60 protein-coding genes and 1 other annotated feature (2 of these 61 cut by a window edge) are annotated in these 57,671 nt (G+C 37.7%); of the genes, 19 read left to right on the top strand and 41 right to left on the bottom strand.

Annotation, left to right across the window (positions count from 1 at the left end; all coding sequences use genetic code 11):
* Positions 1 to 2,005: the 3' portion of an SF1B family DNA helicase RecD2 gene (gene recD2 / locus OXPF_RS03665; RefSeq protein WP_054873852.1), read on the top strand. 134 nt of this gene lie to the left of the window's left edge; only the last 2,005 of its 2,139 coding nucleotides appear in the window; its start codon lies off the left edge, out of view; it ends in the stop codon at positions 2,003 to 2,005.
* Here recD2 and OXPF_RS03660 read toward each other — a convergent pair.
* From OXPF_RS03660 to OXPF_RS03620, 9 genes are all read right to left on the bottom strand, one after another.
* Entirely contained in the window at positions 2,002 to 2,787 is a 786-nt protein-coding gene (locus OXPF_RS03660) for a S8 family serine peptidase (RefSeq protein ID WP_054873851.1), read from the bottom strand. The genes recD2 and OXPF_RS03660 overlap by 4 nt on opposite strands.
* Positions 2,788 to 2,866: 79 nt before the next feature.
* The gene (ftsH, locus tag OXPF_RS03655) at positions 2,867 to 4,714 is read right to left on the bottom strand and encodes an ATP-dependent zinc metalloprotease FtsH (RefSeq protein ID WP_054873850.1); all 1,848 of its coding nucleotides are present in this window, start codon (positions 4,712 to 4,714) and stop codon (positions 2,867 to 2,869) included.
* Between the two features lie 27 nt (positions 4,715 to 4,741).
* Positions 4,742 to 5,176, bottom strand: coding sequence for a MarR family winged helix-turn-helix transcriptional regulator (locus OXPF_RS03650; protein WP_054873849.1), 435 nt, complete (start codon positions 5,174 to 5,176; stop codon positions 4,742 to 4,744).
* Between the two features lie 911 nt (positions 5,177 to 6,087).
* Positions 6,088 to 6,216, bottom strand: coding sequence for a hypothetical protein (locus OXPF_RS23300; RefSeq protein ID WP_278308339.1), 129 nt, complete (start codon positions 6,214 to 6,216; stop codon positions 6,088 to 6,090).
* Positions 6,217 to 6,333: 117 nt separating this feature from the next.
* Positions 6,334 to 6,831 (bottom strand): hypothetical protein, encoded by a 498-nt coding sequence (locus OXPF_RS03645; RefSeq protein ID WP_054873848.1) that lies wholly within the window; start codon positions 6,829 to 6,831, stop codon positions 6,334 to 6,336.
* Positions 6,832 to 7,536: 705 nt separating this feature from the next.
* The gene (locus OXPF_RS03635; protein WP_054873846.1) at positions 7,537 to 7,779 is read right to left on the bottom strand and encodes a hypothetical protein; all 243 of its coding nucleotides are present in this window, start codon (positions 7,777 to 7,779) and stop codon (positions 7,537 to 7,539) included.
* Between the two features lie 38 nt (positions 7,780 to 7,817).
* Complete coding sequence (locus tag OXPF_RS03630) at positions 7,818 to 8,516, bottom strand: hypothetical protein (protein ID WP_054873845.1); 699 nt, start codon at positions 8,514 to 8,516, stop codon at positions 7,818 to 7,820.
* A gap of 117 nt (positions 8,517 to 8,633) precedes the next feature.
* A complete protein-coding gene (locus OXPF_RS03625) occupies positions 8,634 to 10,001 on the bottom strand; it encodes a sensor histidine kinase (protein ID WP_054873844.1) in 1,368 nt (455 codons plus the stop codon).
* Entirely contained in the window at positions 10,001 to 10,699 is a 699-nt protein-coding gene (locus tag OXPF_RS03620; protein WP_054873843.1) for a response regulator transcription factor, read from the bottom strand. The genes OXPF_RS03625 and OXPF_RS03620 overlap by 1 nt, the downstream gene beginning before the upstream one ends.
* Before the next feature lie 290 nt (positions 10,700 to 10,989).
* Between OXPF_RS03620 and OXPF_RS03615 the strand changes: the two genes are divergently transcribed.
* Both OXPF_RS03615 and OXPF_RS03610 read left to right on the top strand, forming a co-directional pair.
* A complete protein-coding gene (locus OXPF_RS03615) occupies positions 10,990 to 11,505 on the top strand; it encodes a DUF2318 domain-containing protein (RefSeq protein ID WP_054873842.1) in 516 nt (171 codons plus the stop codon).
* Between the two features lie 27 nt (positions 11,506 to 11,532).
* Positions 11,533 to 13,308 (top strand): urease accessory protein UreH domain-containing protein, encoded by a 1,776-nt coding sequence (locus OXPF_RS03610; protein WP_054873841.1) that lies wholly within the window; start codon positions 11,533 to 11,535, stop codon positions 13,306 to 13,308.
* A gap of 282 nt (positions 13,309 to 13,590) precedes the next feature.
* Here the strand turns inward: OXPF_RS03610 and OXPF_RS03605 are convergent, their stop codons facing one another.
* The 14 genes from OXPF_RS03605 to OXPF_RS03540 all read right to left on the bottom strand — a co-directional run bounded on the left by OXPF_RS03605 (position 13,591) and on the right by OXPF_RS03540 (position 26,216).
* Positions 13,591 to 14,025, bottom strand: a complete 435-nt coding sequence (locus OXPF_RS03605; RefSeq protein WP_054873840.1) for a DUF3021 family protein — start codon at positions 14,023 to 14,025, stop codon at positions 13,591 to 13,593.
* 9 nt (positions 14,026 to 14,034) lie between these two features.
* The gene (locus OXPF_RS03600) at positions 14,035 to 14,472 is read right to left on the bottom strand and encodes a LytTR family DNA-binding domain-containing protein (protein ID WP_054873839.1); all 438 of its coding nucleotides are present in this window, start codon (positions 14,470 to 14,472) and stop codon (positions 14,035 to 14,037) included.
* A 258-nt stretch (positions 14,473 to 14,730) separates the two neighbouring features.
* Positions 14,731 to 16,602 (bottom strand): ABC transporter ATP-binding protein, encoded by a 1,872-nt coding sequence (locus tag OXPF_RS03595; protein ID WP_054873838.1) that lies wholly within the window; start codon positions 16,600 to 16,602, stop codon positions 14,731 to 14,733.
* Positions 16,595 to 18,340, bottom strand: coding sequence for an ABC transporter ATP-binding protein (locus OXPF_RS03590; RefSeq protein WP_054873837.1), 1,746 nt, complete (start codon positions 18,338 to 18,340; stop codon positions 16,595 to 16,597). The genes OXPF_RS03595 and OXPF_RS03590 overlap by 8 nt, the downstream gene beginning before the upstream one ends.
* 50 nt (positions 18,341 to 18,390) lie before the next feature.
* On the bottom strand, positions 18,391 to 18,840 hold the full coding sequence (locus OXPF_RS03585; RefSeq protein WP_054873836.1) for a MarR family winged helix-turn-helix transcriptional regulator: 450 nt from the start codon (positions 18,838 to 18,840) through the stop codon (positions 18,391 to 18,393).
* Positions 18,841 to 19,020: 180 nt separating this feature from the next.
* Positions 19,021 to 19,431, bottom strand: a complete 411-nt coding sequence (locus OXPF_RS03580) for a hypothetical protein (protein ID WP_054873835.1) — start codon at positions 19,429 to 19,431, stop codon at positions 19,021 to 19,023.
* Between the two features lie 79 nt (positions 19,432 to 19,510).
* Positions 19,511 to 20,092, bottom strand: coding sequence for a TetR/AcrR family transcriptional regulator (locus OXPF_RS03575; protein ID WP_054873834.1), 582 nt, complete (start codon positions 20,090 to 20,092; stop codon positions 19,511 to 19,513).
* A 112-nt stretch (positions 20,093 to 20,204) separates the two neighbouring features.
* A complete protein-coding gene (locus OXPF_RS03570) occupies positions 20,205 to 20,720 on the bottom strand; it encodes an HD domain-containing protein (RefSeq protein WP_054873833.1) in 516 nt (171 codons plus the stop codon).
* A complete protein-coding gene (locus OXPF_RS03565) occupies positions 20,668 to 21,393 on the bottom strand; it encodes a putative ABC transporter permease (RefSeq protein WP_054873832.1) in 726 nt (241 codons plus the stop codon). Before OXPF_RS03565 ends, OXPF_RS03570 begins: the two co-directional genes overlap by 53 nt.
* Positions 21,394 to 21,572: 179 nt before the next feature.
* Positions 21,573 to 21,908 (bottom strand): rhodanese-like domain-containing protein, encoded by a 336-nt coding sequence (locus tag OXPF_RS03560; protein WP_054873831.1) that lies wholly within the window; start codon positions 21,906 to 21,908, stop codon positions 21,573 to 21,575.
* A gap of 97 nt (positions 21,909 to 22,005) precedes the next feature.
* Positions 22,006 to 22,839, bottom strand: a complete 834-nt coding sequence (locus OXPF_RS03555) for a TrmB family transcriptional regulator (protein WP_054873830.1) — start codon at positions 22,837 to 22,839, stop codon at positions 22,006 to 22,008.
* 24 nt (positions 22,840 to 22,863) lie between these two features.
* Complete coding sequence (locus tag OXPF_RS03550) at positions 22,864 to 23,169, bottom strand: AzlD domain-containing protein (protein WP_054873829.1); 306 nt, start codon at positions 23,167 to 23,169, stop codon at positions 22,864 to 22,866.
* Positions 23,159 to 23,884 carry an AzlC family ABC transporter permease gene (locus OXPF_RS03545; protein ID WP_054873828.1) on the bottom strand — a complete coding sequence of 242 codons (726 nt, stop codon included), beginning with the start codon at positions 23,882 to 23,884 and terminating at the stop codon, positions 23,159 to 23,161. Before OXPF_RS03545 ends, OXPF_RS03550 begins: the two co-directional genes overlap by 11 nt.
* 91 nt (positions 23,885 to 23,975) lie before the next feature.
* Positions 23,976 to 26,216, bottom strand: coding sequence for an MASE3 domain-containing protein (locus OXPF_RS03540; protein WP_054873827.1), 2,241 nt, complete (start codon positions 26,214 to 26,216; stop codon positions 23,976 to 23,978).
* Positions 26,217 to 26,498: 282 nt separating this feature from the next.
* On the opposite strand from OXPF_RS03540, the gene OXPF_RS03535 reads away from it, so the two are divergent.
* From OXPF_RS03535 to OXPF_RS03525, 3 genes are all read left to right on the top strand, one after another.
* Positions 26,499 to 26,837, top strand: coding sequence for a hypothetical protein (locus OXPF_RS03535; protein ID WP_054873826.1), 339 nt, complete (start codon positions 26,499 to 26,501; stop codon positions 26,835 to 26,837).
* A 188-nt stretch (positions 26,838 to 27,025) separates the two neighbouring features.
* Entirely contained in the window at positions 27,026 to 27,361 is a 336-nt protein-coding gene (locus tag OXPF_RS03530) for a hypothetical protein (RefSeq protein ID WP_054873825.1), read from the top strand.
* A 186-nt stretch (positions 27,362 to 27,547) separates the two neighbouring features.
* Positions 27,548 to 27,895, top strand: a complete 348-nt coding sequence (locus tag OXPF_RS03525; RefSeq protein ID WP_054873824.1) for a hypothetical protein — start codon at positions 27,548 to 27,550, stop codon at positions 27,893 to 27,895.
* A gap of 105 nt (positions 27,896 to 28,000) precedes the next feature.
* On the opposite strand, the gene proS is transcribed toward OXPF_RS03525, so the two are convergent.
* Positions 28,001 to 29,437 carry a proline--tRNA ligase gene (proS, locus tag OXPF_RS03520; protein ID WP_054873823.1) on the bottom strand — a complete coding sequence of 479 codons (1,437 nt, stop codon included), beginning with the start codon at positions 29,435 to 29,437 and terminating at the stop codon, positions 28,001 to 28,003.
* Positions 29,438 to 29,516: 79 nt separating this feature from the next.
* Positions 29,517 to 29,747 (bottom strand) — a binding site (T-box leader).
* A 451-nt stretch (positions 29,748 to 30,198) separates the two neighbouring features.
* Here proS and OXPF_RS03515 point away from each other — a divergent pair.
* The 4 genes from OXPF_RS03515 to OXPF_RS03500 all read left to right on the top strand — a co-directional run bounded on the left by OXPF_RS03515 (position 30,199) and on the right by OXPF_RS03500 (position 34,729).
* Positions 30,199 to 32,358, top strand: coding sequence for an S-layer homology domain-containing protein (locus OXPF_RS03515; protein WP_054873822.1), 2,160 nt, complete (start codon positions 30,199 to 30,201; stop codon positions 32,356 to 32,358).
* Between the two features lie 143 nt (positions 32,359 to 32,501).
* Positions 32,502 to 33,227, top strand: a complete 726-nt coding sequence (locus OXPF_RS03510) for an EcsC family protein (RefSeq protein ID WP_054873821.1) — start codon at positions 32,502 to 32,504, stop codon at positions 33,225 to 33,227.
* Positions 33,228 to 33,312: 85 nt separating this feature from the next.
* A complete protein-coding gene (locus OXPF_RS03505) occupies positions 33,313 to 34,020 on the top strand; it encodes an alpha/beta hydrolase (RefSeq protein WP_054873820.1) in 708 nt (235 codons plus the stop codon).
* A gap of 55 nt (positions 34,021 to 34,075) precedes the next feature.
* Entirely contained in the window at positions 34,076 to 34,729 is a 654-nt protein-coding gene (locus OXPF_RS03500) for a DUF4397 domain-containing protein (RefSeq protein WP_054873819.1), read from the top strand.
* A 34-nt stretch (positions 34,730 to 34,763) separates the two neighbouring features.
* Here the strand turns inward: OXPF_RS03500 and OXPF_RS03495 are convergent, their stop codons facing one another.
* From OXPF_RS03495 to OXPF_RS03485, 3 genes are read right to left on the bottom strand one after another with little or no spacing between them, the layout of a single operon-like run.
* Positions 34,764 to 34,973, bottom strand: a complete 210-nt coding sequence (locus OXPF_RS03495) for a hypothetical protein (protein ID WP_054873818.1) — start codon at positions 34,971 to 34,973, stop codon at positions 34,764 to 34,766.
* On the bottom strand, positions 34,974 to 36,086 hold the full coding sequence (locus OXPF_RS03490; RefSeq protein ID WP_160317141.1) for a Ger(x)C family spore germination protein: 1,113 nt from the start codon (positions 36,084 to 36,086) through the stop codon (positions 34,974 to 34,976). It abuts the gene before it with no gap.
* Positions 36,087 to 36,131: 45 nt separating this feature from the next.
* The gene (locus OXPF_RS03485; protein ID WP_242854310.1) at positions 36,132 to 37,676 is read right to left on the bottom strand and encodes a spore germination protein; all 1,545 of its coding nucleotides are present in this window, start codon (positions 37,674 to 37,676) and stop codon (positions 36,132 to 36,134) included.
* 225 nt (positions 37,677 to 37,901) lie between these two features.
* Here OXPF_RS03485 and OXPF_RS03480 point away from each other — a divergent pair, with 225 nt between their 5' ends.
* Positions 37,902 to 38,990, top strand: a complete 1,089-nt coding sequence (locus tag OXPF_RS03480) for a GerAB/ArcD/ProY family transporter (RefSeq protein ID WP_054873815.1) — start codon at positions 37,902 to 37,904, stop codon at positions 38,988 to 38,990.
* Here the strand turns inward: OXPF_RS03480 and OXPF_RS03475 are convergent.
* Together OXPF_RS03475 and plsY are read right to left on the bottom strand one after the other, a co-directional pair.
* On the bottom strand, positions 38,982 to 40,085 hold the full coding sequence (locus OXPF_RS03475; protein WP_054873814.1) for a GerAB/ArcD/ProY family transporter: 1,104 nt from the start codon (positions 40,083 to 40,085) through the stop codon (positions 38,982 to 38,984). The genes OXPF_RS03480 and OXPF_RS03475 overlap by 9 nt on opposite strands.
* A 144-nt stretch (positions 40,086 to 40,229) precedes the next feature.
* Positions 40,230 to 40,898, bottom strand: a complete 669-nt coding sequence (gene plsY / locus OXPF_RS03470; protein WP_054873813.1) for a glycerol-3-phosphate 1-O-acyltransferase PlsY — start codon at positions 40,896 to 40,898, stop codon at positions 40,230 to 40,232.
* A 278-nt stretch (positions 40,899 to 41,176) separates the two neighbouring features.
* Here plsY and OXPF_RS03465 point away from each other — a divergent pair, with 278 nt between their 5' ends.
* Both OXPF_RS03465 and OXPF_RS03460 read left to right on the top strand, forming a co-directional pair.
* A complete protein-coding gene (locus OXPF_RS03465) occupies positions 41,177 to 42,481 on the top strand; it encodes a glycosyl hydrolase family 18 protein (protein WP_242854309.1) in 1,305 nt (434 codons plus the stop codon).
* A 114-nt stretch (positions 42,482 to 42,595) separates the two neighbouring features.
* A complete protein-coding gene (locus tag OXPF_RS03460; RefSeq protein WP_054873812.1) occupies positions 42,596 to 42,961 on the top strand; it encodes a winged helix-turn-helix domain-containing protein in 366 nt (121 codons plus the stop codon).
* Between the two features lie 52 nt (positions 42,962 to 43,013).
* On the opposite strand, the gene OXPF_RS03455 is transcribed toward OXPF_RS03460, so the two are convergent.
* The 3 genes from OXPF_RS03455 to proC are packed head-to-tail and all read right to left on the bottom strand — an operon-like array spanning position 43,014 to position 45,935.
* Positions 43,014 to 43,931 (bottom strand): ketopantoate reductase family protein, encoded by a 918-nt coding sequence (locus OXPF_RS03455; RefSeq protein ID WP_054873811.1) that lies wholly within the window; start codon positions 43,929 to 43,931, stop codon positions 43,014 to 43,016.
* A gap of 28 nt (positions 43,932 to 43,959) precedes the next feature.
* Positions 43,960 to 45,063, bottom strand: a complete 1,104-nt coding sequence (locus tag OXPF_RS03450; protein WP_054873810.1) for an aminopeptidase — start codon at positions 45,061 to 45,063, stop codon at positions 43,960 to 43,962.
* A 32-nt stretch (positions 45,064 to 45,095) separates the two neighbouring features.
* Positions 45,096 to 45,935 (bottom strand): pyrroline-5-carboxylate reductase, encoded by an 840-nt coding sequence (gene proC, locus OXPF_RS03445; protein WP_054873809.1) that lies wholly within the window; start codon positions 45,933 to 45,935, stop codon positions 45,096 to 45,098.
* A 193-nt stretch (positions 45,936 to 46,128) separates the two neighbouring features.
* Between proC and OXPF_RS03440 the strand changes: the two genes are divergently transcribed.
* Complete coding sequence (locus OXPF_RS03440) at positions 46,129 to 46,404, top strand: hypothetical protein (protein ID WP_054873808.1); 276 nt, start codon at positions 46,129 to 46,131, stop codon at positions 46,402 to 46,404.
* Between the two features lie 49 nt (positions 46,405 to 46,453).
* Positions 46,454 to 46,717, top strand: coding sequence for a hypothetical protein (locus OXPF_RS03435; RefSeq protein WP_054873807.1), 264 nt, complete (start codon positions 46,454 to 46,456; stop codon positions 46,715 to 46,717).
* Between the two features lie 37 nt (positions 46,718 to 46,754).
* On the opposite strand, the gene OXPF_RS03430 is transcribed toward OXPF_RS03435, so the two are convergent.
* Positions 46,755 to 47,468 carry a YwaF family protein gene (locus OXPF_RS03430; RefSeq protein ID WP_054873806.1) on the bottom strand — a complete coding sequence of 238 codons (714 nt, stop codon included), beginning with the start codon at positions 47,466 to 47,468 and terminating at the stop codon, positions 46,755 to 46,757.
* 100 nt (positions 47,469 to 47,568) lie between these two features.
* On the opposite strand from OXPF_RS03430, the gene OXPF_RS03425 reads away from it, so the two are divergent.
* Both OXPF_RS03425 and OXPF_RS03420 read left to right on the top strand, forming a co-directional pair.
* Complete coding sequence (locus OXPF_RS03425; protein ID WP_054873805.1) at positions 47,569 to 49,653, top strand: beta-propeller domain-containing protein; 2,085 nt, start codon at positions 47,569 to 47,571, stop codon at positions 49,651 to 49,653.
* 149 nt (positions 49,654 to 49,802) lie between these two features.
* Positions 49,803 to 50,468, top strand: coding sequence for a flavin reductase (locus tag OXPF_RS03420; RefSeq protein WP_242854308.1), 666 nt, complete (start codon positions 49,803 to 49,805; stop codon positions 50,466 to 50,468).
* A gap of 29 nt (positions 50,469 to 50,497) precedes the next feature.
* Here the strand turns inward: OXPF_RS03420 and OXPF_RS03415 are convergent, their stop codons facing one another.
* The 4 genes from OXPF_RS03415 to speD form a co-directional block, all read right to left on the bottom strand.
* Positions 50,498 to 51,097, bottom strand: coding sequence for a LysO family transporter (locus OXPF_RS03415; protein WP_054873803.1), 600 nt, complete (start codon positions 51,095 to 51,097; stop codon positions 50,498 to 50,500).
* Entirely contained in the window at positions 51,094 to 51,375 is a 282-nt protein-coding gene (locus OXPF_RS03410) for a LysO family transporter (RefSeq protein WP_054873802.1), read from the bottom strand. Before OXPF_RS03410 ends, OXPF_RS03415 begins: the two co-directional genes overlap by 4 nt.
* An 85-nt stretch (positions 51,376 to 51,460) precedes the next feature.
* Complete coding sequence (locus OXPF_RS03405; RefSeq protein WP_054873801.1) at positions 51,461 to 51,859, bottom strand: hypothetical protein; 399 nt, start codon at positions 51,857 to 51,859, stop codon at positions 51,461 to 51,463.
* An 88-nt stretch (positions 51,860 to 51,947) separates the two neighbouring features.
* Positions 51,948 to 52,775, bottom strand: a complete 828-nt coding sequence (gene speD, locus OXPF_RS03400) for an adenosylmethionine decarboxylase (protein ID WP_054873800.1) — start codon at positions 52,773 to 52,775, stop codon at positions 51,948 to 51,950.
* Positions 52,776 to 52,973: 198 nt separating this feature from the next.
* Here speD and aroA point away from each other — a divergent pair, with 198 nt between their 5' ends.
* The gene (gene aroA / locus OXPF_RS03395) at positions 52,974 to 54,245 is read left to right on the top strand and encodes a 3-phosphoshikimate 1-carboxyvinyltransferase (RefSeq protein WP_054873799.1); all 1,272 of its coding nucleotides are present in this window, start codon (positions 52,974 to 52,976) and stop codon (positions 54,243 to 54,245) included.
* Between the two features lie 68 nt (positions 54,246 to 54,313).
* On the opposite strand, the gene OXPF_RS03390 is transcribed toward aroA, so the two are convergent.
* The 4 genes from OXPF_RS03390 to epsC all read right to left on the bottom strand — a co-directional run bounded on the left by OXPF_RS03390 (position 54,314) and on the right by epsC (position 56,435).
* Positions 54,314 to 54,523 (bottom strand): hypothetical protein, encoded by a 210-nt coding sequence (locus OXPF_RS03390; RefSeq protein WP_054873798.1) that lies wholly within the window; start codon positions 54,521 to 54,523, stop codon positions 54,314 to 54,316.
* Positions 54,524 to 54,649: 126 nt separating this feature from the next.
* On the bottom strand, positions 54,650 to 55,120 hold the full coding sequence (locus tag OXPF_RS03385) for a hypothetical protein (RefSeq protein ID WP_152967684.1): 471 nt from the start codon (positions 55,118 to 55,120) through the stop codon (positions 54,650 to 54,652).
* Positions 55,121 to 55,173: 53 nt separating this feature from the next.
* A complete protein-coding gene (locus tag OXPF_RS03380) occupies positions 55,174 to 55,500 on the bottom strand; it encodes an MGMT family protein (protein ID WP_054873797.1) in 327 nt (108 codons plus the stop codon).
* Between the two features lie 5 nt (positions 55,501 to 55,505).
* Positions 55,506 to 56,435, bottom strand: a complete 930-nt coding sequence (epsC, locus tag OXPF_RS03375) for a serine O-acetyltransferase EpsC (protein ID WP_054873796.1) — start codon at positions 56,433 to 56,435, stop codon at positions 55,506 to 55,508.
* A gap of 226 nt (positions 56,436 to 56,661) precedes the next feature.
* On the opposite strand from epsC, the gene OXPF_RS03370 reads away from it, so the two are divergent.
* On the top strand, positions 56,662 to 57,671 hold the 5' portion of the coding sequence (locus OXPF_RS03370) for an MFS transporter (RefSeq protein ID WP_054873795.1). 388 nt of this gene lie beyond the right edge of the window; 1,010 of the gene's 1,398 nt are visible here — the first part of the coding sequence; it begins with the start codon at positions 56,662 to 56,664; its stop codon lies off the right edge, out of view.

The raw sequence follows: 57,671 nt of genomic DNA, 5'->3' as shown, positions 1-57,671 counted from the left end.
TGGTTCATCCATTAAGTTAAAAGGAGACTGGCGTCAGGACAGCAAATACGGAAAACAATTCAATGCATTTGAATACACAGAGACTGTTCCTGCTACCATAGCAGGAATTGAAAAATATTTAGGCAGCGGACTTATAAAAGGTATAGGCCCTGTTAATGCCAGAAGAATTGTGAATCAGTTTAAGGAAGACACCATAAGGGTTATAGATGAGGAACCGGACAGGCTAATAGAAGTAGAAGGTATTGGCTCAAAAAGAGTCTCCATGATAAAAAAGGCATGGCAGGAGCAGAAGGAAATAAAAAACGTCATGCTGTTTCTGCAGGGCAACGGCGTTTCCACAGGCTATGCTGTTAAAATATATAAAACCTACGGAAATGACAGCATAAATATTGTAAAATCCAACCCTTACAGGCTGGCAGATGACATATGGGGAATAGGTTTTAGAACTGCGGATAAAATAGCCGAAAAGCTGGGCTTTGACAAAAATTCCTATGAGAGATGCCGCTCAGGGCTAATATATGTATTAAATGAGCTGTCAAACAGCGGACACTGCTATGCCATTAGAGAACAGCTTATAAAGGAAACCATTAAAATACTTGAGCTTGATTATGAATTATTGAATTCAACCATAGACAAAATGATAGAAGATGAAACTGTAGTTGTAGATAATGATTCTATATACCTTCCACCCTTTTATTTCAGCGAAACAGGAACCGCAAAAAGGATAAAGGAAATACTGTCATCAATCAGCAATTTAAAAATTGCAGACCCGGACGATATTATAGAGAAGGTTCAGAAGGAATGCGATATAAGATACGATAAAATACAGATAGAAGCCATAAAGACGGCAGCAAAATCAAAGTTCATGGTGCTTACAGGGGGGCCGGGCACCGGTAAGACGACTACAACTCTTGCCATAATAAGAGTTTTTCAGAAGCTAAGAGCCAATATAATGCTGGCAGCGCCCACAGGCAGGGCTGCAAAAAGAATGTCCGAAGCCACCGGTATGGAGTCAAAGACCATCCACCGCCTTCTGGAATACAAACCACCTGAAGGCTATAAGAAAAATACTGATAACCCCCTTGATTGCGATGTACTAATAATAGATGAAACCTCCATGGTGGATATTATTTTAATGTACAATCTTTTAAAAGCCATATCGAACCGCACAATTGTAATACTGGTAGGTGATATAGACCAGCTGCCCTCCGTAGGGGCCGGAAACGTGCTTCGTGATATTATTTCATCAGGGATTGTAAATGTAGTTCATTTAAATCGGATATTTCGCCAGGCTCAGGGCAGTGACATCATAACCAATGCCCACAAAATAAACAAGGGGGAATTTCCTGACCTTAAGGGGGGAAAAAACAGCGATTTCTTCTTTATAGAAGAGGAATCCCCTGAAAAAATCGTAGGTTTAATAAAGGACCTGTGCGCATCGAGGCTTTCCAAGTATTATAATGTTGACCCGGTCAATGATATACAGGTACTTTGCCCTATGCAAAGAGGTGAAACCGGTGCCTTTAGCTTAAACACTGCATTACAGGAGGCATTGAACAAATCCGTGGATTTCATAAAATACGGGGGATATGAATACAGGCTCAATGACAAAGTCATGCAGATTAAAAACAATTATGACAAGGGAGTATTCAACGGGGACATAGGTATAATTACCTCCATAGATACCGAGGATAAAACCCTCCTTATACGCTTTGATAATACGGATGTTCTATATGATGCCACTGAGCTGGATGAATTGGTTCTTGCCTATGCAACCACTGTTCATAAAAGCCAGGGGAGCGAATACAAAATAGTGGTATCCCCTTTTACCATGCAGCATTATATGATGCTTCAAAGAAACCTTCTATATACATGCGTAACCAGGGCTAAAAAAATTTTCGTTCTCGTGGGTACGAAGAAAGCAGTTGGCATGGCAGTATCCAACAACAAAATAGAGGAGAGAAATACAAAGCTTTCATACAGATTAAAAGAAGCTCAATCCTAAAATACGGATTGAGCTCTTGTGTTTTTTGAAAGATCGATTATTCCGCCATATCTTGACCTTATAAATCTGAACCGTCGGCATTCCATTAATCTTTCATACAATTCATCCCGGCTCATTTCTTTGCTCTCGCAAAGGAGCTTGCCGGCCGCTGCCGTTACAATAGGTGCTGCCTGGGACGAACCGCTCTTTGCTATATATCCTCCGTGTATGCTGCAGCTCATTATTGAAATTCCAGGAGCGATTATATCCACTTCCCGACTTTGATTTTCCTTATATCTTCCATAGGGGTTCCACACTCCCACGCTTACCACCTTGTCATAGGAGGCAGGGTAAGCAATGTCCTCGGAATTGCCTGCAGCGGCAACAATCATTATATCATTGTCAATTGCCTTTTTAATATAATCTCTGGTGAGTTTTGAATCCACGGTTGTCACAAAGGACATATTGATGATTTTTATATTATTTTCAATGCAATAATCAATGGCATCACATATTCTGAAGGATAAACCCATCATATTGTTATTGAGGATTTTGCATATATATATTTCAGATTCAGGTACGAGATAAGAGATTATGCCTGTTATATGTGTGCCGTGGGAATGCCCGTCCGTATAATCCTCTCTGTTTCCGTCATTATCATTGGTGAAATTCACTCCCGTCACCACGTTTTTAACTGCCCCATGGGGGGTGAAGCCGGTATCAAAAACGGCTATTCTGACACCTTCCCCTTTGTTTTTTACATAATCTGCTCCTATTAAATCCGATACTTCTTTAAGTCTCAAAACGGCCTCCTTAAAAGTCACAAATGGTTACCTAATATAATATTCAAATTATATGCTTTATGTTATCCCAATTGAACAATTAATTTTCTTTTGCCGCAGCTGCTTCTGCCCTCTGTTCACCCTTTACGGAATTCAATATATCCATCAATTGCTGACCCATTATAGTTTCTTTCTCATAAAGAAACTCGGATATTTTTCTTAAGGCTTCCAAATTGTCCCTTAAAAGATTGACGGCTTTTTCATGGCAGCTTTTTAGGATGCTTTGAACTTCCTTATCAATATCCGCCGCTGTTTCATTAGCACAATGCTGCACCGGCCTTCCGTCTAAATATCTGTTTTGTGCGGATTCCATGCTTATCATTCCAAACCTTTCGGACATTCCGTATACCGATACCATATACCTTGCCATCTGGGTAGCCCGCTCAATATCATTGGCTGCACCAGTGGTGGCAGTGTTGAATTCCACTTCTTCGGCTGCCCTTCCGGCCAGCAAAACCACTATTTGTTCCAATATTTCATCCTTTGACATGAGGTATTTCTCCTCTTCGGGAAGCTGCATTGTATATCCTAATGCACCCATAGTCCTGGGCACAATGGTAATCTTATGAACAGGCTGGGTCTGCTTTTGAAGAGCTGCTGCCAGTGCATGTCCTACTTCATGGAAGGCTACCAGCCTCTTTTCCTTGGGTGTTAAAATTCTGTCCTTTTTCTCCTTGCCTGCGATTATAGTTTCTACGGCTTCATAGAGATCTTCCTGGCTCACCTTTTCTCTCCCCATCCTTACAGCACGGAGAGCTGCCTCATTTACAATGTTTGCAAGATCTGCCCCTACTGCACCTGCCGTAGCTAGTGCTATATCATCAAGATTAACACCTTCATCCAAAATTACATTCTTTACATGGACCTTTAAAATGGATTCCCTTCCTTTAAGGTCCGGCTTGTCAACTATTACCCTGCGGTCAAAACGTCCCGGTCTTAATAATGCTTTATCCAGCACTTCCGGCCTGTTTGTGGCTGCAAGTATTACAACTCCTTTTGAAGAATCAAAGCCGTCCATCTCAGCAAGGAGCTGGTTTAAGGTCTGTTCCCTTTCATCATTTCCGCCTATGCCTCCGTCCCTGCTTTTGCCTATGGCATCTATTTCATCTATGAAGATTATACAGGGTGCATGCTGCTCTGCCTGCTTAAATAAGTCCCTTACCCTGGAAGCCCCTACTCCAACAAACATCTCAACAAAATCAGAGCCCGAGAGAGAGAAGAAAGGCACATTAGCTTCTCCGGCCACTGCCTTTGCAAGGAGGGTCTTGCCTGTCCCCGGAGGCCCTACAAGAAGAGCGCCTTTAGGAAGCTTTGCGCCAATTCTTATATATTTTGATGGCTTATGCAAAAAATCCACTATTTCATTTAAAGACTCTTTTGCTTCCTCCTGGCCTGCCACGTCATTGAAATTTACGCCAGTGCTTTTCTCGACATAAACCTTAGCAGTGCTCTTTCCAAAGGACATGGCGCCGCCCCCCATCTTTTTGGTGTAGGATTTTGTAAGCTGGGAACTTAAGAAATAAAATAGGCCTATTGGCAATATCCATGAAATAATAAAATTGACTATTGGTGAATTCATGTTATTTACCGGTGTATAAAATTTAGCGCCTGCTTCATAAAGCTTGTCAACCAAATCAGGCTCGTTTATATTTCCGGTGTAATAAACCTTTTTTTCTGCGCCGCTTCCGGATTTAGGCGTTATAGTGAGCCTGTCGGGCTTTATTATCACTTCTTCTATTTCCTTGTTTTCACGCATGGTCATAAATTTCCCATATTCTATTTCCTCCACAGTGGATTGGGACATTATGGATAAGGCTAAATTAATCATAATTGTAATGCTTAATGCGAGTCCAAGATAATATATCAAATTTTTTTTAATTGGATTCATATATTTTCCCCTTTCCTATATTTACGATTATCTCTTATCGTCAAGAATATCATTCAGTATGTTAAGTCCTTTGACAATGGTTTGTAATTCTTCTCTGGTAACTTTTCCAAACATTTTATCCAGGCAATCGCACAATCTTGAATCATAATCGGTATTTAAACTATCCACACCCTTTATGAGGACAACCTTGACAACCCGTCTGTCCTCTTCCAACCTTACTCTTTTGACAAGCTCAATTCGCTCTAAGCGATCTATAATTCCTGATGTGGTTCCATTTGTAAGCCCCATTTTTCCGCTTATGTCACTTATCCTCATCTCTCCATACCGGCTTAATAGGGATATAACATTCATCTGAGGGACGGTAAGGTTGCAGTCATTGAAATGCTGCCTTAAGTTTTTTTCAAATTTTGCACTAACCTGCCTCATAAGATCTATTACAATTTTTCCATTTGCCGCCTCCATATTCTGACCTCCGAACAGCAGTTGCATAAATTTTGTATACTTATATTTTGAATCAAATATTTCGTATGCAAATTAATATTACCATATCTTTTTTATCTGAGTAAATGGTATAGGGAGTAAGTTAATACATTCATAATATCTTCAAACTTTGTTAATACCAATTTTAATATTTCTTAATATGCAGTTCACATATATTTTATATGATATATACATGAGCTCCTCCTCACTAAATAAAATTATATGGAAATAGCCTTTTAAAGGCTATTTGCGTTTTTTGATGTAACATACTGTCAAATATGGCATAGTATGAATCAGGAAAAAATATAAATCAGCACTTAATGCCATTAAAATGGAAGGTGATAATATGCCTAATGGTTTTGGAGGATATGGATATTATAACAGCCCTATCGGAGGAGCAGGCTATGGTTTTGGAGGTTATCCGGGATTTGGATATGGCGGATATCCTGGGTATGGATTCGGATCCTGGTGGATATGGATCATACTGATATTTTTGATTTTTGCCTTTCTCTCCAACAACAATAATAGAAATACAAACCAAACAACTTCGTTCTGTTAAATACATCGGACGGTACATCATCATTTGATTTTGTACCGTCCTTTAATTTTTAAACGCATATAAGATTGTAAAAAAATTATTGAACTATTCTTTCGTGTTTATTAAAAAATGTTCACATTTAATTCACTTTTTATTAACTATTTCTTAATTGTTTTTTTTACCAATAATAGTATTATATTAATTAAAAGATCCTCCTTCTTTTTTTATATATATATTTACGGAAATAGCCTTTATAAGGCTATTTGTGTTTTTAATTAATTTTACATTTATTTTCTAAATTTCAGTATAAAACATTCAAAACTAAAAAGAGCTCTTAGGCTCTTTATTTTTATGTTTATTTATCTTTATCAGGTGATTCATCACTGTCTACGCATATATTTTCTTTATCTACAGAGATGTTATATCTGCTGCAGCACTTGTCGGTATTAAAATATCCGCACTGAAAGCATTTTATATTTCCCACAAAATTCATCTCCAAATCTCTTTTTTATTATTATACAATATATGCGAATATTTATTCAATATAAAAAGGGCAGTTTTTTCTCTTTTTTTAAAAGATTAAACTACCTTTTAATTTATTTTAATGGCAATTTGCAGGATCCAAATTGATTGTGCTTAAGTACTTGCTTTTTATTCCTTCAATATCAGCATTTTCTATATCATCCACAACTTCAATGGCTCCGATAATATAGCCGCCTTTATATATGGTGTAACCACCACTTTCGCTGAATATATTTTCATACTTTATAACGTCTTTTTTCCCTTCAAAAGAAGTCAGTTTCCTCCCGGAATCAATTGATGTTATAAAGAATATTGCCTCCGGAGTATCCAATCCTGTAAGATCAAAATCAATTGTGACCTTCATATCCTTGCTGACTATTACTATTAATGGCTCAAATTCATATCCTATACCTTTAAATGTATAATTATAAGAATCATCCTTTATATCTGCTTTTTTAATCAGCCTCTCAGAGGGTACGGTACTTAAATTCTTCCCATAAATACTCTCTCTAATTATGGTTTGCTGTGTATTGATTTGAGTAAGCTGTGCTGAGCCGGGGCTTATAGTTGGCTGCACAGGCCGGCTTGCTGCAATGCCATTATTGGATGAAGTGCTGCCAGGATTTTTATTTTCATCTGCCTTTTGATTTGTACATCACGTTAAAATTATCACAAGACTTATTGCGGCCACACCTATTAATTTATAGTTCATGATTTTTTTATTCGCCATTACGGCACCCCCAATATACGAAAATTAAGAGTTATTTAACCATATATTTTAAATCCCACATAATACCACATTGATAATTATTATACAAAAAAGTTATGAAGATTTTATGAAGAGCTGCCTTTTGACATAGTTTATTGGGCATAGTATCATGAGGCATAAAGGGGATAATCCTTTTATGAAGCCAAATACAAGGGGTTTGGTCAGATTTATTGTGCTTGAAATTGGTTTAATTTTATTACCCGGTTTCCATATGTTAGCAAACGGCTGGTTACCACAAGCTTCTGTTACCTTTAGTATAATAGTGTTTTTATCCTTTGCTATTTGTAACTTTCTGTCTTTGAGATGTCCAAAATGCAGTGAATATTTGCCAAGAGGTTCCTTGCGAATGAAGATTTGCCCAAAATACGGTGATCGTCTTAAATAAGAGGGCATATTAAAATAAATATAAAATTAAGCACCTCGCTCCGCATAAGTTAGGAAACGAGGCGCTATTGTTCTCACTTTAACACACTGAAGGGACTAATAACACAGCCCCAATAAAACGATATTTAATCATATGTTTTCTTCTGTATTTTCTTTGTCGTTACAGCATAAATGCCCTTTATTGTTTTTCTCTTTCCCCATAAAGAACATCATTCCCATCATCATAATAGGGCATAAAAAGGGAGTTACTGCTGCAATAATTCTGTTTCCTGAAGCTATGCCGGTGGCTGAAACTAACATTACTATAACTGCCGGCAATATACAGCATACAGCCATACCCGATGCCATCTTTTTAAACATGCCCGATTTCATAACTTCTCACCTTTCGAACAGATTTATTATATAAATTATTAAAGTTTATATTTTTTTACCAATTGATCAGGATTATCTCCCATCTCTGAAGCATCCTGTCCCGCAGCCCTGAATTCCCATCCGCTTCCTTCAAGCTTGGTTATATCCAGACCTGCATTAATCAATGGCTCTGCCTTTAATATGAATATAAAATCTTCATCATTCAAACTCAATTCTTCAGTCCACCGTACTTCAAAGCCTTCACTGAACTTCAGCCTGTAATGCTTCATTTCTCCGTGGTATGTTAAAAGGTTTTCATCAGCCAGCAATAGTTTTCTCATTGCATCCTCGTAACCGTTGGAACTTCTTCCTTCATCCTTAACATTATGAGGCTTGACTAGGAGGTTGGGCGTATCCATGCCATCTTCATTCCCCGCAGGCATAAATACCCATTCATCTGCATTTAGTTTCTCTACATCAAGTCCCGCACTTATGAATGGATCGGCAAGCATCACCATAGCAAGGTCCACCTTGTTTGCAGACATATCCCTTGACCATTCAAATTTTTCTCCCGTTGGAAGTTCAAATCCCCAATGTTCCAATTCCTTATGAAAACCTATTTTATCAGGAAAGGTTTTTATTGTGGTTACAAAGGCCTTTAAGCCCCCTTCAGCTTTCTCGCTTAACTGCTGCTTATTGCAAGCTGCAGCTGATACAGCCAATATTAATGCCAATGCCAATATTAATATCCTTCGCATATTCTTCTCTCCTTTTTAATCATTGTTACTTAATGTCAATAATAATAAAATTATATGAAGATTATATGAAGGTGAACTTCTTTAAAGTAAGCCTTCGCAAAAGATATCCTGGTATTTTTATATAGCTTTATTAAAAACAACGGTTACAGCTGTACCTTCTCCATACCGGCTTTCAATGCTGATATCAGCTGAGTGAAGCATTAATATTCTCTTTACTATGGTCAACCCGATACCGCTTCCTTCTATACTGTTTCTGCTTTTATCTCCCCTATACAGCCTTTCAAAAATAAAGGGTAAGTCCTTTTCGGCAATTCCTATGCCATTATCCTTTATTTTTATGATTATGTTTGATTTGTCATCATCCAAATCAATCCATATTTTCCCGCCTTCATTGGAAAATTTCACAGCATTTGAAATAATGTTTATAAAAACCTGTTTTAATTTATCCGCATCCCCCATTACAAAATATTCTGCATCATCACTGTTAAAACTTACTTCTATATTTTTGTTTCTAAGTTCCTCTTCATAATCCTTTATGACTGCACCAATTACCTTGTCAATTGCAATTTTAATTATATTCATTTCAACTTCTTCAGCCTCAAACTCCTTTAAAATATTAAGATTATCCAGTAACCTTCCGAATCTTATTATTTCATCATTTAATGCCATGAGCCTTTCATTTGACACAGGTACTATGCCGTCTGCCATGGCTTCTAAATTGTTCTCCAATATGTTCAGAGGAGTCCTTATCTCATGAGATATATCCGAAATAAGCCTTTTTCTTATGGAATCCTGCCTTTTTAGCCTTTCACCTAAAATATTGATACTGTCATTTAAATTTTTTATTTCAATAATTTTGCTTGTCTCTCTGCTTCTGGCATCATAATTCCCTTTAGACAGCTTAACCGATGTATCCGAAACTTCGATCAATGGTTTAGAAAACTGCTTTGATAATAATAAGCTCAACAGCCCTGCAATTAATATGGTAATCAAAACGCTTAATGCAATGCTTTTATTTACAGCCAGCTTAAATTCCATGTCCTCTTTAGACAGCAATACAGGTGCATACTGGCCGATTTCAATATAGCCCACTGTTTCTCCGTCGAACTTTATCTCGTAATTATTGGTAGTATATATCCCTTCATTCTGCCTGCTCATGTAATAAAAATGACTGCTTATCCTTACATCGCCCGGGTCCATACCCCACACTACTTTTTTATCTGCATCAAAAAGGGTAAGGCAGTAATTGCTCATATATGCCTCGTGCATTATCTCAATACCCGAATTGTATGTCCATCTCTTATCCTTTTTATAAACTTCCTCAAAATAGTGTATAATTCTTTCATCCCTCTTTGCCTGATTATCTGATAGATATTCATTGAAAGTCCTATTTATGGTGTGATTCACAAGCAAGGCGGAAAACAGTATAGCAAGGGCGGCGCTTAAAATCAGTATTATACTTAATCTCTTTTTAATGCTTTGCATCAATTATCACCGCCAAATTTGTAGCCTATTCTGGTCACGGTTATTATGAACTTCGGATTTCTGCTGTCCTCTTCTATCTTTTTTCGTATATTTTTTATATGGACGTCTATGGTTCTGTCGTAGCCTTCAAACTCCAGTCCAAAGACTTTCTGTATAAGCTGTTCCCTTGTCAACACCTTGCCTTTGTTTAAAGCCAAAACATAAAGGATATCGAATTCATTAGGGGTAAGCTGCACATAATCACCCTTTACCTTCACAGACCTGTCCTCAGGATTAATTTCAATGTCACCGTTTTTTATTGACATATCTGAAGCTTTATTATTTATGATTCTCCTGAACAATGCATTGACTCTGGCAGTCAGCTCCCTCGGGCTGAAGGGTTTGACGAGATATTCATCAGCCCCCATGTTGAGTCCTTCCACCCTGTCATTTAAAGTACCCTTGGCTGTCAGCATGAATATATACACATCAGAAATCTTTCTTATAGCTCTGCATATTTCTTCTCCTTCAATATCTGGAAGCATGAGGTCCAATATAACCAGCTTGAAATCAATTTCTTCAAAAAGCTTCAAGCCATCAATACCTTTATTGCTGCAATATACACTATAGCCTTCCTTTTCAAGGTAAGCCGATAAAACCTCCGAAACCATAATTTCATCTTCTATTATCAAAATATTTTTCGATCGTTTCTCTCTCATGAATTAAACCTCTTCGCAATTGATAATTTACCTAAGGATATCATTTTCACTAAATCATTACAATAGAATGCCTTTTTGCTCAATACCATATATTATTTTCAATTACATAAAATCTTCATAAAACCTTGATATAATGATTTCAAATGGCCCAGCCACTTGGAATCATTTCACATGGATTTTACAAGTAAAATTCATTATATAATGAGTGAGTTCTATAGGATTCAAAGCCATGTGAAATTTGCCATGCAAATTTCATAAACAGTACATAAAAATATCAGAGGTGAATATAAGTGAAAAAAAAATACAATAAGAATAAAAAAAATAATTCTATATATTTTATGGGCGCAGGAGTATTAGCTGCAGTCTTGTTAATATTTTTTGCACTGCAAGGCAATGGCAAAACAGCCGGCGATACGCAAAACACAGCTGTTTTACCTGCTGGAGATGTGACAATACTAAAAAGTGAAATAACAAGCACAGCAAAGTTTTATCCGGTAAAGGTAGACGATATCTCTATGGAAGTTTTCGCAGTAAAGGCAAGCGATGGAACCATAAGAACGGCATTCAATACCTGCCAGGTTTGCTATAGCTCGGGAAGAGGCTATTACAAACAACAAGGAAATGATTTGATTTGCCAGAATTGCGGAAACAGATTTAGATTGGACCAGATAGAAAAAATACAAGGTGGCTGTAATCCTGTTCCAATATTAAAAGAGGATAAGACTGACGATGGTACAAATATAGTAATTTCAAAAGAATTTTTAGCACAATACAAAAAACTGTTTTTAAACTGGAAAGATGTTTAGAATTTATACTGCACCAGAGGTGATTCCATGTCTATGAAAAAAGAAGTAATTAAAGTTTATAATATGACCTGTACCTCCTGCGAGAATCGGGTAGAAAATGCAATAAAAAAGCTTGACGGCGTGGTTTCCGTTAAAGCGAATTATGCTGATGAAGAGGCCTGGGTTGAATATGATGCTGATCTTTGTGATATAAATCTGATTAAAAATGCAATACAAAAGGCAGGATACAGCACCAAAGATTCCGCTATTGATAAGATTTTCGGGGTCTTGATTATCGCTGCCGCTGTTATTATTCTTAGCCAATATACCGGCAGGTTTGATATGAGCTCTAAGCTTAATGAAAATACTACATTTTTTATACTTTTTGTTGTAGGCCTTTTAACCTCCATACATTGCGTAGGCATGTGCGGCGGAATAATGCTCTCGCAAACTCTATCGTCTTCGGATACAGCCTTCATAAACGGCAGTAAATTTCAAGCTTTAAAGCCTGCTCTCCTTTATAATACGGGCAGGGTAATTTCCTACACCATATTAGGAATGGTTGTAGGTGCCATAGGCTCGGTACTTAGTGTCTCCCCGGCTGTTAAAGCCGGAATAATGATATTTGCCGGAGTATTCATGATAATAATGGGCTTTAACATGTACGGCTTCAGCTGGTTTAGAAAAATCAGCATAAAACTGCCGCTTACTTCATTTTCTTTTAAAAATAAAGCAAATACACCTTTTATAGTTGGCCTGTTGAATGGCTTTATGCCCTGCGGTCCGCTGCAGACCATGCAGCTTTACGCACTGGGTTCCGGAAGTTTCATAAAAGGCGGATTATCCATGTTTATATTTGCATTGGGTACGGTACCTTTAATGCTGTTCTTTGGGGCTGTGGCCGGATTTTTAAGCAAAGAATATTCTAAGAGAATTCTTAAATTCAGCGGTATACTGATTATAGTATTGGGCTTTATAATGTCAAACCGAGGGCTAGCCCTGGCCGGTGTCAATATAAATCCTCTGCAAATCATACAGTCTCAAGACCAGAATTCCAATACTCCTGCTTCTAAAGCAGAACTTAAGGATGGTATTCAGGTTGTAAAAACAGCTGCGACCTACTATGGCTACGAACCGGCGGTAATATATGTACAAAAAGGCATCCCTGTTAAGTGGACAGTGGAAGGACAGCAAATAACCTCTTGTAATAATGCAATAATCATCCCCTCACTTAGGATACAAAAAGAAATTAAAAAAGGTGAAAATATAATCGAATTTACTCCGGGGGATAATGATATAAACTACAGCTGCTGGATGGGAATGATAAGAGGAGTTATAAGAGTTGTAGATGACCTTGAGGCAGTTGATATTAAAAATGCCGATAGCTCAATTGACTCTTCATCAAATATCCAATCCCAGCCAGCACCCAGCATTTACGGAGATGATATAAGCCAGATTAAAAGTGAGCGCCTTGTAAAAAAAGCTTTAGTGTCTGGTAATAACCAAACTGTTGATATTAAAGGTATCGGATATGAATTTGACCCCTTAATATTGGTTGTAAATAAAGATATTCCCGTTAAAATTTCTGTTGATTTAAGTCAATTTGATAATTATGTCGGCTCTTTTAAAATAATAAGCGGCAGTACGGGAGATACAGTAACCTCCTTTACCGGAATAAAGAGCCTCACCTCTTTTGAATATAATTTCAGTGAGTCGGGCATTTACGGGATATTTAAGGATAATGGAATACAGGCATTGATAATGGTAGTTGACGATTTAGAAAATACCGATATTGAGGAAATAAGAACTGAATTTATAAGGTAGAAACATAACACGTACATTGTAAGCTGGGGCTGTTGCGTTTTGAACAACGTAAATGAATTGTGAGAGTTCTTTAAAAGTTCTTGGTGACGCTGCCGCAGAAAATACTTAGAATTTTAGATTGTTTAAGCGTGAGAAGTTTAAAAATTCTTGTATTTTCAAGGCAGGGAGCCTTAGAACTTGCAGAACTCGAACATAGTAAATGCAGTGTTTAAAACGCAACAGCTCCAACTCATGGTTTCAGGCTTTTTCTTGTTCATTTTTTAATCGTATATTGACTTTTTATTATTGCCTTTGCTTATACTCCTCAAGTTTATCATTTAGCTCTTTTTTCTTTGCCTTTGTTATGGACCATATTATCATCCATGTAATTAGATAGCATAAAGAATATATAAGAAAGGACACTAAAACAAAGCTTCCTTTTTCAAAGCCATTTCCTCCATAACCGTACCAGCCAAAAATCAATCCGCAAATGATTATGGTAGAAGTCGTTAGAATATAGCCGAGAAGGGACTGCCAAATAAATTTCAGCTTCTCTGAACAATATACCAGATTGATAAGAGAACAAAGGACTGAAAGTATAAAAGACTGTCCAATCAAGGTGACCGGAATCATTCTATCATCGGTAATAATTACGATTATCGCCGATAATATTATTACCGAGATAGTAAAGGCTATCATTAAACCAAGAAAGAAATTTTGTATAATCTGTTTTTTCATATAAACCTCCTATAAACCTAATTTGTTTTTAAAGTAAGGAACATATTGCCGTGAAATAATTGCCTTTTCGCCATTTTGAAGTACTGCCTGAATTCTGCCGTTTATTAAGGGTGAAACGTAATCAATTTTCATTAAATTTAAAACCGTGGACTTATTCACTCTAATTATACTGGTACCGAAAAAGCGTTCTTCGATCTCGTATAGTTTCAGGACTGTTTCATAAACACAGTCCGAAGTATAAATAAATACCTTTTCGTCCACCGTATCGAAGTAAAAAACATCTTCCGGCTTTAAAAAGTAAACCTTATCATCTTTCTTGCCGCTGATAGCTGAACCGTATAATCGCAAGCTTGACAATAACTTTTCAAGCCTTTCATCAATATTGTTGCATTTTATTGTTATTTCTACCTCAGTATAGGCATCTGATTGTTCTATGTTAATTTTCAAAAATAGTAAGCCTCCTTTTGTAGAATGATTATCAGAGTTAACTCTATTAGAATAATAATATAAACATATATCCCACTTCAACTTGATTTCGCTTTGTTGCGGAATTAAAGCGGTATCATGCACTATTCCATATTAAGTTGCATCTGAAAGTTTATGTTCAGCCTTTATTTTACTTCAAGTAGTTCTATTGGTCACAGGCTTTACCTTAAATAAATAAAAGTGCCAATCAAATGATTGACACTTTTATTTATCGCTCTCTTATGAGGCCTGGCGCCTAAACTGATTCATATACAGATTGTGATAGAAGCCCTTCAGCTCTAAGAGCTCATCATGGCTTCCCTTTTCGATTATCCTGCCGTCATTTATAACCAGAATCATATCCGCATCCCTAATTGTGCTCAAACGATGGGCTATCACAAAGCTGGTACGACCTTTCATTAGGTTGAGCATAGCTTCCTGAATGTGAAGCTCGGTCCGGGTATCAACGCTGCTTGTTGCTTCATCCAGTATCAATATGGCAGGATCTAAAAGAATGGCTCTTGCAATTGATAGAAGCTGCCTTTGCCCCTGGCTTAAGTTCCCTCCATCCTCTGTAAGGAGGGTGTCATATCCGTCAGGAAGCCTTAAAATAAAGTGTTCGGCATTAGCAAGCCTTGCTGCCTCTTCCACTTCCTCATCTGTTGCATCAAGCCTCCCATAGCGTATATTCTCTCTGACGGTCTCAGAGAAGAGATGGGTATCCTGGAGCACGATGCCTAAAGATGACCTTAAGCTGTCTCTTTTAATTGTGCGTATATCCCTGCCATCTATTAAAATAGCACCCTTGTCAATATCATAAAAACGGGTAAGCAAATTAACTATGGTAGTTTTTCCGGCCCCTGTAGGCCCAACCAATGCTATGGTCTGACCCGGCTTTACCGTAATATTTATATCCTTCAATACAGGTTCAGCCTCATTGTAACCAAAGGTCACATCATCAAATGCCACATTTCCCTTAACCTCTTTTAAAGTGTAGGCATCTGCCTCATCTAAGAGCTCAGGGCTTTCATCCATTACCTCAAAAACCCTTTCAGCCCCTGCTATTGCAGACTGTACCATGTTAAACTGGTTAGCCATTTCGTTAATAGGTCTCATAAACTGCCTGGAATAATTTAAAAAGCTGGCAATTACGCCCACTGTAATTATACCTTGGACCGCAAGATAACCGCCTGCTCCCGCCAATATGGCAAATCCAAAGTTGTTAATGACATTCATAATCGGTCCTATAACGCCAGAGAATATCTGAGCTTTTGTGCCCACTTCTTTCAGCTTAATGCTTGCTTCTTCAAAATCCTTCATAACCATCTTTTCACGGGTGAAGGACTTAACAGCCTTCTGTCCTGTAATGGTCTCCTCAATAAATCCGTTAAGTTCACCCAATCTTTCTTGCTGTCCTGAAAAATAATTTCTCGTCTTGCCGGCAATTTTCCCTGTGGTGAGAGTCATAAATGGTATTATGATTAAACTCAGCAAAGTAAGGAGAGGACTTAACCACAGCATGGCAGCCAAAGTTCCTATAACTGTAATCACGCTTGAAAATACCTGAGTGGTGCTTTGATTTAAAGTATGGCTGATATTTTCAATGTCATTGGTAACTCTGCTCATAAGCTCGCCATGAGTCTTGCTGTCGAAAAACCTTAAAGGCAGAATCTGCAATCTGCTGAACACATCATTTCTTATATCTGCCACCGTGTCCTGGGAAACCCTTGTCATGGTATAGCTTTGAAGCCATGAGGCAGCAGCACTGAATACGTATATAACCATCATTATGATTATCATTCTAAGCAGTCCATCAAAATCTCCCGGCACTATATAATTATCAATGGCCATACCGATTAGCATAGGCCCTGTCAGCATCAAAAGGGAGGATAATATAACCAGAGAAAATACCCCGATAAGCTTTCTCTTCCTCCTGGAAAGGTACCCCCATAGTCTTATAAGAGTTCCTTTTATGTCCTTGGCCTTGGCTTTTGCCATGAACATGCCGCCTCGAGGTCCTCCGCCGAATCCTCCGGGACGTCCTGCTGGCCTCATAACAGGCGGCCTATTGGCCATTGGTTCCTTTGGCCTCTCGTTGTTCTTCTCAGACATTTACCGCCACCTCCTCATCTTCTCTAAGCTGAGATCTATATATATCCCGATAAACCTTGCTCTTTTTCAGAAGTTCGCCGTGAGTACCAATAGCTTCAACACAGCCATCTTCTAAGACTACTATCTTATCTGCATCTATAACGGAGCTTATGCGCTGGGCTATAATGAAGCAAGTGGTGTCAGAAATTAGCTCCTTTAATGCCTTTTGAATTCTGGATTCGGTACCCATATCAACAGCACTGGTGCTGTCATCCAATATAAGTATTTTAGGCTTTTTAACCAAAGCCCTGGCGATAGCCAGCCTTTGCTTCTGCCCGCCTGATAGGTTAACCCCTCTTTGACCCAATCCTGTTTCATAACCTTCTGTAAAGCCCGTAATATAATCATGTGCCTGGGCAGCCTTTGAAGCCTCAATTATTTCCTCGTCTGTGGCATTCTCCTTCCCCCATTTTATATTGTCCTTAATGGAGCCTGAGAACAGTATGGAATCCTGAAGCACCATTCCTATACCTTGCCTTAAGGTTTCAATCTTCCTATCCTTTACATCAATTCCATCTACTAAAACACTTCCTTCAGTTGCATCATAAAGGCGGGGAATCAAATTTACCAAGGTGGATTTTCCTGCTCCCGTTGAGCCTAAAATAGCCACGGTTTCCCCGGGTTCTGCAACAAAGGAAACGTTCTGAAGTACGGGAGCTCCCCCCGCCCCCTCATACTTAAAGGATACGTTTTTAAATTCCACACGTCCCTTCTCTATAACAGCATCTGCTGCATCCGGATTATCTGTTATATCGATTTCCGTATTCAATACCTCATTTAAGCGGTCAGCCGATGCTTTGGCACGGGAGAACATCATGAGAGTGAAAGCTATCATTAAAAGCGAGAATAATATCTGTGTCAGATAATTTATAAATGCCATTATCTGCCCTACCATCATAGAGCCCGTATTGACAAACATTCCTCCAAACCACAAAACAGCTATTATGCTTAAATTCATGGTCAGCATCATTATAGGCATTATGGTTACCATAGTCCTCGAAGTAGCCATAACAGTAATATTTCTCAAATCCGCATTTGCTTCTTTAAACCTTTCTTTTTCCCTTTCGGCCCTCACATAGGCTTTTACCACTCTTATGCCAGACAGGTTTTCCTGAATGACTGAATTAACCTTATCCAGCTTTTTTTGTACTTGGGAAAAGAGAGGAAATCCTCTTTTCAGCACTACATAAAGAGCTATTATAAGTACCGGCATTGCTATTAAAAGAATAGACGCCAGTTTCGCATTAAGAGACACTGCCATAACTATGCCTCCTATGCATAAAAGGGGAGTACGCACCATTACCCTCATCATCATCAATACCATCATTTGTATCTGCATAACATCATTAGTCAGTCTGGTTATGAGAGATGAAGTCTTGAATTTATCAAGATTTGCAAAGGAATATCCCTGTACCTTTTTAAATAAATCCAGCCTTAAATCCGCCCCGAAATTCTGACTTGCGATACTGGATGCAACAGTACATCCAATACCTCCTACCACTCCGACAATTGTCAGCAGCATCATTTTTATACTGGTATTCAATATAAAGGATAAATCATGATTTTTAACCCCAATGTCTATTATTTCAGCCATAAGAGCAGGCTGCATAAGATCAACGGCAACCTCCAAAAACATCAAAAGGGGTGCTAAAAGAGCAATAACCCAGTAAGGTTTTAAATATTTAAACAGCTTAAGCATTAAACCACCTCTATTAATTGTTTAGACAACTAACTATTTCGACAAAAAAATTATATCTCTTTATATTCGGATACTTTTAAAAGATTGTCTCTCATGTGAATAAAAAATCTTCTTAAAAGCAGCTTTTCTTCGATGGTGAAACCATCAAAACATTCGTCTTCCAATCTTTTTATGGCCTCTTCCACATTGTCTTTAATCTGTTTCCCCTTATCCGTCAGGTATACGCGGGAAATTCGCAGGTCTTCACTATCGCTTCTTCTCTCGATAAGCCCCGATTTTTCCATCCTTTGAAGCATCACCGTAACCGTAGCCGGCTGAAGATGCAATTCTTCGCTTATTTCCTTTTGTGTTCGCCCGTCCTTATCCCACAGCAATCCAAGTATAGGCGGCTGGCCTCTATGAATTTTTTGCATTCCCATTAATGTGTGGCTCCTTATGTGATGAAGCCTCATGACCTGAAAAAATATGGAACCTAATGTATCATCCTTAAAGGTATTCATACTTCACCTCCTCATAATTTAAATTTATATAAAGTTTCACACTCAAATTATTTAGATATCTAATTATTTAATTTATCATAGCATGCAATAACTGTCAATACATCTGCTGTATTATTCACTGTTGCTACTGGATACAAAAAAGCACATGGTGTACATGCGCTTTAAATAATTTAAAAATTTTTATTCCTTATTTGCAATTTTAATTATTTTAAGTATAAAGGCTTTTGAACCTTCCTCTGACATTCCTAAGTCCATAAGCTCTTCTAAAATTCTGGGATCTTTTGCATTTAATCGCTGAAGTTTTTCCTCATATCCTGGCGCTTCGGCTGCTGTTCTCATAAAATGTGCTTTCAGAGCTGCAGGGAGAAAATGCCCTGCATTTCCTAATCCGCTTGTAATATCTTTCCCCTTCTTTTCTTCAATGTCTGAATCCTCTGAGGCTCTCATTTTTGCATGATACTCTTCCCATAAGGCCAAAGTCTGCTCTCTGCCTGTTTGCAGGCTCCGATAATATGCACCATATGGATATGCAAAATTCCTGTAAAGAACAGGGCATTGACCGTAATATCCGGCGTTAAAATAAGGATACATTCATTACCTCCATTAAATTTAAAAATCATACTATATAATATGCTGCATGGTGCATATTGCCATAATAACAACATTCTTTTTATTCGAAGAGTACCTTCATTGTTGATAAGGAATAAATCATATCCTCTTTTTCATCAGCCAGCATCACTTGTATGGAAGTACCGAACAGAGCACCCAGCATCATTCGGGATAGTGTCACAGGAGAGCTGTATTTGAATTTTTCTTTAACGGAAAACTCGCTGATAATATATTTCTCTATTAAATTAGCTACTTTATTAAAAAAGTCATTTAAAAGTTCTTTTAAAGATGCCGACCATAGAGCCATGCTGGTTAAATCAAAAAGAAGCTTAAAAAGCTCGGGATTTTTTCTCAGCAATCTTTGAAAATATTCAATGAGGCTGGATATCCTTTCCTTTTCCGATTGTCCCTTTTTCAAAATTTCTTCAACTTCGCTCAAATACTGTTGGGCCATTCTTTTTATTATTTCCGTAAACAATCCTTCTTTATTTTTATAATAATAGTTCAATTGGCTTAATACCACGCCCGCTTCATCTGCAATATCTCTTAGCGAAACATTTGCATATCCTTTTACGGATATGCATTTAAAAGCAGCGCTGATTATTTTTTGAGCTTGATTCACCTTTTCTGGTTCATTGACCATAATACATTCCTCCAATATAATTCGGACAACTGTCCAATTGCATTATAACTAAAAATATATGCATGGTCAAACTTTTCCAATCATGTAAATTACTATATTTCTTTATAGACTATTAAAATTCCTTTCTTAGCTCATATACATATTTACAGCGGCTAAGGCTGATTGTTTCCATGAAAGCACAGTATTTATCCGCCATCAGCACGACGAAGGTCTCCTTGTACTTAGGCAGTCTTATGGTCAAAGGCCACATATGTTTCAGTATGATATCCTTTTCCCTATCGTTTAAATCGAAGTACTTGTTTGCATTTTGCAATGCAATATTAGGATGAATAAGTCCATGAAGCCCTCTATAAGGTTTTTCTTCGTGCCAGTCATAGAGGAAAAAATCATGAAGCAATCCGCCTCTGGCGGCTGAGCGGTAATCAAGCCCTATATTTTTACACACCAGATAACTGATATAGGATACATAAAAACTATGCTCAAGGCAGTTTGTCTCTCCATGCTGTATAAAATTTTTCATCATTCCCACCATCTCATGTTGAACGATGTCGCGAATACATTCTTTATGTTCACTTTTAAAGGAGAAATTTGCTTTTAAGTTTAACTTTGAGCTTATCCATTCTATCATTAAGTATGCTCCTTATATCAAGGTTTATAATGCCGGCATTTAAAATTAACAACCGGGGAAATGCAAGAAAAAGCCTCTTATACCGAATAATTTTTTTATAATAGCCATTGACGGAAATATTAGAGTAATTTAAAATAACGTTCCTTAAATCCAGAGCGTCCCCAACGGACTTAACTGTATCTGCCATAAAATACAAAAGCAGAAATATGGCAAGATGGCTTTTTACATTTGCCGGTATTAAAGAAACCGTCCTTAAAATTACAGGGTGCACAACCTGCATAAGCAAAAAGGATAACAAGCCCCACAGAAGCGAATATTTGAGGCAGATGTATCCATGAAAATTTAAGGCATCACTGCTGTAATCCCACCATTTGCAGTTAAAAATTCTTTCTAAAAGAAACCCTGTAATATATTCCAGTACAGTAACTAAAATCACGGCAAGCAATATATTAACCATAGGCCCGGCATAATGGTTTCCGAAAATACTAAAAACCCATTTTGAGGACTGGATAATTATAACAGCTCCAAACCCATAAATGGGACAAAAAAAACCTGTTAAAAAGCCCCTGTTTATAAACTTCCTCTCTTTAATGACTGCAAATATTGACTCCATTGCCCACCCCATAAAGGAGTAAATAGAAAAAAACAGAATCATATCTATAAACTTATGCATATTTTTTACCCCTTCCGACTATTTAATTTTACATTAATTCGGACGTTTGTATTAGTATCATTATATAATTATTGTCAATCAATAGCAAGCCGTATCGAGTCTAATTCCAGCCGGCTGTTTATACAAATTATTAAAAGCGCATGTTTTATTTTTAAAGCATGCGCTTTCTTATCCCCTCTTCACATTCCCGTTTCAGTCTCATAAGGCCAGCCTATTATTCCTCCCATATTGTATATATTTCTATACCCTAAGTTATGAAGCATAAATGCCGCTGCGGCGCTTTTCCTTCCCAGTTCACAGTAAACAACTATGATTGCATTTTTATTAGGCATTTTTTCTTCGGCAAACGTCTCCAGCATTTCTAAGGGCAGCAATATACTGCCCGGTATATGTCCTTCAACATATTCAGGAGGAGTCCTCACATCTACAAGTGTTATATCTTTATCAAAAGAAAGCCTTCTTTTGACCTCCGAAGGAGAAATGGTTTTTATCATTCTGCTCCTTCTATGACTCATAAATTCCCACCCCGATAACTTTTTCAATGAAAAATACAGGCTATCAAGATATAATATGAAGCCTGTATGTCTTTTGTTCCTTAAGTTTGTTTGCCTACTATTTGAACTTTTTAAATTCTTCATCGGAAAAAGAATAATAGTCCTTCCTTATATTGTCCAAAAAGGCTTCGTATTCTTTTTGCTTATCCTTATCCAGGCTGTCGGAATATACATTTACCTCTATATCATGGGCAATAAAATCGTCGCTTAGGCCAATGAAGCCTGCATCCTGAGTCCACGTAACCTGGCTGTTTTCACCTCTGGATATTATTCCTGAAACAACGTGATTCTCATCTATTATAACCGTCATGTACCGCTCTTTTTTCTCATCCAAATATCTTTCAAGTCTCCTATGGGTTGCAAGGTCTTTATACCTTTTGGTTTTTCCGAAATATATTCCCCTTAACATAATCCCTCTTTTAATTGCAGCATCGATAGCACCGGATAAATCGTTTATCTCTTCTTCCCATATAGATAAGGCTATTCTCTTTTCCGCATTCTTAATTAAAAGGTTTATAAAATCTATTATTTTATTTCTGCCCTTTATAATAACCATCTTTCCCGTTAACTGCCCCTCAGTGTAAACTCTTTTTGTGTATTCGTCCAAATTATCCAGTATATCTTCGTAATTGCTTCTTAATTTATTTATCAACAGTTTGGGATCCAAGGGATAATAAAGAGTTGTTTCCCCTTCTATCTGTTCAAATACAATCTGCTTGTTTTTAAGATTATCCAGTATTTCGTATATCCTGGATCTCGGAATGCCCGAGTTTTTACTTAGTATATATCCATTAACAGGGTGTTGTTCAAGAAGCTTTAAATAGGCTCTGGCTTCATATTCACTTAAACCCAGTTTTTTCATATCTTCAACAATTAATATTTCTTCATCCATATTTTTACCTCCCTGCATTCAATTTCATATCAAAAGTACTATATAAGTTATAATCATGGAACCTAATACAGGTATTATTATTCCCCCTTTATACCAGGAAAAAAGAGCTGCAAACACCATTCCAACTATTGCCGCATAGGACTTAGATGGTGTCGCTGTAAAAACACCTGGTATTATAAGGGCTCCTAAAGCTGCATAAGGAATATAAAGAAGAAATCTCCTTATATTTTCAGGAAGCTTTTTTGATGAAATGATTATAAAAGGAAGAAGCCTTGGAATAAAGGTCACGGCTGTCATGCCCAAAATAAGAAGAGTTGTTTTATTGTTCATATGCATTTATAACCTCCTTTTTTTCCTCCTTGAAAATGAAAAGCCCGGCTAAAGATACCAAACAAATAGATGCCATTATGCTCCATCCGTTGGGAAATATCTTAAAAAGGCTGAAAATGAAATTAATAGCCGCAGACATGCAGGCAAGAATCATAGCCTCTTTATTCTTTTTAGCCTGAGGCACCAGTATGGCTGCAAACATGGCATATAATCCTACTCCCATGCTTGCCCTTATATCAGGCGGGATGGCTTCTCCCAACATATATCCTAGAACCGAACCGCCTACCCAGGAGGCGTATGAAAGATATTGCAATGTCAGGATAAATTCTTTTGAAATTTCCCCTTCTTTAAATGACAAAACCGAAAAAGATTCGTCCGTCAATGTAAAGGCAATAAAAGGTATCCATCTTTTCATCCTGTCATTCAGCCTGGCTGCAATGGACGCCCCCATTAAAAAGTGGCGGAAATTAAGCAAAAGAGTTGTTAAAATTATTTCTCCCATTCCAGCTCCTATGGCTAAAAGATTTAGTGCCATAAACTGGCTTGCACCTGCAAAAACCATGGCGGAAAACATAAAGCATTCAAGTATTGTAACTCCTGTAGCCTTCGCTAATATTCCAAATGTCATGGCGATGGGTATGAATCCAATAACAAGAGGTATTGCAGATGAAGTGCCTTCTTTAAGACCTTGATGAATTTTAAAATGTTTATTCAAAATATTACCCTCCAAAAAACTAGTAACTACTGTAATAGCAACTATAGTTGCTATTATAGTAGTTACTAGTTTTAATGTCAATATGTATAAATCAGTTGGCCACCTGATATTCATCAGAGCAGCTTAAAAAAATTTTAAAGATGGTACCCTTGCCTTCCTCGCTTGTTACTTCAATCCTGCCACCATGCTCGTTTATTATCTGATAACAGATGCTTAAGCCTAAGCCCGTTCCCGAATCTTTAGTAGTATAAAAAGGAGTGCCTATTTTTCTTAGTTGTTCTTTTGACATTCCCTTTCCAGTATCTGAAATTGTCAATATCATTTCGTTGGATGTATCTATATACCTTGTATTTACTTCTATAATTCCATCGGCTCCATCAACCATGGCATCAACGGAATTGGTAACCATATTGAGTATAACCTGCCTTAATTTATCCTCATCGCCTTTTATTTTCATTTCAACGGGAGAAATATTAAGATACATGCTAATGCGCCTGGAGGCCAGATAATCCTTCATAAAAATGCCTATGCTTTCCACCAGGGCATTTAATGATAATTCCGTAAAAGCTGACGGATGCGGCTTGGCAAGGTCTAAAAGGCTCTTGACAAACCTGTCTATATCGTTGGATGCATTTTCTATATTAAGTGCATACTCTTTTGAAGTCTCATCCTTCATCTTCGTTTTTAAAAGCTGGCTGTATCCTTTTATAATTGAGAGGGGGTTCTTTATCTCATGAATAATTCCCGATGCCATGCCTCCAATCAAGGCCAGCTTCTCCTGGTTTTGAATTTTCTCCTGCTCTTTTTTAAGGTGGGTTATATCGGAGAATGTGCTCATACTTCCTATGTAATCCCCGTTTACATTAAATACCGGAGATGAATAATGTATCATTTCCTTTCTGTCACCATTTGATGCTATCAAGGATATCTCTCTGGACTTTCCGCTTATATCAGACCTGTTTATTTCGTAATACTCTCTTTCTATATTCAATTGGGATCTTTTTCTGAATTCATGAAGGTCCATATCCAACACATCCTTTGAATTCAATCCAATGATCTCTTCGAATGCGCGATTAAGCATTATTATTTTATTAGTCCTGTCAGTTATCATCACAGCATTTGACATGGAATTCAGTATAGTCTGGGTTTGAAGCTGCAAATCTGAGAGCTCCTGGTCCCTGCCGGCATCATCGAATAAAAATAAAATCTGCCCATCGGATAATTTAGATAAATCATACTTTATTCTCACTATAGACCTGTTTTTTCTCTTTAACTTGACTATTACTTTTTTCATTAATGTGAACTTAGTTTCCTTATAATGTTCAAAAAAACTTTCAATATCCTCTTTACTGCTGAAAAATCTCTGTATCAACTCTCCTATACATCTTCCTTCTATCTCATCCATATTACAGTCTAACAATTTTAACGCCCTGTCATTACAAAGCACAAGGGACTTTTCTTTATTATACAGCATGAGCCCAACAGGCATCTGATTTAAAATATCTGAAATAAAAAGATTTTTTTGTTCCAATTGCTTGTAGGGGTTGATTATCACATTTTCTAAAATACCTAAAAAAAGGCACAAATAATGGGTTGTTTTAAAAAAATGTCCTAATAAGAGAAGATAGGATTGGGTATCGCTGCTGAAATAAAAGCATATTTCTGCGGGAATTGCAAAGAGAAGCGCCAGGAGAACATATTTATAGACGATTATATTGCCTCTCTTTTTATATAATTTTTTCACCAGGATACCAACTATGCTGGATGCAAATATATATATGATAACACATTCTACCAACACCCTCGGCTTTGTGATACCATTGCTGTCCATAAATACAGGAACTATATCGGGAAAATATAATATACTAAATGCTATGACCCCCGAAGCAATAAGTGATAAAAATAGTGTCACCCATTTATTTAGCTTAAATTTAAAGAAATTAAAGGTCATTATAAATATGATCAATGCCTCAATAAGCCTTCCCATAATCCAGTATTTAGCGGATAAATCTACGCTTCTGCCGGCAAATAATCCGTTGCCCCTATAAAAGTACATATGGAAAGCATCAAATACGGCTGCATATATAAAACCGAAGGCTGCCATTTTATTTATGCTTTTATTCAAATCATATGTACACCACACAAATAAAAAAGTAGACAATGTTATAAATACACATACGAACTCTATGACGGTGTGAACCATTACATTATAATTTACCCAAAAGCTGAAGAGAAGAGATGAACATAGTATGGATGAAAGCAATAAAGAAAAATAAATAAAAAAGACTTGTTTGGGCTCCCATTTTATATCCTGAAGTCTTGATATATTCATACATCGCACCCCGTTGTTACAGTATCCTTCTTAATATAATATCATGCTATGTTAAAAAAATTTGTCGAATTTTTTTCATATTAATTGTGTCGTATAATTTTTTTATTGATTCTTAATGTGTAACCATTCTTTGATATTCACATAGTATAAAAGTAGAAAAGGCCAATTAAACAAATTTTTAATATTTTACATAATTTACGACAGTAACCAAACTGCATATTGGTACTTATTTTAAATAAGTTACATCAAAATCATTCCAATGCCTGGAAAGGGGGAAATAAAATGTCAAAACATCGTCATGAGAAAAAATGCTGCGTCCCAATGTATATGCCTTACAAGGTGGGCTGCAGTCCGGCAGGATACGGAGAGTGTAATACCGGTGATTTTGGAATAAAATGGTTCTATGCTCTTCTTATTCTCATAGTCATAGTGCTGCAGTTTGGTCGTAAGGAAAAGGGCGTTGCAAAGAAAGGCTGCGATAGTGAAACTTCATCAGTTTTAGTAGGAGATGACCAGCACATCGACAACAGCGTACTGTTCATCATCGTTGTATTCCTGCTCATACTGTGTGCAGGATGCTTTGGCACAGCTAAAGGTTGTGATGGAGGCTACGGCTTCTAGTCGAATTCTTCAGGAAGGGCATATGTGCCTCCATGCCCTTCCTGTACATAGATATCCGGTGTAACAATTACATTGAAGTAACATAATATAAAAATAGAAATGAACGGCTGTTGGATTTAACGGCTGTTACCCATCCGATCGTACTTATTTAAAATAAAAATTCCAATGCCTTGAGAGGAGGAAATAATATGTCAAAACATCGTCATCATGAAGAATGCTGCTATCCCGTGTGCGGACCAATGGGCGGAGGGTACAGCATGGGAGGCTATGGTGGTACAGGAATAAGATGGTTTTATGCTCTTCTTATTCTCATAGTCATAGTGCTTCAGTTCGGCAGGCGTAAAAAAGTTGAATCCGGACTTGAGAAAGACGGCTGTGAGGGCTTCGCAGTAGCAGATAAGGGCGACGACCAGATTATCGACTCCAGTATTCTCTTCATCATCGTAGTATTTCTTCTTGTACTTTGCGCAGGATGCTGGTTCGGCGGTTCAAACAACTACGGGTATGGAGGCTACGGCTTCTAGTCAGTTTCTCCAGGAAGGGCATATGTGCCTCCATACCCTTCCTGTACATAGTGTTCTCTTACCTTCTTTCTACTGGTACTGAATCACCAATCCTTTATGATTCAGTACCCCAAATTACATATAAAATAAATTACTTAGGCGCATTATGAATATAACTTCCAATGCCTAAAAAGGGGGAAAATGAAATTGTCAAAACATCGTCATAAAGAAGAATGCTGCTACCCGATGGTTGCACCGACATGCGGTATGGGAGGCTATTCCGGGCATGGAAGCGGAGCTTCCGGAATAAGATGGATCTATGCCCTGTTAATCCTTATAATTATAGTATTACAGTTCGGCAGACGCAATAAGGGCGGATTACTTTCACAAGGCGACGGCTGCGGCTGCAGCGGTGAAGCAGTAGCTGCAAAAGGCGACGACCAGCTCATAGACAACAGTGTCCTCTTCATCATCATAGTATTCCTGCTTGTTCTTTGCGCAGGGTGCTGGGGCGGTTCAAACAAATATGGCTATGGTGGAGGCTACGGCTTCTAAAAATTTCAGGGAAGGGTATATGTGCCTCCATACCCTTCTCTTACATAAAATTTTAAGGAAAAAATCAGGAGCGGTTCAAATTGAACTGCTCCTGATTTTTTCCAGTTAATATGCTTTTCCCCAATAAACCATTTTTTCCGCCTTTTTGCCGCAGCACACACAGGTATCGGATACCTTTTCCTGTTCAAAGGGCATGCACCTTGATGTCGTGCCCGCAACCTCCTTAATTTTATCCTCACATTCCCTGTCACCGCACCACATAGCCTTTATAAATCCCGGCTTGTTTTCGGCCAATTCCTTGAGCTCTTCTATGTCAGCAGCTTTATATGTCTTCTCTTCTCTTACACTTTTAGCTTTATCATATAAAGACTTTTGAATATCTTCTAAAAGTTCAGGAAGCTTGGTTTCTATTTCGTCTAGTGAAACAAAAGTCTTTTCCCTCGTATCTCTTCTTACCAGTACTACCTGGTTTTTTTCAATATCCTTAGGTCCTATTTCCAGCCTTACTGGAACACCTTTCATTTCGTATTCATTGAACTTCCAGCCCGGCATTTTGTCGCTTGTATCCATTTTTACCCTTGCAATTTTAGAAATCCTGTCTTTAATTTCATTTGCCTTGCCAACAACACCTTCAACATGCTGGGATATGGGTATTATGACAACCTGGATGGGTGCAACTTTAGGAGGGAGCACCAATCCGCTGTCATCTCCATGTACCATTATAATGGCACCCATTATACGGGTGGACATTCCCCAGGAGGTTTCGTATACATATTTTAATTTCCCGTCCTTATCGGTAAACTGTATATCAAAAGCTTTTGCAAAATTATCCCCGAAGTTATGGGATGTTCCGGCCTGAAGTGCTTTTCCGTCATGCATCAATGCTTCTATAGTATATGTGGCACTTGCACCTGCAAATTTCTCTTTATCCGTCTTTTGCCCCTTTACAACAGGAATGGCTAAAAACTCTTCGGCTAAGGTTGCATATACATTTAGCATCCTTACTGTTTCTTCTTCTGCCTCTTTTTCAGTTGCATGAATTGTGTGGCCTTCCTGCCATAAAAATTCCGCAGTCCTTAAAAAGGGGCGTGTCGTCTTTTCCCATCTTACAACGGAACACCATTGATTATATAATTTGGGAAGATCGTTATAGGATTGTACTGTCTTTGACCAATGGTCGCAAAACAGCGTTTCGGACGTAGGGCGCACGCACAGCCTTTCAGTGAGCTCTTCACTTCCTCCATGAGTAACCCATGCCACCTCAGGGGCAAAACCTTCTACATGTTCCTTTTCCTTATTTAACAGGCTTTCAGGTATGAACATGGGCATATAGACATTTTCATGTCCTGTTTCCTTAAACATCCTATCCAGTTCTCTTTGTATGTTTTCCCATATTGCATAACCGTATGGGCGTATTACCATACATCCTCTTACGCCTGAATAGTCAGCAAGCTCTGCCTTTTTAACTATATCGGTATACCATTGTGCAAAATCCTCATCCATCGATGTGATAGCTTCTACGAATTTCTTCTCCTTTGCCATATGAATCCTCCTCGATTACGAAAGTTAGTGCCTTCGTTATATTTTTTCCAATTTAAACACAAAAAAGCCTCCAATCCCTGCAAGGGACCGAGGCATACGGTGGTACCACCCTAATTAATATATCAAGCGATATATTATCTCATTTTAATAACGGTAATTTCCGCTGCAGCCTAATGAATATCTCAATTGATATGGTTCGGTGCAGGACTCAAAGGCGGGTTCAAAAGATGCTTTTATAGAATCTCTCAGCAAATGATTCCTTTTCTGTATAATTGCTTCTCTTTCTACTATACCTTTTCACAGTCTTAATATAAAGCTGTAATCTTTATCTTAAATTATTATATAAATGTTGTCAATATGGAGATTTCTCAGAATAAAACAAAAACGTTAAAAAATTCACTGAATAATCATAGAGTTGAGATTTCTAAATTGCTATACTATTATTGTGAAGGATGAATATACCACCTAGGATTTTTAATTTTAGATATAGCAGTTTTTTTGTAATATTTGCAGTTTATTCTTAGTAATTTATGAGCTTTACTACTCTCAATCCTTTACAATTATTTTGCAAATTTCTTTAATACTTCCCTACATATAAAAAATGTGAGTCTTGTCCCTCACATTTTTTATTTTTGCATTTTATTGCTTTGCCCATAAATATACAATAAAATTTAATTATAATTTCTAATCTTGCTAAATTTTCGGAACACTTATATTTTTTTCCCGTCTTTAATAAAAGAAAATGAAAAAGGAGGCTATTTATGAAAAAGAAAACTTCTATTTTACTGGTTTTAACATTATTAATTTCGCTTGTTATACCGGTTACATCCTTTGCCGAGGATAACACCGGTCTCAACAATGCCATCAGCACTGCCAAAAACTTAATTGGCATAATAGAAACCTATGATGATTTTTCATACAATATGTATACCACTGACGGAAAAACCGTTTACGGCCTTAACTGGAGGGACAGTAAAAATTTAAAAGGCAGTGTGGATGTTACCATTGATTCAAACAACAGGATATTAAACTATTATTCCTACAAGCCTTATGAAAAAAACAAAGACTCTAAAATGCCCACTGTAAGTAAAACTGAGGCCAAAGCAAAAGCTGATGAATTTATTAAAAAAATCAATCCTGAAATGTGGACTAAGCTTGAGTTCAAAGAGGATGCAGCGCCAGTAAATATAAACGATACCGGCTATTACTTCAGCTATATACGTATTGAAAACGGTATACCTTTTATGCAAAATAACGTAAATGTTACAGTTAACAATAGCACAGGAAAGGTTGAAAGCTTTTACAGCAACTGGACTGATGATTTGGTATTCCCCCAGTCATCCAATTTAATAAAATTGGATGAAGCTGAAAAGATATATGCAGAAAAACTGGGGCTTAAGCTGGGAATTAAAATGAACTACACCGATAAAAACAGGACTCCCTACCTTGTATACACAAATGTATATAACAACCGTTCAATTGACGCCATAACCGGAGAGATAGTATCGGCTTCAGATATTTATTATGCACTGGCAAAAGAAGCTTCCGCCCGCGGAGCATCCTATGATATGGCAGCTGGGAACACAGCAAGTATACCTTTAACTCCCGAAGAATTAAGTGCAGTTCAAGATGCATCAAACTTCATTGCCCAGACTAAAGCCGAGGATATTGCCAGAAAACTCCTGGCCTTAAACAATACCTTCAAGCTGGAATCAGTTAATTTATACAGTACCGGCCAGAATGATGAATTCTCCTGGAGCCTGTATTTCACCAAGGAGACAAAGTCAAATGATAAAGCCACATATGAAAGCGCCAGCATTTCAATAGATGCAAAAACAGGGGAAGTTTTAAACTTTTACAGATATTCCTCTAATGATAATGAAGGCAAGGTTAAATATGATAAGGACCAATCCCTTAAAAAGGCCCAGGATTTTATCAAATCCATGCAGCCTTCAAGGGTTAGCGAAATAGAATATACAACCTGGCAGGAGGGAACTCCGATACCTTATGCACAAGAAGAAGCCCCCAGAAACTATTATTTCACATTTACAAGGAAAGCTGACGGTGCATACTTTATAGATAACGGCTTTAACGTCACAGTGAATGCCGTATCAGGAGAAATAACCAACTACAGCTACAACTGGTATAAAGGCGAGCTTCCGGATGCATCAGCCATAATAAATTCCGAGCAGGCCCATAAAATATTGTTTGAAAACGTAGGATTGACTCTTCAATATGTTGCCGACTATTCAAACCCGGCACAATCAAAAGTCATTGCGCCGCCTGCAAAGGATACTAAACCGACAATAAGACTGGTTTATGCGGTAAATACCGATAAGCCGTCAAACATCCATGCAGTAACAGGCAAGCTCCTTGATTATGCAGGAACAGAGTACAAGGAAAAAACAGTTTCACAGTATACGGATATAGCCGGTCACAGTGCTGAAGACCGAATCAGAATACTTGCAGAGTATGGAATATCTTTAGACGGAACTGAATTTAAACCGAATGAAAATATAATCCAGAAAGATTTCTTATATCTCCTGCAAAAATCCATCGACCCATATGTAAGCTTTAAACCTACAGGAGAGAAACAAGCTGATGAGGATTTCTACAACTATTTAATTAGGTCTGGGATAATCCTTGAAAATGAGAAAGACCCACTGGCCACTGTGAAAAAGGAAGATGCAGTTAAATTTTTAATCCGGGGCTTAAAATATGACAGTGTGGCAAAAATACAGGGGATATTTAATCTTCCATTCACCGACAAGGATTCAATAAATCCCGAGCTTCAAGGCCATATGGCAATCGCTTACGGCTTAGGTATTATTAAAGATGATAACGGCAGCATCAATCCTTCCAGTCTCATAACAAGAGCCGATGCTGCAGTAGCATTATATAATTTCCTCAACGCAAACTAAACTTTAAATAAAAGGAGGCTTCGAACACAACAACGAAGCTTCCTTTTTTGTTGTATTTAACCTCTCTTAATAGCAGTGGCATATACATATATAATATAAAGAAGTATAATCATATATATTAGAAAAGCGAATGTGGTGATTTTATGATTTCATATGAAGATAAATCAATACAGGAATTAAAAGAGTGGCATAGGGAAATATTAAGAAGGCCTTCTATTACAAGCCGTATATCAAAGAATTTTCAAAATACAGTCAACACTATAATTCCTGATAAGTTTCACCAGGTGATTACCGAAGCTATAAAAAATATGGTCAAAGCCGTTCTAACAGGGTCGGAATTTATTACCGGATATCCGCTGGTGGCTGCGCCTTTAGAAGAAAGGGAACGTAAGGTTAGGGAAAGGATTAATTTTTATAAAGGCACTGCGGCAGTTGAAGGTGCTAGTACCGGTGCAGGAGGTTTTCTTTTAAGTCTTGCCGATTTTCCGCTGCTATTAAGCATTGAAATGAAGTTTCTCTTTGATACGGCAAGCCTTTATGGCTTTGATGTAAGGAATTATAAAGAAAGATTATATATACTCTATATATTTCAACTGGCATTTTCCAGCCCTGTTAAAATTGCCGAAAACTACAAGCAGCTTAAGGATTGGAAAAAGATTTACGATGAACTTCCCATGGATATCAACTCTTTTGATTGGAGAACCTTTCAGCAGGAATATAGGGATTACATAGACTTAGCGAAAATGCTTCAGATGCTTCCGGGGATAGGTGCAGTGGCAGGAGCTTACGCCAACTACAAGCTCCTCGATAAACTTGGTAAAACCGCAATGAATGCATACAGGCTGCGTATACTAGATATTAACATATGATTTCTTCTTTGATTGCTTGATATCATGCAATGAACATTGCATCATACCAGCAATCAAGACTGTAAAAGAGGTGCAAAAGTTATTTATGGAAGATAAGATAGGCTGTCTTATAGTACATGGCTTTGGCGGCAGTGTATGGGAAATACAACCTTTATCCGATTACCTAAGCAGCAAGGGTATTGTGACAGTTTGCCCAAAGCTTAAAGGCCATACAGGAGTAAGGCGAGACCTTGCTCATGTTAATTATGAAGATTGGATACAATCCGCACAAGAAGGTTTGGATGAGCTTAAAAGCAAATGCAGCTTTATTGTCTTAGTGGGTTTTTCAATGGGGGGATTGATTTGCGTCAATTTGGCCTTAAAAAACCATGTGGATAGTATTGTCACATTGAATACTCCCATATATTACTGGGACTTTAAAAGAATAGCACTAAACCTGAAACAGGATTTTAAAAGAAGAGACTATAAATATCTTAAGTTCTATGTCAGAACGAGTGTTGAAAAGCCCCTTTATTCCCTTATTAATTTCAGAAAACTTCTTTATATAACAAAGCCGCTTTTTAAGGAAATAAACAACCCCATGCTTATTATCCAGGCATTAGAGGATGATACGGTACAGCGAAGAAGCGCTGATTATATATACAAAACCATATCATCCGTCCATAAGGAATTAAAATATTTTACCGGGTCTGACCACATAATATGCCGCAGCTCCGTTTGCAGCAAGGTTTTTAATACGGCGTATGAATTTTTAAATAAAATATATGAAATGAAAAACAGATCAGTCCTATAGCAATTCAGAGGCATCCTTCATATAATAGTGTAATCTCATATTTGGAGGATGTCCCGTGTTTGATTTTTTAAGCTATAATTCCATGGATTCTTATATACCTCAACAAAAACAAGTCCCTTCTTGCCATGTGCGTATTCTTCAGATATCTCCCCGAACAAAAAAGGCGGATATATATTCAAATGGACAGCTTATTGCAAAAGGCTTAGGGTTTAAAAAATTTACCCCTTATTTCACACTACCTGCCGGCAAGCATAATATCAAGGCGCTTATGAATATAAATAAACCCGCCCTTGCAGATGACACTTTTATAATAAAAGAAGGATTGATATATACCCTTGCTTTGATTGGAGGCAGGGAGGATATACAGTTTATTTTATTTGAGGATATATTGGTTAAAGAACACGAAAATACATCAAATATAAGGCTGGCTAATTTATCTTCGGATTCTTCAGTCTTGAACCTTTCCATTAACAAAGGCGACACCTTGATAGAAGATGTACAGTATAAAACCTCATCTGATTATACTGCAATCTCTCCGGGAAAATATGTATTGAGATTGGAGATCCCGGAAAGATACCATGTTACAATCCCAGATATGGAATTTAAAGATGGTTGGAATTATACTATTTACGCCTTAGGTACTATAAATTCAAAACTAAACCTTCAGGCTTTTTCCATCCTCGACGGAAACACCTATTTACATTCATAAAAGCGCAGAATCATCTGCGCTTTTGTATTACGGATTATTTCCCTATCACATAGTTTATAACAGCTTCTATAGGATCAGCCGGACTGGGTATTTCAACTCCAAGGCTCAAAAGCATACTTAATATAAATGCTGTACCAAAAGTAATACCGTAAAGTATCAGCTCTTTTTTTTGCTTATTTTTAATCATAGGAAACATCTCATAAAAACCTATTATTGCATAAACTACTATAACCAAAATAAACATTTAATCACCCACTTTTATCGGCTTTGATGCCAAAGCGCTGCCTTTAATTTCAACTTTGACACTGACATTGGTATCCATATCGGCAAAAATATTTCCCCAATCATCTTTAATTGCTTTCCACTCATTTGGCATCTTCCTTTGAACAGTGCTTCCAAATCCGAATACATCGCTTTTATACTGGCTCTGTACCTTTTTTATTACACTTTCAAGCTGACTTTTTACAGTCTTTTCTGCAACCTCAATTACTTTTTTTCTTCCATCCTTACTGATTATATCAGTATCTCCCTGCACTTCAGCAATACCGGCATCAATTACTACTTTTATATTCATTGTGAGGTTTCCTTCCTTAATCACCGGAGTAACCTTGGTAGTAACTTTAGATAATTCCAGGGTTGCATTGGTATTTTCCATAATATTTGGAATTATAATGAGACCGCTATTTATTTTACCTTTAATAAACAACATACTTCTGCTCTCAGTATCATCGAGCCATCCTATCATTTTATCTTTTTTAAATACTGCTGTTCCTGTAACCTGAGGGGTGATACTGTCTTTATCCTTTGCCATAATTGCAGTAGGTATTGTGGCTGAAATACCTTCGGCAGACAAATCTTTTATAAATTGCCACAATTCAACTACTGCATAACTCGGGATGCTTTTTTGTGACTTCATTGTATCAACTATATGGAAGGATATGGTATCATGAACCTTGTCCTTTCCTTTTAAAAGCTCTCCTGCTGTTTCTTCCTGGGATATGAGAAGATAGGTGTCCGCCCTGGCCTCGGCATCCCTGTTAATAAAATCTATGACATCAATAACGCCTTCTCTTGCAATATCCTGGCTTATAATAAATACTCTGGAATGCCCCCAATATATCCTTCTGCCTATCCTCATTATCATGTTCCTTATAGCATCGAATATGGTTATACCCTCCATATTCATGATATCAGGTGTAATGCTCCCATCCTTGCCTCCTTTGGCATTAATAATCTCAACGGTTACCATATAATTATTATTGTCTTTATTTTTATCTACTGCAGCCCCTGCCGCTATGTCAATATCATTTAATTCTCTGTAATTCCAACAGCCCGAAAGAAAAAATATATTTAACAATATCAAAACATAAAATAATGCCCGCTTTAGCATTTTCCTTCCATCCTAACTGTTTTTATTTGGTTTAGCGTCCGGCATCCTGATAGGATTGCTGCTGCCTATTATTTTAGGACGGTAATACATATACCACCAGGGGGCTCTTATGATGGTGTCCTTAATATCCTGCATATTAAGAGAACCTAAATTTATCATATATGGCACACCGAAGGATCTCATAGACATAAGATTTATAAAAAGCCCTATTACCCCGAATATGTATCCGTACAATCCCAGCAATCCTGCAAGCAGTATAAATATGAACCTGATTATTATGACTGCGGTGTTCATCGAGAAGACTAAAAAAGAAGTTATACCCGTCATAGCTACTATGATTGTAATTGGTGCACTGACAAATCTGGCGTCCACTGCTGCCTGACCTATAACCAGGGCGCCTACAATGCTCACGGCACTTCCTACAGGTTCGGGAAGCCTGGTCCCCGATTCCCTTAGTATCTCGAACATAAATATCAATACCAGTGCTTCAACTATTGTAGGAAAGGGTATGCCCTGCCTTGCTGATGTTATGCTTAATAAAAGCGGCGTGGGTATCATCTCCGGGTGATATGTAACCAGGGCTAAATATATTGGAGAAATACTGGTTGTTAAAAAAAATGCCATATACCTCATAATCCTGTTGAATGAGGCCAGATAGTAGTTATCATAATAGTCCTGATAAGATTGAAAGTATTCCATAAAAATATACGGCACCGTAATGGTTACAGGAGTGCCGTCCACAAGAATTGCAATCCTTCCCTCCAGCATTTTGCCTACTATTACATCAGCTCTTTCCGAATAACCTGTTGTTTTAAAAATAGAAAGAGGGGAATCGGCTATCAATTCCTCAATGTAATTTGATGCAAGTATACCGTCTATATCAATTTTTTTAAGTCTTTTTAAAAGTTCTTCGAGTATTTGTTTATTTGCTATACCATCTATGTAACAAACACTTATCTGTGTCTTTGTACTTTTTCCCAATTCCATAAAATTAAATTTAAGCTTAGGATTTCTTACCCTTCGCCTTATAAGGGATGTATTTATTATTATAGACTCGACAAAGCCGTCTCTGGGCCCTTTTACTGTACGCTCGGCTGTAGGCTCCACTATGCTTCTGGTCTTCCAGCCTTTTGTGTTCATAATAATTCCCACATCCTGCCCGTCAACTAAAAGCACTGTATCGCCATAGAGCAAATTACCGACAATTTCATCTATATCGGTCTCCTTTCTGATATCGTCGGATGCTATTACTTTTTCTATTAAGAAATCCACTGCATTAAGGGCCTCAGTATCGGATAAAATTTTACAGTTCATAACAGGCGTTAATATATTTTCATTTATTATCTCGCTATTTACCATGCCATCGGTAAAAATCATCATGCATTTTAACGCATCCATAGTTTCAAAACATCTGTATCTGATGGTTTCGTCGCCTTCAAATATCTCCTTAAATAATTTTTCATTTTCCTTCAGAGATTTGCTTAAACTAACAGCACCTTCATTTCCCGAAGGCTTTATTTTGTCATCTTTGCCCTTACCTCTCTTAATTATCTTCACCATCATATTCCCCTAAAATATATTTTTAAATAGTATCTGCACTTTACGGCGAATTATTAAATTTACTTGATGAGTTATGCAATTATCTTAATGAGTATATTCCATGGATATATCGGATAAGCACTGCTTACACGGGGTATATTACTATAAAGATTGGCATTTTTTAAGCTGACATTTTATTTCAGTAATATTCTATAACTTTACTTAAATCGGAGGAAAAAATCAGTGCAAAAAGAAACCATATCAGACAGGCAGGGAATAACTCTGATGATAATGTTTTTGATAGGAACAGCCATAGTAATTGTTCCCGGACTTGATGCTAAAAAAGATGTCTGGCTGGCTGTGGCCTTTACGGCAATAATTGCATCTCTTGTATCCCTTATATATGCAAGGCTTTTATCCACATTCCCCGGAAAAGACATTTTCGATATTATGAATATAGTATTAGGTATAATTCCCGGCAAGGTAATTTCAGTATTGTATATATGGTTTGCTTTTCATCTTGGGGCTCTTGTTTTGAGAAATATGGGAGAATTCATCAGAAATGTGGGACTTAGATACACTCCCATGGTCATTCCGATTTTATGCATATCCCTGCTTTGCATGTGGGGAGTTAAAGAAGGCCTGGAATTATTAGGAAGAATGACCGAATTCTTCACTCCAATGATATTGCTGTTTCTGGTATTGACGCTATTGTCACTGACACCGCTAATGGATATAAACAATATATTGCCTATATTTTATGATGGTTTGCCCCCGCTTATTAAGGGTTCTTTCAGCCTTTTTTCTTTTCCTTATGCCGAAACAGTAGTTTTTACAATGATATTATGTCATTTAAAAACCAAGAAGTCTCCATATAAAATTTATACTTATGGTATACTCATATACGGTATTCTTGGAGTATTTATCGTATTGTCGGTCATTTTAGTTCTGGGCGTTGACATCACCTCAAATGCATATTTCCCGACTTATTTGGCAGCCCGCAAAATCAGCCTGGCTAACTTCTTTCAAAGCTTTGAAATCATCGTGTCCCTGTCATTTTTAATTGCAGGCTTTATTAAGTTAAGCATATGTACCTTGGCGGCATGCAATGGACTTTCCAAAATATTTGGTTTTAAGGATTATCGATTTATAGTATTGCCTGTAACCTTGTTAATGGTTAATCTATCACTCTTCGTATATGATAATATAAAGCAGATGTACCACTGGGCTCTCGCAGTATGGCCTAACTACGCATTCCTTTTCCAGGTTATACTGCCGGTTATTTTACTTACGGCGTCAGAAATAAAGCTGCGCTCAAAAAAATTAGCCTAAGCCGTATTTTTTGTCTACTCTTATCATTCTTTTAATTTCACAGGCAAAAAATAGTATTGCAGGAAGAAAAAGCTGAAACACTATTGCCAAATATGGCCAGGTTTCATTGTTCCATCCGTCGTATTCAAGTATGCTTTTGTGAAAGAATATAGACGTGGATATAAGCAGAAGGGCCGCGGGAGTCGTTAAAAATCTGTAGCTTTTATAGCCGAATACTTTGGAAAGGCCTTTGCTTATAGCGATTAAGTACACGCTTACCTTTACAAAGCCTCCCAGCATCATCACCAGCGCAGCGATTATTTCCATTCTTTGCAGAAAATTTCCTACATCAATTTTTGAGACTACAGAATAAGAAGGATAGTACAGCTCCGATGCCACATCCACTCCCAGTACCAGAAGGTCCGTCAATGATACTATAAGCACCATAATACCTCCGAGTAATAATGAAACAATATAAACTTTGAATGAAAATTTTTTTGATTGAAAGCTTGAAAAAATTGCACTGAATATCACTATCTCTCCGAAAGGAAATGAAAAGGTGTAAAAAGCGCCCCTTAAGACGGGTTTTATTCCATCATACAGCATAGGCTGTATATTTTTCAGCTCCATCTTTGGTATCAAAAGTATTACGGCAATAAAAATAGCAGTAATGTATAATGGTATAAAAAATTCTGTCCACCTTCCCAAGACTTCTGTACCTTCTTTTGCAACCCATAAGCACAAAAGCATTATAAAAAATATTGTAGCTAGTCTTGGAGTCTCGGGGAGAGTAACGGTCTGTATAAAAAAAGTAATATTTGATAAAACATCTATACCCGTCTGAAAGAAGTACGCAGTAAATAACAGGCCTATAATTTTTCCTCCGATTTTTCCAAAGCAAATTTCAAGTACATCAAAGAGATTTTTATCCGGATAATCAAAGTGAATTTTTGCAAAACCGATTCCTGTAATCAATGCCGCCAGCACTGACAGCACTACGGCCATCCATACATCCTTTCCAGCCGTAATTCCAAAAAGGGATGCAGAGGAAGTCCCCGATAGAAATATTACCATTATGGATATGGCCTGCTTGTTTGAAATTACTTCCTTGCTCACTGCATTTTCCTCCTGGTTGTCGCGCTCGCTATATGGGTGACTCATTTTAATTTAACCATATATAAAATAATTATGCCTGTCCTATAACAATTAAAAAACTCTGAAGAAAGCTTCAGAGCTATGTATATTAGGTTAATGTACAATTTAATTTCCTTTTAAAATCCTGACCTTGTTAAATCTGTTTTCATTGCCTGCAAGAAGCCTTTTAATATTGCTCCTATGAGTATAAAACATAAATAATCCCATTATAAAACTGAATATGACTTCCGCCTGCTCAAAGCTGCCCGGAATAATATAATACATTATGGTGACAGTTAAAGGAAAAGCGGCGCTGGCAGCGAGAGAGCTCAATGAAACATAGCCGCTTGAAACCAGAACTATCGCAAATACCGGGACGCATATTAAAATTGCTGCCGGATGATATAATCCTATGAGTATTCCTGCTGAGGTGGCAATACCTTTGCCTCCTTTAAAACCTGCAAAAACCGTATAGCAATGACCGATAATTGCCGCTGCTCCGGCAAGAATGGGTATTATTACAAGGTGATCCATGGGCTTGTGAAATATGTTTATCTTAGAAATCCATACAACGGATGCAAAGCCCTTGAATATATCAAATAGAGCCACAATAACACCGGCTTTCCAGCCTATGACCCTGAAAGTATTTGTTCCGCCTGCGTTACCGCTGCCATGTTTTCTTATATCGATACCTTTTGAAAGCTTTCCTACAATAACGCTTGTAGGTATAGACCCTACAATATATGCTATAAAAATTATGAGTGCGGCGTCACTTACATATTTATAGTTAATCATAAAATGTGTACCTCTTTTTTTAATTTATACTTAAAAATAATTAAATAGCCAATCCACAAATATTTTACCACAATTCCATGATATCCTAAAACACTTAATATTATGAAATCAAGTATTTCTCCCCTCCCCATACCCCTAACGGCATCATTTATGCCAAAATTATGCTATCAATCGTAATGCTGCAGCTTCTTATTCCACATATTACAATTATAAGTATTTTTAAAAATGTGGTTAAATAGATATGAAAGAATTTATTTACGTGAGGATGGGGATGAGATTTGTTAAGCATAGGTAAGAAATTAGCAATATTATTAATAATGCTTTTGTTCCTCTTAAATGCTCATATTATTTATGCCGTCAATAATGATAAGATATATGGAGCTCCGGAATTAACCGCAACTGAGACAACAAATACCCAGATAACGCTTAAGTGGACTGCGCCTCAAGATTACCTGAAATACAATATATACAGAGCATATGAGGACAGCAGCGATTTTTCACTTATAGGTACTGTTTTTACCCCTTTCTTTACCGATACGGGACTTGATGCTGAAGTATCATATAAATATTATGTACGAGCCTTTGCATCTGAAAATGCTTATGGCGATTCAAATGTATTGAATGCCAAAGCCGGGGATAATAAGATTGTATTGGGCTTTACCACCAAGTACGGCGATAAAGATGTATCGTCATATAAATCCCTGGCCAATAACTCTGATGTAATAGATGAAATCGGCACATATACCTATATAACCGATGCAAAAGGAAATCTTACAATTGCAGGAACCATTCCATCAGACCAGGTAAGCTATGCCAAAAGTAAGAATATAAACACTTATGCATTAATTACAAATGAATTTGACGGGAAACTGGGGAAAGAGCTTTTGGAAAGCCCGCAAAACCGCCAAAACCTTATAAGCAATATCCTTTCTGAATTGAAGAAATACGAATATACGGGAGTAAATATAGATTTTGAGATTTTATATGCATCATCAAGGGAGCATTTTTCAGCCTTTATGAAGGAGCTTTATGAAACATTAAAACCCCAGGGCTTTGCCGTTACGGTGGACGTGCCCGCAAAAACCATGGATGTTTCATATCAAACCTGGATATGGGCATATGATTATTCTGAAATTGCAAAGTATTCGGACAGGGTGATTATAATGACTTATGACGAGCATTATCCCGGCGGAGAGCCGGGACCTGTGGCTTCCATAAATTGGGTGAAAAATGTAATTGATTATGCCGTCACTGTCATACCAAATCAAAAAATACTATTAGGGGTGGCTGCCTATGGATATGTCTGGTCATCAAACGGCACAAAAGCCTATGGCATAGAAACCTTAACAGATATGGCCGCATCCTACGGCAAGGATATCCAGTGGGATCCCATATCCTGTTCTCCCTATTTCAGCTTCACGGATAAAAGCGGCATATATCATACAGTATGGTTTGAAAATAACGACAGTTTTGAGTACAAGCTTGATATCGTTAATGATAAAAAGTTAGGCGGTATCGCCATTTGGAAGCTTGGCCTTGAAAACCCTTCATATTGGACAAGTATAAGGAATAAGTTGAAATAGTAAATTAGCCATTTTTATATTTTATGCGCATATCAAACCGTTCTCTATGTTTATTACCGTCAGGTAATATGTTATCATTATTGCAAAGGTCAATAACATGGAGGTGGATAAATTATGAGATGTTCAAAATGCAATACGACTATACCCGAGGATGAAGTCTGTAACTATTTAGGTCAAAGTTTATGCGAGGACTGCTATATAGCTAAAATTGCTCCTCCCAAACCCTGTGATGTTTCAGCCGTACACTCTGCAAAAACACACAGAGCGGCAGCCGGCCACACAGGCTCTGACGGCCTTACAGAACTTCAAAAGAAAATGTATAATTATATAAAGGAAAATGGTAAAGCTACAAAACAAGAGCTTTGTGAAAAGCTTAATTTATCTTCTCTGGAGCTGGACAGACAGATTTCCGTATTAAGGCATTGTGAAGTATTAAAAGCTCAGAAAACCGATAACAGCGTATATATCGTCCTTTGGTAATTTGTACAGGTAAAATTTTTACAGGGGTCAGCAATGACCCCTGTAATTTTTTCTATTTCATAACTTCTATGGTGCGTATCATATTGAACAATGTGCGGTTGATGGGAGTATCCACATTATATTTTTCGCCCAACTCGCACACTGTGCCTGCAAGCATTTCAACCTCAGTTTTACGCCCTGCTTCAACGTCCTGAAGCATGGAGGTTTTACCATCAGAAGATAAGGTATTCATAACCCTTACAAATTCTTCGATATCCTTTTCGTTGAGATTGATACCCATCTTTTGAGAAATGAGCACCACTTCACGGGCAGCGGATGTCATTAAATCATTGGCTTCCTTAACCCTCTGGAACACTCCATAGGGTGCCTTTAATACCGCAGAGGTTTGGTTTATGCCTACATTGACCATAAACTTCCACCATAATGTGCGTATCATGCTCTCGGGGACTACATGAGGTATATCTGCTCTTTCAAACAAATCCTTAACAGCCTCAGCCTTTTCCGATAACACCTTGTTTTCCTTTTCTCCAAAGTGAACCTGTCCAAAGTTTTCATAATGTATTTTATTGCCTTCCCTTACGGCATCAATTGCCACACACATAGCATAAAGCATCCTGTCCATTCCGTATTCCGAACCTATTATATCTTCACTTGATATTCCGTTCATAAGAGAAACTATGGTAGTCCCAGGACCCACATGGTTTTTGATGGCTTTTATCGTCTCATACAGGTCATGAAATTTAACAGATACCAGTATCAAATCAGCGGGAGCTGTTTTTTCTTCGGGAGCTATGTAGTTGAAATTATATAATTTATCGTTTATATAAAAACCGTCCCGTGAATATCTTTCTATTCTATCCTTATCAGCGATAATTTTTATACAATCTTTGTCCATATCGCTTATTTTGGCGGCATATGACGCCCCTATGGCGCCTAAGCCGATTAAGGATACCTTCTCGATTTTCTTCAATTTTTGCACCTCGCTTATCTTAAGTCCTTTATATCAATAGTTTGCCATCCTTATAAAACAACTCTCCGTCAGCATAAACTTCCCCGCCTTTTCTCATATCACAAAGCATATCCCAGTGAATTAAAGAATTGTTTTTGCTGTCGGATTCCTCAAAGCCTCTTCCTATTGCAAGGTGGATTGTTCCACCTATCTTTTCATCAAAGAGCATGTTTTTTGTAAATCTTTTTATTTCATAATTTGTGCCTATGGCAAATTCGCCGACGTACCTTGAGCCTTCATCAGTGTCTAATAAGGCCAAAAGCAAATCCTGGCCCACCTTTGCCGAGGCATCCACAACTTTGCCGTCTTTAAATGTAAGGCGTATGTCCTCTATCTCTCTGCCGTTGTATATTCCCGGGAAGGAAAACCTTATATGACCGTTGATTGAGTGCTCCACCGGGCTTGAAAATACCTCCCCGTCGGGAAAATTCTGTTGGCCGCAGCAGTTAACCCATCTTCTTTTATCTGTTCTAAGCCTTAAATCGGTATCCTCTGCCTTAACATGAAACTCACTTTTACCTGACAGCCATTTAATGATTTTATCCTGGCTTTCCTTAATCTTTTTCCATTGGGCTGTGGGGTCATCATAATTCAACATGCAGGCACCGAAAACAAAATCCTCATATTCATCTAGGGACATGCTGGCCTCCTGGGCATCGGCATAAGTTGGAAACTGGGTGCCGCACCATTTAATCTCACCTTTATCTATCCTGTCGTTTAACACATTGATTTCCTTTTCCCTTGCCTTCCTTCTCCTTTTCATAAGCTCAGGATTTATACCGGTCTTTTCCCTTGTGTTATATTCCCCCCATATGCTGAGCAGTGCATCTATTTTTTCTGCTTCATAAAGGCTTATGGGATTTGCAAAATTAAGCTGCTCTTCACAAGCACTTTTATAAAATACCTCTTCTATTCCTTCAGGTGCTATTCTTACCATGGGATTAGCTCCCACCTTTAAAGCTTCCAGATAGACCTCTTTTATAAGAGGCATGCTCATGTATTTTCCATCTATTAAAAATAAGTTACCCTTATTTATCTTCATCGAATAGTTGACTAAAACCTTTGCCATTTTTTCAATTCTTATATCTTTCATAATGTCCCTCCAAAATTTTTATGGTAATACATTTATTCCGCCTTTTTGCCTACTTCCTCCATGCGTATCTTTCCTGCTTCAACGGCATTCATAACTATGCCCCTGAAGCCGCCTCTCTCCAATGCATGAACGCCTGCAATGGTTGAACCGCCGGGTGAGCATACATTATCCTTCAATTTCCCAGGATGCTCTTTTGTTTCTAAAACCATTTTTGCCGCTCCCATCAAAGTCTGGGCTGCCAGAGTTGTAGCCATATCTCTTGTTAATCCCATTTCCACTCCGCCGTCTGTCATAGCCTCTATCATAAGGTATGCATAGGCCGGGCCGCAGCCGCTGACCGAAGTCAATGGGTCTATTAAATGTTCCGGCACAAGATAAGCAATTCCCAAGGCCTTAAATATTGTAAGGGCAAGCTCTCCGTCTTTTTCTTTAGCCCTGCTTCCAAGAGCAATTCCCGATGCGCCGGCATTTACAAGCATAGGGGTGTTTGGCATTACCCTTATTACAGGGGTTTTATCAGCGTATTTTTCTATTGCAGAAGTCTTTACTCCTCCCACAATTGATATAATGAGATGCTCCTCTCTTAAGGGGAGGTCTTTTATTGCCTCCAAAACACCTTTTAATACCTGAGGTTTTACTGCCAGAACTATTATATCGCACTCATCCACAATAATATCATAACCCTTACCCTCGGTAACCTTAATAACCTTGACTCCGTATTTTTCAGTCATATATTGAATTCTTTTATCCGTAGCCACATTTACATATATATCATCGCCCATAAAAAGGCCCGCGCTTATCAAGCCTTTAATAATAGCCTCTCCCATTTGGCCGCCGCCTATAAATCCTATTTTTTTATTCAGCGTTCCCATTTGCCTTCCTCCCTTTGCTTCAAGTATACGATATTAATAGTTTAGCATATTTGATCAAATATAGCATAAATTTGCATAGCAAATTTTATGCAAAATGAATTCAAATGATATCATTTGAATTCATTAGTCCCATATTATCTTAATTTTCTCATATAATAACCTTATAATGAAATTCACTTAAAGAGTAGGACATATGAGATATCTTACATATGAATTATGGAACCGAATAAACAGTGATTTGGCAAAGGAGAGAGAAAAATCACATTTGCAATGGAGTAAAGGCTCAAAAGAGTACCCGGAAATATTTGAAAATATCAAACATAGACTGCCCAAAAAAATTTTAAACGTTTATATGAAAGAACATAGGTTCCATGATTTTCATCTTAAAGATTTTCAAATAATACATGGAAAGGAAGGCTATAAAAATCCTGTTTCAGCCAGTTTGACTGTGATTTTCACAATCCATTAGGTAACTTTATAAATATGTCCGCATTTTATATACCTTGGGGTGGCATCAGATGAATGAAAAAGAGTATAGGAAACAAACTTATAAAGTTTACGGGAGTTTTTCACTAAGTATAGTGTGGCTTGTCGCCTTGTTTACATTAACCCGAATGTTTCCGGGTACTTTTCAGGAACAAAAGTTAATAGGCAAAATAGCAATTTTAATTTTATTTGCTTCAGGAATTGGATATGTAATCTTTTTAATAAAATTTTTATCAAGCAAGAAAACTATTAAATGCTTCAATTATTATTTCAATAAAGAAAAGAAAAAACGATGATACAATAAGGTGAACTGAAACATTTATGAAAAATACATTACATATCAAAATACCTTCCTTTACTGTTACCTCCCCCTATAACAAATGGTACATATAAAAGTACAAATATAATAAAAGCAACCGCCTCCAGAGATATTATATAAAACGGCCAGGGGCCTAAATAGTCCATTATGGATGAAGCCTCAGGCTTTGCACATAAAAACATATAATTAGAGCCTGTGAGTTTATTAAAAATACCGATAATTATGGCATAGATATTTAAATATATAAAGGTTTTAATTATGGATTTGGCTGCAGGCTTATAGTTTTCAACAAAGGTCATAAAGAGGCAGGCCAGAATTATTGCTCCGTGGGCTGTGAAAAATTGAAAATATCTGAAGTGGGGATACGTATACATTCCTATTTCGGGTGTGAATATGGCTTGAATTGCTCCGCCTATTCCTGTGAAATATACTATTTCATATATTTTATAGCTTTTAGTTAAGAGCATTACAGCGCAAAGTATTGCGGATATGCTGCACAGCTCTAAGGGCAGTGTCCACTTGACAGACCACGCATCTATACTTACAGTCCAAATTTGAAAGGAAGCCTCCTGCAATAAAAGGATGACTGCAATTGCAATTCTCAATGCATCTCTTTTACTTCCACGTTTTATTTTATCCCTTAATAGATAAAAAATTAAACATATCAAGGCTATAGCTATCATAGCTGAAATATGGGCCGGCGAAAAAAGTATAAAATATTTATTCATAACAAAGCTTATCCTTTCCCATAGCATTATTATACAAATTTGGGAACACAACTTATCACATTCCCGTCTTATTACCAATATATACGGGAGGTCAGATAATATGAAAAAACATACAATTGCTATAATTGTTTTATTTACAACTTTGGTTTTATTGATTTCCATACCGGTAATGAATTTTGCAAATGCGCAAGATGAGTCGAACAAGGCGATATCAAACAAAGAAGATGTAACTGTGACGCCTGCCCCAGATATTGAAGAAGTTCTTCCGGTGGTTGGAACCTTTGAAAACCTTAAAAGGCTTGTGTCAAATTCCAATAGCTCCAATATCTATTATAGCGATAACTTTGTAAGCATACAAAAAAGCGCTGCCATGAATGGCGTCTCTACGTCCGAAGCAGAATCCGTCAGAGCCGCCGGTGCAACAGACAGCTCTGCAGCTTATTCCGGCGATTATTCCGCGACTAATATCCAGGTTGAAGGCGTTGATGAAGCTGACATAGTTAAGACAGACGGCAAATACATTTACCAGGTCAACAACAGAAGAATTGTAATTGCTTCTGCCTATCCCTCCTCGGATATGAAAATAACAGCCACGTTGAATTTTGACGATAAAAATTTTTATCCCAGAGAAATTTACGTAGATGACAATTATCTTACCGTTATCGGCACCACCCACTCAGACGTTAAATATGACATTCCCCAAGACAGCAGAATTGATAAAAGAATAATGCCTTATTATTACGGCAAGAGCATGGTAAGAGCAATTGTTTATGACATAAGTGATAAAAATAATATTAAAGAAGTTCGCCAGGCGGAAATTGAAGGGGATTATTTATCCTCCAGAAAAATAGGCTCCAGGCTGTATATAGTTTCAAATAAATATATAGACTTTTATCTTTTAGAGCAGGGAATTGAGTACATTACTCCTTCTTACAAGGACACGGCGGTATCACCTGAAACTAAGATCATAGATTATGATGAAATAAGATATTTCCCGGATATAGAGAGCAGCAACTATATGATAGTTGGCTCAATGGATATTGCAGATAATGAAGAGATAAAGGTAGAAACTTATTTAGGCGCTGGACAAAACATATATGTATCCAATGAAAATTTGTATGCTGCGGTAACAAAATACGAATATGAAGAGCCGCTGATAAATGATGCTGCAAGCAACAGGATTATGATATACCGCCCAATCTATAAGCAGAATACCCTTGTATATAAATTTGCATTGAATGATAGAAAGGTGGCTTTTACTTCAAAAGGAGAGGTTCCCGGCACCATAATAAACCAGTTCTCCATGGACGAACACAAAGGCTATTTCAGAATAGCCACAACTTCAAATGATGTATCCAATCAGGGAGCGAGTGTTTCGAAAAATAATATATACGTTCTTGACAGCTCCATGAAACCGGTAGGAAAGATTGAGGATATAGCACCCGGTGAAAGAATTTATTCCGCGAGATTCATGGGCGACAGAGGATACCTGGTTACCTTTGAAAAAGTAGACCCATTGTTTGTTGTGGACTTTAAGGACCCTGAAAACCCCGAGATTTTAGGCGCATTGAAAATACCCGGCTACAGCGATTATCTGCATCCATATGATGAAAACCATATAATAGGCTTCGGAAAGGACACCATAGTTCTGCCCCAGAAGAATGAAAAAGGCAACACCATAAGTGAAACGGCATTCTATCTCGGAATGAAAATCGCCATTTTTGATATAACCGATGTAACCAATCCTAAGGAGAAATTCTCCACCATGATAGGCGACAGAGGAACTGATTCTGAGCTTTTATACAACCACAAAGCCCTGTTATTCTCCAAGGAGAAGAATCTCTTGGCCTTCCCGGTATCGGTATATGAGCTTGAAAAAGGACAGGATGCGGTGAATAAAAAATATAATCATCCAGAATACGGAACCTTCAAATTCCAGGGAGCTTATGTTTATAATATAGACCTTGAAAAAGGCTTTACCTTAAAGGGCAAAATAACTCACATGGATGATACTGCATATAAGAAAGCGGCCATGTACTATAAAGACGGAATGGATTATGTTCAAAGGATTCTTTATATAAACGATACATTATATACACTGTCTCAGCAAAAGATTAAGGCATCGGATATGAATACATTAACAGACAAAGGCGAAGTAATAATACCTTCAGAAAAAAATAACTAAAAATTAGGCAGCATTTTGAAGAATAAGCTTTAAGATGCTGCCTTATAATATGTATAATATATATATCAAACATAGAAACGGAGGATCGGATAATCCTTGCAAACAATATCCGGAAAAGTACCATGATCAATAAAAAAGCGTTTTTCAATATGAGCTATGGTCTATATATAGTAGGTTCAAAATACGGAGAAAAGCTGAACGGGCAGATTGCAAACACAGCCTTTCAAATATCAAGCGAGCCTCAAACCATTGCCATAAGTATTAACAAGCAAAATCTTACCCATGAGCATATTTTGAAAACCAATATTTTCAGCTTATCTGTGTTAACGCAAACCACACCTTTGGATTTTATAGGCCGCTTTGGCTTTAAATCCGGGAGGGATACAGATAAGCTTTCAGGCGTATCCGTAAAGATTGGCGAAACAGGAATACCCATAATTTTAGAAAACTCCAGTGCCTATTTTGAAGCTGAAGTAGAAAAAACACTGGATGTTTATACCCATACTATTTTTATAGGAAAAATAGTAAATGCAGACGTTTTAAGCACTGGTGGGCCCATGACCTATGCTTATTACCATAAATTAAAAGGGGGTGCAGAACCAAAAATGGAATCTAAAACTGAAAATACTGAAGTAAAATCAGAAGATCCCGCTGCTGACGTTAAATACGTATGCGATATTTGCGGCTATGTTTATGACCCAAAATCAGGCGATCCCGATAACGGCGTGCTTCCGGGGACAGACTTTGACAGTCTTCCCGATACCTGGGTATGCCCAATATGCGGTGCTCCAAAATCTGAATTCAGCAAAGTATAAATGAGAGGACACCCTCTCATTTTTTATATTTAAAACTTTAGTCCATATAAAACAGGCACAATTATAGGTACCATTGCTGAAAGCACTGCCCCGTTTATAAAGGCTATCATTGCCGTTTCTTCGCCGGTGGATTTTGATATTATGGGCAGGGTAGAATCCATGGAAGTGGCTCCTGCCGGCCCTATGGAGGTTATATAATTCAATTTCCCGGCTATTATGGGTATGGCTATAACCGCAATGAGCTCTCTTAATACATTGGTTAAAAATGCTATGGCTCCCGCCTCAACTCCAGCTATATTTGACAGCAATACTCCGGACAAGCTGTACCAGCCAAAACCAGCTGAAATTGCCATACTTAAGCTTAGAGGCATCTTAAATATCAATCCTGTAATAATCCCGCCAGTTAAGCTCCCCAGAACAATTGATGCCGGCACCAGAAGTATTTTAAGTCCCATATTTTTAAGCTTTATAAATATCGCCTTATTGCAGCCTAAATCTATACCCACGGATAATATAAGCAAATTTAGTGCGAAGGAGGAAACCTGGCTTAAATTTGATATAAGTCCTTCTGGAATCAAAGTCCCTGCAAAAATGCCTGATATAAGTGCAATTAAAATTACATATGTCATTCCTTTTCCGCTCCCCTTATGAATTTTTTGCTTAGAAAAAATAAAGCCGAAGTACTCAAAAGACAGGCTAAAAAAGCAAATACAAAAGCCTTAAGGCCAATGGCGCTTAAGCTTTTCAGAAGTTCTTTGTCGGCACCTATGGATGCACCCATGGAAAAGATGAGAAGCACAACCCCTGCCTGCTGAAATTTAGAATTGTTTTTAATAATTTTTTCCGGTAAAAGCTTTGATAAACCAATTATGATTCCCATAATCAAACTCACTGATATAATCCACAAAATTATGTCCCCCTTTTAAAAGCATACGCTGAAATCTATTATACAATATAAAAGGGGCGGTTAATACCGCCCTCTAATCTAAAATCTACTTACTTATCCAGGCACTGCCGTCCCACATTCGGAAATACACCTTATCCATGAGATAACACAGCATGAGCTTTTCCATAGAATCAATAAATAAATACTCTTTTTCTTTTATTCCTTCCACCCAAGAAGACAAATCAAGAAAATTTTGCACCGTGGTTTTATCGGGTTCAAAAACCAGCCTTTCAATTTCTCTTTGAGAAAATACCCTTATAGGGTCGACAAAGGAATTTTGGTTTTCCTCGGTTACGATATGTACCGTAATCTCATCATCTGATTCTTTCAGTTTTGCATATACAAGGTTGTTAGGGTTTATTCTTACTTTCATGTGCTCATTGGCTTTTTTACACATCAGTGCATACTTTTCGGATACGTCGGTAATCCTTTTTTCAACACTCATTTTTTATAACCCCCTGTTTTTATAAGATGCTGATATCACTATAATTTTACTATTATGGGATTTATTTATCAACAGCAAACAATTTTTATCACCCTTTAAAGGTAGCTATATTCTTACCATAGTATATTTCCAGCATTTCCTTTTTTATGGCCTGCTTTATCTTCTTTCTTTCATTGGATTTTAGTTCCTTTTTAGCCGTTCCGAATAAATAATGATCTAAATCAAATTCTTTTAAAAGCATTTTTGTCTGAAATATGTTTTCCTGATATACATTTACATCTATCATCTGATATATATCCCTTGTATTGCCTGTCATGAAGTTTTGAATGGAGTTTATTTTATGGTCAATAAAATACTTCCTTCCCCCGATATCCCTGGTAAAGCCTCTCACCCTGTAGTCTATTATGGCTATGTCCGGCTCAAAGCTTGTAATTAAGTAATTTAAAGCCTTAAGAGGAGAAATGTGCCCGCAGGTGGACACGTCTATATCCGCCCTGAAGGTAGATACACCCCTGTCAGGATGGCTTTCAGGATATGTATGCACGGTTATATGGCTTTTATCAAGATGCCCTACTATTGCTTCCGAGGACGGCCCCGGGGATTCTCCTGTCATTTCCTTTACCGGTTCTTCTCCAATAACCTGGTTTTCTGCCACCAGCATTGTTACACTTGCGCCTTGAGGGTCATAATCCTGGTTGGCAACATTCAATACATTAGCACCGATTATTTTAGCTACGTCGTGCAATATTTTAACAAGCCTGTCGGCATTGTACTCTTCATCTATGTATTCTATATATTCCTGCCGGTGCTCTTGATTCACCGCATAACATATATCATATAAATTAAAACTCAGGGTCTTTGTAAGGTTATTGAATCCATAAAGCTTTAGTTTCTTATTAATTGGTTCTATTTTCATTTATTGTCCTCCAATGCAACAGTTTTATCGGGCTCTAAAATATTGTATGAAATGTATATAATAATATACTATTGTAACATATATATATAAACTGCAATAGGTTCTTCAATTTTACTGACAATTCTATATTCTTGCTATAATATTGACTTTTATGTGCCGTTTGGTATAATCTAACCAACGGAAAAGGGAGGTTTTACTATGAATTGCGTAAAGATAACACCGCTGAATCTTTTTGGAAATATAAATGTACCCCCGTCAAAAAGCCTCTGTCACAGGGCTATTATTGCCGCAGGCCTCGCTAATGGAACAAGTACTATAAGTAATGTGGTTTTTTCCAACGATATAAATGCGACATGTAACGCTATGAGGGACCTTGGAGTAGAAGTTCAAAAGAACAAAGACAGTATTACAATAAAGGGTAATAATCTCCTCAACTGTATAAAAAACGAAATTGACTGCGGTGAATCCGCCTCTACTTTAAGATTTTTAATTCCGGTAGCCTTATCTACAGCTGAAAAGATTACTTTTACAGGAAAAGAAGGCTTGAGAAAGCGCCCCTTAGATCCATATCTTAAAATATTTCAGGATCAGAAAATACCCTATACATATAATGATGGACTTCCTTTGTCTGTAAACGGTATTCTCACGGCTGGAGACTATGAAATTGAAGGAAATATAAGCTCCCAGTTCTTAACGGGACTCATGTTTGCCCTGCCTCTTTTGGAGGGAGATTCGAGAATTATAGTTACCACCAATTTGGAGTCTAAAGGCTATGTGGATTTAACCATAGATATTTTAAAGAAATTCTCTGTTAAAATAGGAAACAACAACAATCAGGAATTTTATATAAAAGGCGGTCAAAAATATGTGGCAGCAGATTACACCACTGAAAGCGATTACTCCCAGGCTGCTTTTTGGCTGGTAGCCGGAATTTTAGGGGATGAGATAGGCTGCAGAGGACTTAATATAACATCACTTCAGGGTGACAGAAAGATTTTAGACATTATAAGCGATATGGGCGGAAGCCTTCATATTAAACGCAGCCGGATAGTCACAAATGCCTCAAGAACCAGGGGTATTACAATAGACGCATCCCAGATTCCCGATCTGGTGCCCATTATATCCGTTCTTGCTTCCGTAAGCGAAGGAACAACGGATATAATAAATGCCGGCAGATTGCGCATAAAGGAATCCGACAGGCTTAAATCAACGGCTACAGAGCTCAAAAAATTGGGAGCCGATGTAACCGAAAAAGATGACGGCCTCATTATAAAAGGCAAGGAGAAATTAAAAGGCGGCGTGGTAGAGAGCTGGAACGACCACCGCATTGCCATGGCAATGTCCGTTGCATCCATAAGATGCACCGAACCTGTCATCATCAGAGGAAGCAACGCCATCAACAAATCCTATCCTTCCTTCTATAAGGATTTTGCAATGTTAGGCGGCAGCATCGAAGAATTTACTGAATAATATATTATAAAGTTAACAAGCGGGAATTTTTCCCGCTTTGTTTATTTTTACGCTGGCTTATTCAAGATCTAACTGGATTGCTGCATTTTTGTAAAGTATCTTACCAAAGCATATATTGCAAATATAATGCCTCCTATATTAAGCATCCAGCCAATAGTTGGATACTTAGGCATTACCATTTTAACCGATATTAATATTATACATAAACCAGTTATGATATTATAGATTACCGTCTCTCTTAGTATTTTTTTTCTTCTTTCATCCATTTCATCACCCATATTCCTTCATTAATTAATAACCTCATATCTATAATATCAAATTTCTTATGATATTATTAGGTGTTTAACAAAAATAAGCAGATGGGGCTGAAAAAGCCTGACTTTTTCAGCCCCATCTGCTTATTTTTAATAGCATTCGAAACTATCAATGTCTTTTAAGTCTATTCCAAAATATACCCATCGTCTTCCGTTCCATCTAAAGCCGGCTGCAGATCTGTTATCAACGTAAACAAGCCATGCCCAGTATGACCTCCTGTTATCCTGCCAGATGTATACATGCCTGAAAAGGCAAGGCCTTAATGTTCCCGGAGAAACTGCAAGGAGACCGGGGCTATCTTTTGATTTTGCGGGCTCCTTTGACGGCGGAGGTCCCTGGGGCGGCCCAAAAGAACCAGGCCCTCCTGTACCACCAGGAAAATTTGGGAAATTGACGCCTCCGGGAAACAATCCTCCAAAGGGAAACGGTGGCAATATCCTGTAGCCATACTGGCAATATGCACATGCAGATGCTGCATAATCATCTTTATCTTCAGTTTCAAAACCGGCAAAACGATAATACAATGTATTAAACTCTCCTTCAAAAGAATTATAATACATTGTATGCCTGCATTAGGGTTTCGGTTAATTATAGTTTTATATGATAAGGCACCTTAAAGAAATTCCTCATCATCCATTATCCACTGATGCTTCTTCATGTCAATGCATCCGTCTTCCTTAAAAGTAACTCCCTCTATCTCAAGGAGGGCTTGCTGATACCTCTTATCACCAAATATATGCTCCGGCGCCATCTCACCCAGCCTGTTTACCACACGGTGGCAAGGCAAATTCAAATGTGATGGAGCGCTTTGCATAGCCCACCCGACAGTCCTGGCTCCCTTAGGATGCCCAAGTATTGACGCTATTTGCCCATAAGTTGCGACCTTTCCCTTGGGAATTTTTGCTACAATTTTATAAACTCTATGAAAAAAATTATCCATACAAACTATATATTATTTTGCTCTTGTTTTATCAAAAGGGAGGGCTGGTTGTTATACACCGTTGAATAAGGAGGCACAGAATGAGTAAGCCAAACGTTTCCGCCGATGGTAGAATCATGACCTATAACCGTATCCCCGCCTAATATGGTGGCACCGGCATATATAACCACATTGTCCTCAATATCCGGATGCCTTTTTATACCCTTTATGGGGTTTCCGTCTTCATCTAAAGGGAAGCTCTTTGCACCCAGCGTTACGCCCTGATATATCTTTACATAATTTCCTATTGTACAGGTCTCACCTACAACTACCCCCGTACCATGGTCTATGAAAAAATACTCCCCTATTCTTGCTCCCGGATGAATATCTATACCTGTTAATTGATGAGCATATTCACTCATAATCCTGGGGACTAAAGGAACGCTCAAATCATAAAGGACATGGGCTATCCTGTATATGCTGATGGCTTCTATTGAAGGATAGCTTAAAAGTATCTCCTCAGTAGAGTGAGCCGCTGGGTCTCCGTCATATGCTGCATGAATGTCTGTATTTAAAATATTTCTTATCTCAGGAAGCTTGCTCATGAGTTTTACCGTAATCTCGTCAGCCTGGCTTCTGCAGATAGAGCAGTTGTCTTCTTTAGAATCCTTAACATTGCAATTATTCATAAGGGCTTTTTCTATCAAGCCGCTTAATTCCACAGCCGCAGTGCGGATATTGTTTCCTATATATATATCAGCCCTGGTCTCATCAATGGGATGCTTTTCATAAACTCCGGGGAAAAGCGCACATCTTAAGTGATATATAACCTTTGTAACGCTTTGTTTCCCGGCAAATCCTATGGTCTTATCCTTAAAAAAATAATCCTTGTTGGTTTGTTCAATAACCTTTGAAATATTGGGAACCTCACTATTAAGCCAGCTATTAAGATCCATCGTATCAACTCCTCAACAAAATCTCATCAGTAATACCTATTATACATATATAATATACTCATTTTTGTATAAAAGCCACCGGGTAAATATATTATTCCCGTAAAATTCGTTTATCTTGTCAGTAAATCATGTACTCTCGTTAATTTTCCCTTATGCTCACCCTGTCTCCAATGAATATCAGGAATTATGTATACATATATATTAGTATCAAATTGGAGGTGAATTTATGAAAAAACCCTTAAGTAATGCCTTAAAGACCTTTTATGGTGTGGGAGATTTGGGTTTTTCCCTGATGGTCAGTGTAGGTATGTATTTACAAACTTACTTTTTAACTGATATTGCAGGTTTTAATCTTGCAATGGTGGCCCTTATTGTCACCATACCCAGCACTTTCGATGCCATTTTCTCTCCTGTTTACGGCGCAATCATAGATGCTGTAAAACCAATGAAATGGGGTAAACTGCGATCCTGGCTCATTGTTACCCCGCCTATTGTAGTTGTACTTATGGCCTTGCAATATTCCAAAATAGGTCCGGATAATGTTGCTGCCATAATTATGATTGTATCTGCAATTGTCGCCAGGCCCCTCTTTAATACCCCCTGGGTGGCTAACGTTGCGCTCATCCCTTTGCTGGCAAGCACCCCCCAGGAAAAGGTACTTTTATCATCCAGGAGAGGATTTTGGACAAATCTATCAAGAGTATTCTTCTCTTACATCGGTACCCCTCTGGCTATATTCTTCGGATCTGTTACGGGAAGTCCTGTCTTGGGTTACACCATTCTTCAGACACTTATGGCAATGTGTATGTGGGGAGGATACTTCATTCATTTCAGAATGACAGAAGGATATGAAGAGCTCCCTTCCAAGGATGTACCTGCAGAAACAACCAAAACCGCTGTAAAGAAAAAGGAAAAAGCATCAATAGGCGACATACTGAGGAATTTATTCCAGAACCCGCCGTTGATATTCTTGATGATCGCTGACTACGGAAGATATATGGCTACCTTTGTCGTATCCGCATCCGTCGCATATTATTTCACCTATGTGGCAGAAAACATGGCTCTCATGCCCTTCTTCATGCTGGTAACATCCATATCTGCAGTTTTAGGCTCCCTGGCAACTCCAACATTGAATAAAAAATTCAATACCCGCACAACTACCATCATATCCGCATTTGCAGCCGGCGCTTTTCTTGTAGTTGCAAAGCTTTTAGGCTTACAGACATATATGTTTAT

Source organism: Oxobacter pfennigii, from assembly GCF_001317355.1.
GTDB classification, from domain to species: domain Bacteria; phylum Bacillota; class Clostridia; order Clostridiales; family Oxobacteraceae; genus Oxobacter; species Oxobacter pfennigii.
Note: the sequence above shows the minus strand (reverse complement) of the source record. Positions and strands in the feature narration are given on the sequence as shown.

What these genes read in the sequence shown, in the direction of transcription:
- ftsH (WP_054873850.1), bottom strand. Translation starts at nt 4,714, where the DNA reads ATGAATCCAATTAAAAAAAATTTGATATATTATCTTGGACTCGCATTA.
- OXPF_RS03650 (WP_054873849.1), bottom strand. Translation starts at nt 5,176, where the DNA reads ATGGAGGCGGCAAATGGAAAAATTGTAATAGATCTTATGAGGCAGGTT.
- OXPF_RS03635 (WP_054873846.1), bottom strand. Translation starts at nt 7,779, where the DNA reads ATGAAATCGGGCATGTTTAAAAAGATGGCATCGGGTATGGCTGTATGC.
- OXPF_RS03630 (WP_054873845.1), bottom strand. Translation starts at nt 8,516, where the DNA reads ATGCGAAGGATATTAATATTGGCATTGGCATTAATATTGGCTGTATCA.
- OXPF_RS03625 (WP_054873844.1), bottom strand. Translation starts at nt 10,001, where the DNA reads ATGCAAAGCATTAAAAAGAGATTAAGTATAATACTGATTTTAAGCGCC.
- OXPF_RS03620 (WP_054873843.1), bottom strand. Translation starts at nt 10,699, where the DNA reads ATGAGAGAGAAACGATCGAAAAATATTTTGATAATAGAAGATGAAATT.
- OXPF_RS03610 (WP_054873841.1), top strand. Translation starts at nt 11,533, where the DNA reads ATGTCTATGAAAAAAGAAGTAATTAAAGTTTATAATATGACCTGTACC.
- OXPF_RS03605 (WP_054873840.1), bottom strand. Translation starts at nt 14,025, where the DNA reads ATGAAAAAACAGATTATACAAAATTTCTTTCTTGGTTTAATGATAGCC.
- OXPF_RS03595 (WP_054873838.1), bottom strand. Translation starts at nt 16,602, where the DNA reads ATGTCTGAGAAGAACAACGAGAGGCCAAAGGAACCAATGGCCAATAGG.
- OXPF_RS03590 (WP_054873837.1), bottom strand. Translation starts at nt 18,340, where the DNA reads ATGCTTAAGCTGTTTAAATATTTAAAACCTTACTGGGTTATTGCTCTT.
- OXPF_RS03585 (WP_054873836.1), bottom strand. Translation starts at nt 18,840, where the DNA reads ATGAATACCTTTAAGGATGATACATTAGGTTCCATATTTTTTCAGGTC.
- OXPF_RS03580 (WP_054873835.1), bottom strand. Translation starts at nt 19,431, where the DNA reads ATGTATCCTTATTTTAACGCCGGATATTACGGTCAATGCCCTGTTCTT.
- OXPF_RS03575 (WP_054873834.1), bottom strand. Translation starts at nt 20,092, where the DNA reads ATGGTCAATGAACCAGAAAAGGTGAATCAAGCTCAAAAAATAATCAGC.
- OXPF_RS03570 (WP_054873833.1), bottom strand. Translation starts at nt 20,720, where the DNA reads ATGATAGAATGGATAAGCTCAAAGTTAAACTTAAAAGCAAATTTCTCC.
- OXPF_RS03565 (WP_054873832.1), bottom strand. Translation starts at nt 21,393, where the DNA reads ATGCATAAGTTTATAGATATGATTCTGTTTTTTTCTATTTACTCCTTT.
- OXPF_RS03560 (WP_054873831.1), bottom strand. Translation starts at nt 21,908, where the DNA reads ATGAGTCATAGAAGGAGCAGAATGATAAAAACCATTTCTCCTTCGGAG.
- OXPF_RS03555 (WP_054873830.1), bottom strand. Translation starts at nt 22,839, where the DNA reads ATGGATGAAGAAATATTAATTGTTGAAGATATGAAAAAACTGGGTTTA.
- OXPF_RS03550 (WP_054873829.1), bottom strand. Translation starts at nt 23,169, where the DNA reads ATGAACAATAAAACAACTCTTCTTATTTTGGGCATGACAGCCGTGACC.
- OXPF_RS03540 (WP_054873827.1), bottom strand. Translation starts at nt 26,216, where the DNA reads ATGAATATATCAAGACTTCAGGATATAAAATGGGAGCCCAAACAAGTC.
- OXPF_RS03535 (WP_054873826.1), top strand. Translation starts at nt 26,499, where the DNA reads ATGTCAAAACATCGTCATGAGAAAAAATGCTGCGTCCCAATGTATATG.
- OXPF_RS03530 (WP_054873825.1), top strand. Translation starts at nt 27,026, where the DNA reads ATGTCAAAACATCGTCATCATGAAGAATGCTGCTATCCCGTGTGCGGA.
- proS (WP_054873823.1), bottom strand. Translation starts at nt 29,437, where the DNA reads ATGGCAAAGGAGAAGAAATTCGTAGAAGCTATCACATCGATGGATGAG.
- OXPF_RS03515 (WP_054873822.1), top strand. Translation starts at nt 30,199, where the DNA reads ATGAAAAAGAAAACTTCTATTTTACTGGTTTTAACATTATTAATTTCG.
- OXPF_RS03510 (WP_054873821.1), top strand. Translation starts at nt 32,502, where the DNA reads ATGATTTCATATGAAGATAAATCAATACAGGAATTAAAAGAGTGGCAT.
- OXPF_RS03505 (WP_054873820.1), top strand. Translation starts at nt 33,313, where the DNA reads ATGGAAGATAAGATAGGCTGTCTTATAGTACATGGCTTTGGCGGCAGT.
- OXPF_RS03495 (WP_054873818.1), bottom strand. Translation starts at nt 34,973, where the DNA reads ATGTTTATTTTGGTTATAGTAGTTTATGCAATAATAGGTTTTTATGAG.
- plsY (WP_054873813.1), bottom strand. Translation starts at nt 40,898, where the DNA reads ATGATTAACTATAAATATGTAAGTGACGCCGCACTCATAATTTTTATA.
- OXPF_RS03460 (WP_054873812.1), top strand. Translation starts at nt 42,596, where the DNA reads ATGAGATGTTCAAAATGCAATACGACTATACCCGAGGATGAAGTCTGT.
- OXPF_RS03450 (WP_054873810.1), bottom strand. Translation starts at nt 45,063, where the DNA reads ATGAAAGATATAAGAATTGAAAAAATGGCAAAGGTTTTAGTCAACTAT.
- proC (WP_054873809.1), bottom strand. Translation starts at nt 45,935, where the DNA reads ATGGGAACGCTGAATAAAAAAATAGGATTTATAGGCGGCGGCCAAATG.
- OXPF_RS03440 (WP_054873808.1), top strand. Translation starts at nt 46,129, where the DNA reads ATGAGATATCTTACATATGAATTATGGAACCGAATAAACAGTGATTTG.
- OXPF_RS03435 (WP_054873807.1), top strand. Translation starts at nt 46,454, where the DNA reads ATGAATGAAAAAGAGTATAGGAAACAAACTTATAAAGTTTACGGGAGT.
- OXPF_RS03430 (WP_054873806.1), bottom strand. Translation starts at nt 47,468, where the DNA reads ATGAATAAATATTTTATACTTTTTTCGCCGGCCCATATTTCAGCTATG.
- OXPF_RS03425 (WP_054873805.1), top strand. Translation starts at nt 47,569, where the DNA reads ATGAAAAAACATACAATTGCTATAATTGTTTTATTTACAACTTTGGTT.
- OXPF_RS03420 (WP_242854308.1), top strand. Translation starts at nt 49,803, where the DNA reads ATGAGCTATGGTCTATATATAGTAGGTTCAAAATACGGAGAAAAGCTG.
- OXPF_RS03415 (WP_054873803.1), bottom strand. Translation starts at nt 51,097, where the DNA reads ATGACATATGTAATTTTAATTGCACTTATATCAGGCATTTTTGCAGGG.
- OXPF_RS03405 (WP_054873801.1), bottom strand. Translation starts at nt 51,859, where the DNA reads ATGAGTGTTGAAAAAAGGATTACCGACGTATCCGAAAAGTATGCACTG.
- speD (WP_054873800.1), bottom strand. Translation starts at nt 52,775, where the DNA reads ATGAAAATAGAACCAATTAATAAGAAACTAAAGCTTTATGGATTCAAT.
- aroA (WP_054873799.1), top strand. Translation starts at nt 52,974, where the DNA reads ATGAATTGCGTAAAGATAACACCGCTGAATCTTTTTGGAAATATAAAT.
- OXPF_RS03390 (WP_054873798.1), bottom strand. Translation starts at nt 54,523, where the DNA reads ATGGGTGATGAAATGGATGAAAGAAGAAAAAAAATACTAAGAGAGACG.
- OXPF_RS03385 (WP_152967684.1), bottom strand. Translation starts at nt 55,120, where the DNA reads ATGTATTATAATTCTTTTGAAGGAGAGTTTAATACATTGTATTATCGT.
- OXPF_RS03380 (WP_054873797.1), bottom strand. Translation starts at nt 55,500, where the DNA reads ATGGATAATTTTTTTCATAGAGTTTATAAAATTGTAGCAAAAATTCCC.
- epsC (WP_054873796.1), bottom strand. Translation starts at nt 56,435, where the DNA reads ATGGATCTTAATAGCTGGCTTAATAGTGAGGTTCCCAATATTTCAAAG.